45 protein-coding genes and 2 pseudogenes (1 of these 47 running past the window's edge) are annotated in these 57,671 nt (G+C 65.6%); 29 read left to right on the forward strand and 18 right to left on the reverse strand.

All coding sequences use genetic code 11. From position 1 onward, the window contains the following. From AC5Y4D_RS19875 to AC5Y4D_RS19925, 11 genes are all read left to right on the forward strand, one after another. A partial coding sequence (locus AC5Y4D_RS19875) for an MCE family protein (protein WP_500038022.1) occupies positions 1-802 on the forward strand: 802 nt, incomplete at its 5' end. Next, positions 799-1,839, forward strand: a complete 1,041-nt coding sequence (locus AC5Y4D_RS19880) for a virulence factor Mce family protein (RefSeq protein WP_499947028.1) — start codon at positions 799-801, stop codon at positions 1,837-1,839. The genes AC5Y4D_RS19875 and AC5Y4D_RS19880, both read left to right, overlap by 4 nt. Continuing rightward, positions 1,836-3,395 (forward strand): virulence factor Mce family protein, encoded by a 1,560-nt coding sequence (locus AC5Y4D_RS19885; RefSeq protein WP_499947027.1) that lies wholly within the window; start codon positions 1,836-1,838, stop codon positions 3,393-3,395. The genes AC5Y4D_RS19880 and AC5Y4D_RS19885 overlap by 4 nt, the downstream gene beginning before the upstream one ends. Then, positions 3,392-5,002 (forward strand): virulence factor Mce family protein, encoded by a 1,611-nt coding sequence (locus AC5Y4D_RS19890; RefSeq protein WP_499947026.1) that lies wholly within the window; start codon positions 3,392-3,394, stop codon positions 5,000-5,002. Before AC5Y4D_RS19885 ends, AC5Y4D_RS19890 begins: the two co-directional genes overlap by 4 nt. Further along, positions 5,002-6,162 (forward strand): virulence factor Mce family protein, encoded by a 1,161-nt coding sequence (locus AC5Y4D_RS19895; RefSeq protein ID WP_500038023.1) that lies wholly within the window; start codon positions 5,002-5,004, stop codon positions 6,160-6,162. Before AC5Y4D_RS19890 ends, AC5Y4D_RS19895 begins: the two co-directional genes overlap by 1 nt. Continuing rightward, positions 6,156-7,715, forward strand: coding sequence for a virulence factor Mce family protein (locus AC5Y4D_RS19900; RefSeq protein ID WP_500038024.1), 1,560 nt, complete (start codon positions 6,156-6,158; stop codon positions 7,713-7,715). Before AC5Y4D_RS19895 ends, AC5Y4D_RS19900 begins: the two co-directional genes overlap by 7 nt. Continuing rightward, positions 7,685-8,389, forward strand: coding sequence for an Rv1363c family protein (locus AC5Y4D_RS19905; RefSeq protein WP_500038025.1), 705 nt, complete (start codon positions 7,685-7,687; stop codon positions 8,387-8,389). Before AC5Y4D_RS19900 ends, AC5Y4D_RS19905 begins: the two co-directional genes overlap by 31 nt. Continuing rightward, complete coding sequence (locus tag AC5Y4D_RS19910; RefSeq protein ID WP_500038026.1) at positions 8,386-9,363, forward strand: RDD family protein; 978 nt, start codon at positions 8,386-8,388, stop codon at positions 9,361-9,363. The genes AC5Y4D_RS19905 and AC5Y4D_RS19910 overlap by 4 nt, the downstream gene beginning before the upstream one ends. Next, positions 9,360-9,911, forward strand: coding sequence for an Rv1363c family protein (locus tag AC5Y4D_RS19915; protein ID WP_500038027.1), 552 nt, complete (start codon positions 9,360-9,362; stop codon positions 9,909-9,911). Before AC5Y4D_RS19910 ends, AC5Y4D_RS19915 begins: the two co-directional genes overlap by 4 nt. Further along, a complete protein-coding gene (locus AC5Y4D_RS19920; protein WP_500038028.1) occupies positions 9,878-10,621 on the forward strand; it encodes a mammalian cell entry protein in 744 nt (247 codons plus the stop codon). The genes AC5Y4D_RS19915 and AC5Y4D_RS19920 overlap by 34 nt, the downstream gene beginning before the upstream one ends. Before the next feature lie 12 nt (positions 10,622-10,633). Next, complete coding sequence (locus tag AC5Y4D_RS19925; protein WP_500038029.1) at positions 10,634-11,335, forward strand: YoaK family protein; 702 nt, start codon at positions 10,634-10,636, stop codon at positions 11,333-11,335. Here the strand turns inward: AC5Y4D_RS19925 and AC5Y4D_RS19930 are convergent. From AC5Y4D_RS19930 to AC5Y4D_RS19950, 5 genes and pseudogenes are all read right to left on the reverse strand, one after another. Beyond that, positions 11,309-12,445, reverse strand: a complete 1,137-nt coding sequence (locus AC5Y4D_RS19930) for a phosphodiester glycosidase family protein (protein ID WP_500038030.1) — start codon at positions 12,443-12,445, stop codon at positions 11,309-11,311. The two genes, AC5Y4D_RS19925 and AC5Y4D_RS19930, sit on opposite strands and share 27 nt — an antisense overlap. Positions 12,446-12,499: 54 nt before the next feature. Further along, the gene (locus AC5Y4D_RS19935; protein ID WP_500038031.1) at positions 12,500-13,948 is read right to left on the reverse strand and encodes a YhgE/Pip domain-containing protein; all 1,449 of its coding nucleotides are present in this window, start codon (positions 13,946-13,948) and stop codon (positions 12,500-12,502) included. Between the two features lie 35 nt (positions 13,949-13,983). Then, on the reverse strand, positions 13,984-14,709 hold the full coding sequence (locus AC5Y4D_RS19940) for a pirin family protein (RefSeq protein ID WP_499944085.1): 726 nt from the start codon (positions 14,707-14,709) through the stop codon (positions 13,984-13,986). A 258-nt stretch (positions 14,710-14,967) separates the two neighbouring features. Then, on the reverse strand, positions 14,968-16,371 hold the full coding sequence (locus AC5Y4D_RS19945) for an alpha/beta hydrolase domain-containing protein (protein WP_500038032.1): 1,404 nt from the start codon (positions 16,369-16,371) through the stop codon (positions 14,968-14,970). Then, a pseudogene (locus AC5Y4D_RS19950) lies at positions 16,368-17,476 on the reverse strand (sigma-70 family RNA polymerase sigma factor). Before AC5Y4D_RS19950 ends, AC5Y4D_RS19945 begins: the two are co-directional and overlap by 4 nt. Here AC5Y4D_RS19950 and AC5Y4D_RS19955 point away from each other — a divergent pair. From AC5Y4D_RS19955 to AC5Y4D_RS19970, 4 genes are read left to right on the forward strand one after another with little or no spacing between them, the layout of a single operon-like run. Then, positions 17,424-18,263 carry an alpha/beta hydrolase gene (locus AC5Y4D_RS19955; RefSeq protein WP_499992008.1) on the forward strand — a complete coding sequence of 280 codons (840 nt, stop codon included), beginning with the start codon at positions 17,424-17,426 and terminating at the stop codon, positions 18,261-18,263. The pseudogene AC5Y4D_RS19950 and the gene AC5Y4D_RS19955 overlap by 53 nt on opposite strands. A gap of 33 nt (positions 18,264-18,296) precedes the next feature. Then, positions 18,297-19,046 (forward strand): DUF2786 domain-containing protein, encoded by a 750-nt coding sequence (locus AC5Y4D_RS19960; protein ID WP_499944082.1) that lies wholly within the window; start codon positions 18,297-18,299, stop codon positions 19,044-19,046. Then, a complete protein-coding gene (locus AC5Y4D_RS19965) occupies positions 19,043-19,537 on the forward strand; it encodes a TIGR04338 family metallohydrolase (protein WP_499992004.1) in 495 nt (164 codons plus the stop codon). The genes AC5Y4D_RS19960 and AC5Y4D_RS19965 overlap by 4 nt, the downstream gene beginning before the upstream one ends. After that, positions 19,534-21,618, forward strand: a complete 2,085-nt coding sequence (locus tag AC5Y4D_RS19970) for a glycoside hydrolase family 3 C-terminal domain-containing protein (RefSeq protein ID WP_499992002.1) — start codon at positions 19,534-19,536, stop codon at positions 21,616-21,618. The genes AC5Y4D_RS19965 and AC5Y4D_RS19970 overlap by 4 nt, the downstream gene beginning before the upstream one ends. Before the next feature lie 29 nt (positions 21,619-21,647). On the opposite strand, the gene mymT is transcribed toward AC5Y4D_RS19970, so the two are convergent. Beyond that, entirely contained in the window at positions 21,648-21,803 is a 156-nt protein-coding gene (mymT, locus tag AC5Y4D_RS19975; protein WP_499944098.1) for a copper-binding metallothionein MymT, read from the reverse strand. A gap of 233 nt (positions 21,804-22,036) precedes the next feature. Here mymT and AC5Y4D_RS19980 point away from each other — a divergent pair, with 233 nt between their 5' ends. From AC5Y4D_RS19980 to AC5Y4D_RS19990, 3 genes are all read left to right on the forward strand, one after another. Then, complete coding sequence (locus tag AC5Y4D_RS19980; protein WP_499944079.1) at positions 22,037-22,693, forward strand: O-methyltransferase; 657 nt, start codon at positions 22,037-22,039, stop codon at positions 22,691-22,693. A 48-nt stretch (positions 22,694-22,741) separates the two neighbouring features. Next, positions 22,742-23,719 (forward strand): LacI family DNA-binding transcriptional regulator, encoded by a 978-nt coding sequence (locus tag AC5Y4D_RS19985; RefSeq protein WP_500038033.1) that lies wholly within the window; start codon positions 22,742-22,744, stop codon positions 23,717-23,719. 99 nt (positions 23,720-23,818) lie between these two features. Beyond that, entirely contained in the window at positions 23,819-25,249 is a 1,431-nt protein-coding gene (locus AC5Y4D_RS19990) for an aldehyde dehydrogenase family protein (protein ID WP_499991996.1), read from the forward strand. Between the two features lie 4 nt (positions 25,250-25,253). Here AC5Y4D_RS19990 and ilvD read toward each other — a convergent pair whose 3' ends face one another. Further along, on the reverse strand, positions 25,254-26,960 hold the full coding sequence (ilvD, locus tag AC5Y4D_RS19995) for a dihydroxy-acid dehydratase (protein WP_499944073.1): 1,707 nt from the start codon (positions 26,958-26,960) through the stop codon (positions 25,254-25,256). A gap of 99 nt (positions 26,961-27,059) precedes the next feature. On the opposite strand from ilvD, the gene ricR reads away from it, so the two are divergent. From ricR to AC5Y4D_RS20010, 3 genes are all read left to right on the forward strand, one after another. Next, positions 27,060-27,350: a copper-sensing transcriptional repressor RicR gene (gene ricR, locus AC5Y4D_RS20000; RefSeq protein WP_499944072.1), complete on the forward strand. Its 291-nt coding sequence runs from the start codon at positions 27,060-27,062 to the stop codon at positions 27,348-27,350. Positions 27,351-27,419: 69 nt separating this feature from the next. Beyond that, positions 27,420-28,682: an MFS transporter gene (locus AC5Y4D_RS20005; protein ID WP_499944071.1), complete on the forward strand. Its 1,263-nt coding sequence runs from the start codon at positions 27,420-27,422 to the stop codon at positions 28,680-28,682. Positions 28,683-28,800: 118 nt separating this feature from the next. Continuing rightward, positions 28,801-29,790, forward strand: a complete 990-nt coding sequence (locus AC5Y4D_RS20010) for a L,D-transpeptidase (RefSeq protein WP_500038034.1) — start codon at positions 28,801-28,803, stop codon at positions 29,788-29,790. 12 nt (positions 29,791-29,802) lie between these two features. On the opposite strand, the gene AC5Y4D_RS20015 is transcribed toward AC5Y4D_RS20010, so the two are convergent. Continuing rightward, on the reverse strand, positions 29,803-30,447 hold the full coding sequence (locus tag AC5Y4D_RS20015) for a TetR/AcrR family transcriptional regulator (protein ID WP_500038035.1): 645 nt from the start codon (positions 30,445-30,447) through the stop codon (positions 29,803-29,805). Between the two features lie 79 nt (positions 30,448-30,526). Between AC5Y4D_RS20015 and AC5Y4D_RS20020 the strand changes: the two genes are divergently transcribed. The 5 genes from AC5Y4D_RS20020 to AC5Y4D_RS20040 all read left to right on the forward strand — a co-directional run bounded on the left by AC5Y4D_RS20020 (position 30,527) and on the right by AC5Y4D_RS20040 (position 36,761). Further along, the gene (locus AC5Y4D_RS20020) at positions 30,527-31,384 is read left to right on the forward strand and encodes an SDR family oxidoreductase (RefSeq protein ID WP_500038036.1); all 858 of its coding nucleotides are present in this window, start codon (positions 30,527-30,529) and stop codon (positions 31,382-31,384) included. Then, on the forward strand, positions 31,381-32,481 hold the full coding sequence (locus AC5Y4D_RS20025) for an MBL fold metallo-hydrolase (RefSeq protein ID WP_500038037.1): 1,101 nt from the start codon (positions 31,381-31,383) through the stop codon (positions 32,479-32,481). Before AC5Y4D_RS20020 ends, AC5Y4D_RS20025 begins: the two co-directional genes overlap by 4 nt. After that, positions 32,478-33,836, forward strand: a complete 1,359-nt coding sequence (locus tag AC5Y4D_RS20030) for a lipase family protein (RefSeq protein ID WP_500038038.1) — start codon at positions 32,478-32,480, stop codon at positions 33,834-33,836. The genes AC5Y4D_RS20025 and AC5Y4D_RS20030 overlap by 4 nt, the downstream gene beginning before the upstream one ends. A gap of 95 nt (positions 33,837-33,931) precedes the next feature. After that, entirely contained in the window at positions 33,932-34,525 is a 594-nt protein-coding gene (locus AC5Y4D_RS20035) for a TetR/AcrR family transcriptional regulator (protein WP_500038039.1), read from the forward strand. Next, positions 34,518-36,761 carry a molybdopterin-dependent oxidoreductase gene (locus tag AC5Y4D_RS20040; RefSeq protein ID WP_500038040.1) on the forward strand — a complete coding sequence of 748 codons (2,244 nt, stop codon included), beginning with the start codon at positions 34,518-34,520 and terminating at the stop codon, positions 36,759-36,761. The genes AC5Y4D_RS20035 and AC5Y4D_RS20040 overlap by 8 nt, the downstream gene beginning before the upstream one ends. A 195-nt stretch (positions 36,762-36,956) precedes the next feature. Here AC5Y4D_RS20040 and AC5Y4D_RS20045 read toward each other — a convergent pair whose 3' ends face one another. Next, positions 36,957-38,942, reverse strand: coding sequence for a M13 family metallopeptidase (locus tag AC5Y4D_RS20045; protein WP_500038041.1), 1,986 nt, complete (start codon positions 38,940-38,942; stop codon positions 36,957-36,959). 42 nt (positions 38,943-38,984) lie between these two features. Here AC5Y4D_RS20045 and AC5Y4D_RS20050 point away from each other — a divergent pair, with 42 nt between their 5' ends. Both AC5Y4D_RS20050 and AC5Y4D_RS20055 read left to right on the forward strand, forming a co-directional pair. Continuing rightward, positions 38,985-39,596, forward strand: a complete 612-nt coding sequence (locus tag AC5Y4D_RS20050) for a hypothetical protein (protein ID WP_500038042.1) — start codon at positions 38,985-38,987, stop codon at positions 39,594-39,596. Then, complete coding sequence (locus tag AC5Y4D_RS20055) at positions 39,593-40,282, forward strand: hypothetical protein (protein ID WP_500038043.1); 690 nt, start codon at positions 39,593-39,595, stop codon at positions 40,280-40,282. Before AC5Y4D_RS20050 ends, AC5Y4D_RS20055 begins: the two co-directional genes overlap by 4 nt. 2 nt (positions 40,283-40,284) lie before the next feature. Here AC5Y4D_RS20055 and AC5Y4D_RS20060 read toward each other — a convergent pair whose 3' ends face one another. The 9 genes and pseudogenes from AC5Y4D_RS20060 to AC5Y4D_RS20100 all read right to left on the reverse strand — a co-directional run bounded on the left by AC5Y4D_RS20060 (position 40,285) and on the right by AC5Y4D_RS20100 (position 56,878). Beyond that, positions 40,285-40,788 (reverse strand): XRE family transcriptional regulator, encoded by a 504-nt coding sequence (locus tag AC5Y4D_RS20060; protein WP_499993620.1) that lies wholly within the window; start codon positions 40,786-40,788, stop codon positions 40,285-40,287. Further along, positions 40,785-43,769: an MMPL family transporter gene (locus tag AC5Y4D_RS20065; RefSeq protein ID WP_500038044.1), complete on the reverse strand. Its 2,985-nt coding sequence runs from the start codon at positions 43,767-43,769 to the stop codon at positions 40,785-40,787. Before AC5Y4D_RS20065 ends, AC5Y4D_RS20060 begins: the two co-directional genes overlap by 4 nt. A 288-nt stretch (positions 43,770-44,057) precedes the next feature. Beyond that, positions 44,058-44,153, reverse strand: a pseudogene (locus AC5Y4D_RS20070) (type II toxin-antitoxin system VapB family antitoxin); the annotation flags it as partial. A gap of 29 nt (positions 44,154-44,182) precedes the next feature. After that, on the reverse strand, positions 44,183-45,091 hold the full coding sequence (locus AC5Y4D_RS20075; protein WP_500038045.1) for a S1C family serine protease: 909 nt from the start codon (positions 45,089-45,091) through the stop codon (positions 44,183-44,185). Continuing rightward, on the reverse strand, positions 45,084-45,617 hold the full coding sequence (locus AC5Y4D_RS20080; protein ID WP_500038046.1) for a type III secretion system chaperone family protein: 534 nt from the start codon (positions 45,615-45,617) through the stop codon (positions 45,084-45,086). The genes AC5Y4D_RS20075 and AC5Y4D_RS20080 overlap by 8 nt, the downstream gene beginning before the upstream one ends. 30 nt (positions 45,618-45,647) lie before the next feature. After that, a complete protein-coding gene (locus tag AC5Y4D_RS20085) occupies positions 45,648-48,983 on the reverse strand; it encodes a Swt1 family HEPN domain-containing protein (protein ID WP_500038047.1) in 3,336 nt (1,111 codons plus the stop codon). A gap of 1 nt (position 48,984) precedes the next feature. Then, entirely contained in the window at positions 48,985-50,655 is a 1,671-nt protein-coding gene (locus AC5Y4D_RS20090) for a DUF262 domain-containing protein (RefSeq protein ID WP_500038048.1), read from the reverse strand. Beyond that, complete coding sequence (locus AC5Y4D_RS20095) at positions 50,652-53,468, reverse strand: DUF1156 domain-containing protein (protein ID WP_500038049.1); 2,817 nt, start codon at positions 53,466-53,468, stop codon at positions 50,652-50,654. The genes AC5Y4D_RS20090 and AC5Y4D_RS20095 overlap by 4 nt, the downstream gene beginning before the upstream one ends. Further along, positions 53,468-56,878 (reverse strand): helicase-related protein, encoded by a 3,411-nt coding sequence (locus tag AC5Y4D_RS20100; protein WP_500038050.1) that lies wholly within the window; start codon positions 56,876-56,878, stop codon positions 53,468-53,470. The genes AC5Y4D_RS20095 and AC5Y4D_RS20100 overlap by 1 nt, the downstream gene beginning before the upstream one ends. Positions 56,879-56,999: 121 nt before the next feature. On the opposite strand from AC5Y4D_RS20100, the gene AC5Y4D_RS20105 reads away from it, so the two are divergent. After that, positions 57,000-57,671 carry the start of a DEAD/DEAH box helicase gene (locus tag AC5Y4D_RS20105; protein WP_500038051.1) on the forward strand. It continues 2,700 nt past the right edge of the window, so 672 of the gene's 3,372 nt are visible here — the first part of the coding sequence; the start codon lies at positions 57,000-57,002; its stop codon lies beyond the right edge, outside the window.

Genomic DNA, 57,671 nt, shown 5'->3' on the forward strand with positions numbered 1-57,671 from the left:
GAACCTGACGCTGAGCGCGGCGGCGCAGGCGCTGACCGGGCTGGGCGACCGGTTCGGCCAGTCGATCGTCAACGGCAACGCGATCCTCGACGACATCAACCCGCAGATGCCCCAGGCCCGCCGCGACATCCAGGCGCTGGCCTCCCTTGGTGACGTCTACGCGGACGCGGCACCGGAACTGCTGGACTTCCTGAACAATTCGACGACCACCGCGCGCAGCATCAACGCGCAGCAGCGGGACCTGGACCAGGCGCTGCTGGCCGCCGCCGGCTTCGGCAACACCGGTGCCGACATCTTCGAGCGCGGCGGACCCTACCTGGCCCGCGGTGCCGCCGACCTGGTGCCGACGGCTCAACTACTGGACACGTACAGCCCGGAGCTGTACTGCACGCTGCGCAACTACCACGACGTCGAACCGACGGTCCGGACGTTCCTCGGCGGCAACGGCTACTCGCTGAACACCCACTCCGAGATCCTGTCCGCGCTGGGTGCGATGCTCAACCCGGTTTCGCTGGTGCCGCTGTTGCTCTCCCAGGTCGGCGGGCTGGCCGCGGGCCTGGTCGGCGGCGCACCGAACCCCTACATGTATCCGGAGAATCTGCCGCGGGTTGCCGCGCACGGTGGCCCGGGTGGTGCCCCCGGCTGTTGGCAGCAGATCACCCGCCAACTGTGGCCGGCACCGGAATTGGTGATGGACACCGGCAACAGCATCGCGCCGTACAACCACTTGGATACCGGTTCGCCCTACGTGCTCGAGTACGTCTGGGGCCGTCAAGTAGGGGACAACACGATCAACCCATGAAAATCACCGGGACTCTCGTCAAGCTCAGCATCTTCGCATTCGTGCTGTTGCTGTTCAGCGTCATGATCATCGTGGTGTTCGGTCAGATCCGCTTCGACCGGACCACCAGCTACTCCGCGGAGTTCAGCAACGTCAGTGGGCTGCGGGCGGGTCAGTTCGTGCGGGCCTCCGGGGTGGAGATCGGCAAGGTGAAGAACCTCGAGCTGCTCGACGGCGGCCGGCGGGTCAAGGTGGACTTCGACGTCGACCGCGCAATCCCGCTGTACCAGTCGACGACCGCCCAGATCCGCTACCTGGACCTGATCGGCAACCGCTACCTCGAGCTGCGGCGCGGCGAGGGCGACGGCGCGGACAAGGTGATGTCGGCGGGCGGACTCATCCCGCTGTCGCGCACGTCCCCGGCACTGGACCTGGACGCGCTGATCGGTGGATTCAAACCGGTGTTCCGGGCACTGAACCCGGAGAAGGTCAACACCATCGCGTCGTCGTTGATCACGGTCTTCCAGGGCCAGGGCGGCACGATCAACGACATCTTGAACCAGACCGCGTCGCTCACCAATCAACTCGCCGAGCGGGACCAGGCGATCGGCGAAGTGATCAAGAACCTGAACACCGTGCTGGACACCACTGTCCGGCACCGCAAGGACTTCGACCAGACCGTCAACAATCTCGAGGTGCTGATCACCGGGCTGAAGGACCACAGTGACGGCCTCGCCGGCGGCACCGCGAACATCAGCAACGCCGCTGGGACGGTGGCCGATCTGCTGGCCGAGGACCGTGCACTCCTGCACAAGACCATCAACTACCTGGACGCCGTGCAGCAGCCGCTGGTCGATCAGCGGCAGCAGCTCAACGACTTCCTACAGCGCGTGCCGTCCGCGTTGAACCTGATTGGCCGGTCCATCGGCTCCTACGGTGACTTCGTCAACTTCTACTCCTGCGACATCAGCCTCCGGATCAACGGTCTGCAACCCGGTGGACCGGTCCGCACCGTCCGGCTCTTCCACCAGCCGACAGGAAGGTGCTCGCCGCAATGAGAACGTTGGAGCCGCCCAACCGGCTGAAGATCGGGTTGATGGGCATCCTGGTGACGCTGTTGGTGATCGGCGTCGGCCAGAGCTTCACCAGCGTGCCGATGCTGATGGCAAAGCCCAGTTACTACGGGCAGTTCACTGACACCGGCGGCATGAACAAGGGCGACAAGGTGCGCATCGCCGGCATGGACGTCGGCAAAATCGAGGCGATCAAGATCGACGGCGATCACATCGTGATGAAGTTCTCGATCGGCACTCAGAGCATCGGTACCGAGAGCCGGCTGCAGATCCGCACCGACACGCTGCTGGGCAAGAAGGTCCTGGAGATCGAGGCGAAGGGTAACCAGCCGCTGCGACCCAACGGCGTGCTGCCGCTGGGTCAGAGCACCACGCCCTACCAGATCTACGACGCCTTCCTGGACGTCACCACCGCGGCCAGAGGCTGGAACATCGACACCGTCAAGCAGTCGTTGCACGTGCTGTCGGAAACCATCGACCAGACCTACCCGCAGCTCAGCCCCGCGCTGGAAGGTGTGTCCAAGTTCTCCGACACCCTGGGCAAGCGTGACGACGAACTCAAGCATCTGCTCGCTCAGGCCAACCAGGTGGCGAGCGTGCTCGGCGATCGCAGCCAGCAGGTGGACCGGTTGCTGGTCAACGCCAAGACGCTGCTCGCCGCCTTCAATGACCGCGGCCGTGCCATCGACGCCCTGCTGGGCAACATCGCCTACTTCTCAACGCAGGTTCAAGGCTTCATCAACGACAACCCGAACCTCAACCACGTGCTGGAGCAGTTGCGCACCGTCAGTGATGTGCTGGTCGCGCGCAAACAGGACCTGGCCGACGGCCTGCAGATGGTCGGCGGGTTCCTGCCGTCGTTGAACGAGTCGATCGCGTCCGGACCGTTCTTCAAGGTCGTGATTCACAACCTGGTCCCGGGTCAGATCATCCAGCCGTTCATCGACGCCGCGTTCAAGAAGCGCGGGCTGGACCCGGAGAACTTCTGGCGCGGAGCCGGCCTGCCGGCCTACCGGTTCCCCGACCCCAACGGGACCCGGTTCCCCAACGGCGCCCCGCCGCCGGGACCGCTGGTGCTGGAAGGCACCCCGGAACACCCGGGACCGGCCGTGCCGCCGGGAACGCCGTGCTCGTACACGCCGCCCGCAGACGGCATCCCGACGCCCGGGAACCCGTTGCCCTGCATCGGGCTCAACAACGGTCCGTTCGGTGGGGTCGGGTTCCCTGGACCCAACGTCGCGGCTTCGCCGCCCAACCCGAACGGCGTCCCGTACATTCCGGGCATCCCGATCGCCGGACGCCCGGGCGAGCCGGCGCCGGACGTGCAGGGCACCCCCGTTCCGCTGCCGCCGAACACCCCACCGGGCTCGCGCACCGAGCCGCTGGGACCGGCGGGACCGGTGGGGCCACCGTCGACCTTCGCCCCTGGCCTGCCTCCGGGTCCGGCAGCGCCGCCTGGGCCGGGGAACCAGCTGCCGGCGCCATTCATCAATCCCGGTGGGACCGGTGGCAGTGGCGTAGTGGGAGGTAGCCAGAATTGAGCACCATCTTTGACGTCCGCAACATCCGGTTGCCGCGCCTGAACCGGGTGACGGTGATCGTCGGGATCCTGGTGGTGATCCTCGCGCTGGTCGCCGTGTTCGTCGGGTTCAAGCTGTACATGAAGCTGACGACCAACACCGTGACGGCCTATTTCTCCCAGGCCAACGCGCTGTACGCCGGCGACAAGGTCCAGATCATGGGCATGAAGGTCGGCACGATCGACAAGATCGAGCCGGCCGGCGACAAGATGAAAGTGACGTTCCACTACGAGAACAAGTACAAGGTTCCGCTGGACGCCCACGCGATCATCCTCAACCCGACGCTGGTGGCGTCCCGCGCGATCCAATTGGAGCCGGTCTACAAAGGCGGACCCGTGCTGCCCAACCGCGCCGAGATCAAGATCGACCACACTCAGGTGCCGGTGGAGTGGGACGAGCTGCGCAACAGCATCACCAACATCATCTCCAAGCTGGGCCCCACAAAAGAGCAGCCGCAGGGGCCGTTCGGTGAGGTGATCAACTCATTCGCCAACGGGTTGTCGGGCAAGGGCCGACAACTGAATTCGACACTTGACAATCTGTCCAAGGCTCTGACGGCGCTGAATGAGGGGCGCGGGGACTTCTTCGCCGTGGTCAAGAGCCTGGCCCAGTTCGTCAACGCATTGCACCAGGACGACAAGCAGTTCGTGGCGCTCAACCAGAACCTGGCCGATGTCACCGGGCGGCTGGCCAGCACCGACGGTGCGCTGGCGGCGGCGATCCGCCAGTTCGACGAGCTCCTGACCACGATCCGGCCGTTCCTGGACAAGAACCGCGAGGTGTTGACTCACGACGTCAACAATCTGGCCGAGGCGACCACCGCATTGTTGCAACCGGAGTCCTACAACGGACTGGAGACCGCGTTGCACGTGTTGCCGACGGCTGCGGCCAACGTGAACCAGATCTATCACCCGTCGCATGGTTCGTTGGTCGCCGTTCCGGAGATCACCAGCTTCGCCAACCCGATGCAGTTCATCTGCAGTTCGGTGCAGGCCGGTAGCCGGTTGGGGTATCAGGAGTCCGCGGAGTTGTGCGCGCAGTACCTCGCGCCGATCCTCGACTCGATCAAGTTCAACTACTTCCCGTTCGGGTTGAACACGTTCAGCACCGCCGAAGTGCTGCCCAAGATGGTGGCCTATTCCGAGGAGCGGCTGCGCCCGCCCAACGGCTACAAGGACACCACCGTGCCCGGCATCTGGGTGCCCGACACCCCGCTGTCGCACCGCAACACCCAGCAGGGTTGGGTGGTGGCCCCCGGCATGCAGGGGGTCAAGGTCGGGCCGATCACCGCGGGTCTGATGACCCCGGAGTCGCTGGCCGAGCTGATGGGCGGGCCGGACATCGGGCCGATCCAGTCCACCTTGCAGACCCCGCCGGGACCGCCCAACGCCTATGACGAGTACCCGGTGGTGCCGCCGGTGGCGCTCAACGCGCCAGTACCGGTGCAGCCGCCGCCGCCCGGACCGGGCGTGGTCCCGGGTCCGGTGGCTCCGACCCCGGCGGCCCCCGGGCCGGCACTGAACGCACCGGTGGGCGCACCGTTGCCGGCTGAGGCAGGAGGCCGGTGATGCGGGTGCTGCGCAAGATGCGCTATCGCAGCTGGCAGGTGCTGGTGCTGCTGCTGGCGGCGCTGATGCTGAGTTCCTGCGGTTGGAAGGGCATCTCCCAGGTGGCCATTCCCGGCGCACCGGGCAGCGGGGACGGCGCCTACGTCGTCTACGCCCAGGTACCCGACACGCTGGCGATCAACGGCAACAGCAAGGTGATGGTCGCCGACGTCGAGGTGGGTTCGATCCGCAAGATCGAACTGAAGAACTGGATCGCCACCCTGACGCTGGGCCTGAAGAAGGACACCAAGCTCCCCAGGAACGCGCTGCTCAAGATCGGCCAGACCAGCTTGCTGGGGTCGCAGCACGTGGAGCTGATATCCCCGGAAAAGCCGGAGGGTCAGCTGAAGAACGGCGACGTGATCGCGCTGAAGAACTCGTCGGTCTATCCGAACATCGAGCAGACGCTGGCAGTGATCTCGCTGATCCTGCGCGGCGGCGGCATCCCCAACCTGGAGGTGCTGCAGAACGAGATCTACACGATCTTCAAAGGCCGGGGCGAGCAGATCCGCGACTTCCTGGGCAAGCTCGACACCTTCACCAGGCAGCTCAACGAGCAACGCGACGACATCACCCACGCGATCGACTCGACGAACCGGCTGCTGGGCTACGTCGGCAACCGCAACGACGTGCTGGAACGGGTGCTGACCGACTTCCCGCCGCTGATCAAGCACTTCGCCGACACGAAGAACCTGCTGATCAACGCGGTGGACTCGGTCGGGCGACTGAGCCAGGTCGCCGACCAGTACCTGTCGGAGACGCGTGCCAACCTGCACACCGATCTGCAGCTGCTGCAATGCCCGCTGCGGGAGCTGGGCCGCGGGTCGCCATACCTGATCGGCGCGCTGAAGCTGATCCTGACGCAGCCGTTCGACATCGACACGGTGCCGAAGATGTTCCGTGGCGACTACCAGAACGTGAACGCCACGATCGATGTGACGCTCAGTTCGGTGGACAACGCGGTGCTGAGCGGTACCGGGTTCTCCGGACTGCTGCGCGCCATCGAGCAGTCCTTCGGCCGCGACCCCGAGTCGATGATTCCTGACATCCGTTACACGTCGAACCCGAACGACGCCCCGGGCGGGCCGCTGGTGGAGAGGGCGGAGCGAGGCCAATGCTGACACCCTTTATCAGACGCCAGCTGCTGCTGTTCCTGGCTTTGACGGTGGTGGCGCTGTCGGTGCTGGGCATCTACTACCTGCAGGTCCCGACCCTGGTCGGCATCGGCCGTTACGAGCTGACGGCCAATCTGCCGGCGTCGGGCGGTCTGTACCCGACGGCCAACGTGACCTACCGCGGCATCACCATCGGCAAGGTCGACGAGGTCGAGCCCACCCCCTGGGGGGCCCGGGCGAAGCTGAGCATCGACAGCCGGTACAAGGTCCCCGTCGATGCCGTGGCGAACGTGCACTCGGTGTCGGCGGTCGGTGAGCAGTATCTGGACCTGGTGTCGGAGGGCAACCCCGGAAAATTCTTCGCCTCGGGTCAGACCATCACCAAGGGCACCGTGCCCAGCGAGATCGGGCCGGCGCTGGACACCGCGAACCGGGGTCTGGCGGTGTTGCCCAAGGAGAAGATTCCGCAGCTGCTCGACGAAACAGCGCTGGCCGTGGGCGGATTGGGCCCGTCACTGCAGCGGCTGGTCGATGCCACGCAGGCGATCGTCGGCGATTTCAAGAACCAGATCACCGACATCGACGACCTCATCCAGCACTCCGGACCGGTACTGCAAAGTCAGGTCGACTCGGGCGGCGCGATCCGGCGCTGGTCGCACAACCTCAACGTGCTGGCCGCGCAGAGCGCCGCGGAGGACCAGCACTTGCGCAGCGTGCTGACCCAGGCCGCGCCGACCGCCGACCAGGTGAACGAGGTGTTCACCGATGTGCGGGAGTCGCTGCCGCAGACTCTGGCGAACCTCGAGGTGGTCTTCGAACTACTCAAGCGCTACAACAAGGGCCTCGAGCAGGTGCTGGTGTTCCTGCCGCAGGGCGCCTCGATCGCGCAGACGGTGGCGGCGCCCTTCCCGAACCAGGCCGACCTCGACCTGGCACTGGCGATCAACCAACCGCCGCCGTGCCTGACCGGCTTCATCCCGGCAGAACAGTGGCGCTCGTTCGCCGACACCAGCGTGCAACCGCTGCCGGTCGGCACGTACTGCAAGATTCCGATGGACACACCGGCCAACAGCGTGCGCGGGTCGCGCAACATCCCGTGTGTCGACGTGCCCGGCAAGCGGGCCGCCACGCCGAAGGAGTGCCGTAGCCCCAAGCCCTACGAGCCGGCCGGGACCAACCCCTGGTACGGCGACCCGAACCAGCTGCTGACCTGCCCGGCGCCCGCCGCGCGCTGTGATCAGCCGGTGAAGCCGGGCTTGGTGGTTCCGGCGCCGTCGGTCAACAACGGCCTGAACCCGCTGCCCGCGGACAGGCTGCCACCGGGCGGACTCACACCCCCGCCGGTCAGCGACCCGCTGACGCGACCCGGCCAGGGCGCGGTGCAGTGCAACGGGCAACAGCCCAACCCCTGCGTCTACACTCCGGGCGGGCCCCCGTCCGCTGTGTACAGCCCGCAGAGCGGTCAGCTGGTAGGGCCCGACGGGGTGAGATACTCCGTCGAGAACTCAACCAAAACAGGAGACGACGGATGGATGGAGATGCTGGCGCCGGCCGGCTGAACCCCATCGACGAGGACGACCCGACTAGCTCTGCAGCCGAGCCCGCGGACACCGAACCGTCCGAGGCGCCGGCTGGTTCTGAGGTGACGGACGAGGACTCGGCTGACACCGAACTCGGCGCGACGGAGGAGTCCGAGGCTGGGGCCGAGGCTGCCGAGGATGTCGAACGGCGCCCGTCGCGGGTGAACCGCGCCTGGCTTGCGACGATCGCGGCACTGTTGCTCCTGTTCAGCGGGGCCATCGCGGCAGGCGGCTACGTGGCGCTGCGCTATCACCAGGACTTTCAGGCCGGCGCACGCAACGCCGCGACGGCGCTGCAGATCGCCAAGGATTGCGTGGTGGCGACCCAGGCGCCGGACACCAGCAGCATGGCCGCCAGCGAACAGAAGATCATCGACTGCGGCACCGACCAGTACCGCACCCAGGCCCTGCTCTACAGCAGCATGCTGGTCCAGGCGTACCAGGCCGCCAACGTGCACCTGAAGGTGTCGGACATGCGCGCGGCGGTGGAACGCAACAACCCGGACGGGTCGGTCGACATACTCGTCGCGCTCCGGGTCAAGGTGTCCAATGAACAGGCGGAGGATCAGGAGGCGGGTTACCGCCTGCGGGTCAAGATGGCGCCCGTCGAGGGCACCTACAAAATCTCGAAGCTCGAACAGGTGACGAAGTGACGGTGGTGGTCGAAGACATCCAGACCACGGAGACCGCCCAGGACTTACCCGAAAAAGCCTTGGCGTCGTGGCGATTGCGCGCCGCCGCGTTCGTTGTGGACGTGTTGCCGGGCTTCGCCGCGGCGGCGTCGTTGGCCGTGGTGTCATTCACCTTGCCGGTGCGCCACACGTGGTGGTGGGTCTGCATGTCGGTGCTCGGCGTCGTCGTGCTGGCGGTCCTGGTCAACCGGCTGCTGCTGCCGACGATCACCGGCTGGAGTCTGGGCCGCGCCCTGTTCGGCATCGCGGTGTCGGGGCGGGACGGCTCGGCGGTCAGCCCGTGGCGGTTGCTGCTCAGAGAACTCGCGCACCTACTCGACACGGCGGCGTTGTTCATCGGCTGGTTCTGGCCGCTGTGGGATTCCGAGCGCCGCACCTTCGCCGACATGCTCACCCGCACCGAGGTGCTGCGTGTCGTCCCGCACGAGCATCCCGACAAGGTGCGGCAGTGGACGGTGGTCGCCCTGCTCGCCGCTGCCACGGTTTGCCTGGATGCCGTCGGGATCGGCTACCAGCAGGGATATGCACCGGCCCGGGCGACCGAGCGGACGCGCAACGAAATCTTCACCGAGGGACCCAAGATCGTCGCCCAGATGCTGACCTACGATCCGGCGACGTTGCGTGACGACTTCGCCCGCGCCCTGACGCTGACCACGGACCGGTATCGGCCTGAGTTGGCGGCTCAGCAGCAGACGGTGCAGAAGGGCCACCCCGTCATCAACGAGTACTGGTCGACGGCGAACTCGATCCTGTCGGCGGCGCCGGACCGCGCGACGATGCTGCTGTTCATGCAGGGCCGGCGCGGATCCGGGGATCAGACCCGCTACATCACCGCCAGCCTGCGGGTGAACTTCGCCAAGGACCGCGAGAACCATTGGCGCGTGGACGATCTCGTCGTCTTGGCCAAGCCGAAACCCCCAGGGGCCGGGAAATGAGTCCGCGTCGCAAGTTCGCCCCCGGCGAGCAGTCGCTGCTGGTCGCGCAGCCGGTACCGCCGCGGCACCGGGAACTGCGGCTGGTGGCCGTGGCCGCGACCCTGGTGATGGTCGCCGGGCTCACGCTCTGCACCCTGATGACGATCCGTCACGAGATCCGGGCGCGGACCGCGGAACGGGAGACCTCGGCACTGAACTACGTGAAGTGGTTCATGACCGGGTTCACCTCGATCGACCCGTTCCATGCCAACGACTACATCGACCGGATCCTGGGCCAGGCGACGGGCGACTTCCACAAGCAGTACGAAGAGCAGGCCAACCAGATCCTGTTGCAGGTCGCTCGTGCGGAACGGGCCACCGGCACGGTGCTGGAAGCCGGGGTGGAGCGGTGGAACGACGACGGGAGTGTGACTGTGTTGGTCGCCACCGACGTCACCTCCAAGTCGCCGGACGGCAAACAGGTCTTCGAGAGCACCAACCGTTGGTCGGCAACTGCCAAGCAGGAAGGGAATCAGTGGAAGATAAGCAACCTGCTGCAGGTGATCTGACCGTCGCGGACGCCGAAGAGGAAACCCAGGTCGACGCCGGGGTGGACGAGCGCGACTCGGTAGACGAGACCGACTCGGCCCTGGACGAAAGCGACTCGGCCCCGGAGGATTCCGACTCGGCGGACGAGACCGACTCGGCCGCAGACGATTCCGACTCGGACGAGTCGGCGTCACCGGCGCCGGTCAAGAAGAAACGGACCGGCCGCTGGGTCGCGGCGGTGGTCGCGCTGTTGACCGTGCTGTTCGTCGGTTCCGCGGCATTCGCCGGCGCGACCGTCCAGCCGTACCTCGCCGAGCGTGCCGACGTCGCGGTCAAGTTCAAGGTGGCGCAGGCCGCGGCGAAAGCGGTCACCACACTGTGGAGCTACACACCAGAGAACATGGATACTCTCTCCGATCGGGCGGACAACTACCTGACCGGCGACTTCCGCGCTCGGTACCGCAAGATCATTGAGCAAATAGCGGGGCCCAACAAGCAGGCCAAGGTCACCAATTCCACCGAGGTCACCGGCGTCGCCGTGGAATCACTGAACGGGCCGAATGCCACCGCCATCGTCTACACCAACACCTCCACCACCAGCCCGCTGAGGAAGAACATCCCGACCCTGCAGTACCTCGCCTACCGGCTCATGATGAAGCTCGATGACGGCCGTTGGAAGGTGACCACCATGAACACCATCACCTCGCTGGACGTCACGCCCCACCTGTAGCGGACCGGCGCGATGGTCGCGACGTCCCCGGTCTCCAACCGGTCAACCGTTACAGCGTTGCTGCTGTTGACCTTCTCGACCGGTTTGGCCGATGCAATCAGCGTCCTGGTGCTCGGTCACGTGTTCGTGGCCAACATGACCGGCAACGTGATCTTCCTCGGCTTCTGGTTCGCCCGGAATACCAACGTGGACCTGACCGCAGCCGTCGTGGTCTTCCCGGCCTTCGTCGCCGGAGCCATTCTCGGGGGCAGGCTGATGCGCCACTACGGGGTCCGCACCCGGTCCTGGCTGACCAGCGCACTGGGCATCGAGACGGGGTTGTTGACCGCGTTGTCGGCCGGGGCGGGCGCCGGTGTGCTGGGCTACCAGGACAACACCAAACTGTTCCTGATCGCCGGGATGGCGACCGCCTACGGCCTGCAGCACGCCACCGCACGTCAATTCGGCATCCAGGAACTCACCACGACGGTGCTCACGTCGACGATCGTGGGACTGGGGGTCGACAGCAGGCTGGCCGGCGGCACCGGGAACCGCGAAAAGCTGCGCTACAGCGTGGTTTTGACGATGTGCGCCGGCGCGGCGCTGGGTGCGACGATATCGCGGTTCGCGGTCGCGCCGGTGTTGGGGCTGGCGGCGGCCGTCGTCGGCGTCAGCCTGCTGATCTTTCGGTTCGGGCCGGCGGCGGGCTCAGTTGAAAGCGAGCCAGCTGGGTAGCGCCCGCTCGCGCGAATCGCACAGCACCTGGCGGGTGTCGCAGGATCCCTTGGGTGCGCCCGCACCGGCCCACATGCCCCCGGTGTCGCGGCGCAGCACGATCGCCGATGAGCCACCCCCGTCGAGCAGTACCGCGGTGTCGCTGCCCAGGCCGCGGAACAGGTCCTGGATGTTGTCGGGGGTGTAGTTGCCGCCCTCGAAGATGTACATCTCGTCCTTTTGCCTGTTGTAAGCCAGCGCTGTGCGGGCCGCGCTGGGACCGCCGTCGTGCAACTGGGCGGTGTTGCCGGGCGACAACAGGCCGATGCCGGCCACCGCGACGAACTTCGCGTTCTTGTCGAGCAGCTCCTGGATGGCCGGCGTCGCCAGGTCGTAGTCCTCTCTGCCCTTGGGCCGCAACACATATGGCGCACCACCGACCGGCAGAATCATCGTCGTCAGCGAGGTCCAGGACTCGTTGCCTCCGGATAGACCCTGCTTGCCGGGATACGCCACGGTGCCGGTGACGGCCTGATTGGCCCGGCCCTGACCGCGGGTGTTGTCCACAAACGCACCCAGCGGTGAACTGCACCCGGTATCGCGCCACGAGCCGCCCTTCTGGCCGCGCACGTCGAAGAAGTTGGCGTTGATCGCGATCGTCGGCTGTCCCATCCGCGCCCAGGCCTGCAGCGGCGCGTAGACCTCGGATGCCTGCCAGAGTCCTTCGCCGGTGCGGGCGCCGGCGTTGTTCTCACACCGGGCCTGGTCACCTCGATGGGTGTCCACCAGCAGATGCGGCTGCAACCGGCCGGAGGCCTGCTTGAGGATCATCAGGTGACCGCCGTTGCCCATCTCGTACCAGTGGCCGGCGCCGTCGAGGAGCGGCATGGGGTGGCCGCCGCCGAAGTTGTAGACCAGGTAGCTGCCCTTGGTGGTGGCGATGGCCTGCTCGAGCAGTTCACGGGCATCGGCGGCGCGTGCCAGCGGCTGGCCCGTGGTGCTGCTCAGGGCGACGAAGGCGGCGAAGGCGGCGCAACTTGCCGTCAGTCTGCGCAACACGGCAGATGGCGTCAGCACGAGAAGCCCTTTCGGCCTGATTGGGGGAAGCAACCCTCTCAGGATTAGCCACATCCGTCACACTGTCAACATAAGTCACAGGCGCGTGACGGTTCGGCCGCGCTGGAATTACGTTTGCCCGCTTGGGGTTTCGGCTTCGGTCTCGGTTTCGGGCGCGTCTTCGGGTTCGGCTTCGGTCTCGGTCGTGTCTTCGGCTTCGGTTTCGGTTTCGCGCGTTGTCTCTCTGGCCCTTTCCCGGGCCTGGTGCTGGGCCTGGTGTTCGGCGGCGATCGCGAGCGCGGCCGCACCCTGGATTCGGTGAAATCCCTTGCGGTCGTAGAGGTGCGTAACGATCCCACCCAGCAACAGTCCGATCACCAGGCCGATCGACGTCTTCAGCAACGCCTGGGACAAGCCGGCATCCGCGTGGCCGTCGAAGTAGAGCAGCGAACGCACGCCGAGAAATACCTGATGCATCGGCTCGAACTCGGCAAGCCATCGGAAGAACGGCGGAACGGCTTCCAGCGGTACCGTCGCACCGGCCGAGGGCAACCCGAGGATGACGAAGATCAGCATGCTGACCAGCAGACCCATCGAACCCAGCACCGCGATCAGCGAACTCGACGTGATGCCCACCGCGCTGATGGCGAACACCCCGTAGAGCCACAGTTTCCAGCCCAGCGTGATGGGCATGCCCAACTTGTCGGCGATGGCCATGTACACACCCGATGTGAGCAACGCCAGCACCACCATCAGTCCCCACTTGACCAGCAAGGTGCTGAACCGGGAGATCCTGACCTGCCCGGCGAATCGATACACCGGACCGAATTCGGCAGGCACATAACCGAGCATCGAATCCACCAGAGTGCTGACCACGATGCTGCCGGTGAAGCCGGCCAGCAACAGCAACAGCGCATAGTAGAAGGCCGACAGGCCGTTTCCGGTGCCCGCAGGCAGTGGGTTGTGTACGGTCGACTTGATCTCGATCGGGTTGGCCACGGCCAGCAGGGCTGCGCCGGCCACCGGCGCCCCGCCGGCGCGGGCTACCACATCAGCCGAAAGTCCTTCGCCCAACTTGGTATTCGCCGTCGTCGCGACCTGAGTCAAGGTCTGGTTGGCGATGCTCGAGCCGAGCGTGCCCGCGCGGGGATTGGTCGAGATCGTGATCGTGGCGCGTTCCCCGCGGCTGGCTGTCAACGCGCTTTCGCCGAGCTCGTGCAGCGTCGACGAAAACGACACGGGGATAACCATTTCGCCGTATACCTGGGCACTGTCGAGGAGTTGTCTGCCTTCGGCCAGCGAGACCACCCGAACGTCGAACTTCTCCTTGTCCAGCTTGGCCACCATGGCATCGACGACCTGTTTGCCATACGGCCCGGCATCCTGGTTGACGACGGCGATCGGAAAATGCCGCAGATTGGTGGTCGGATTCAGGATGCCGCCGAGATACAGCGCGGACAGTGCGGATAACAGCGCCAGTGTGATGACGATCGGCGCCAGCCAGAACCGCACCTTCCGAAGCGACCCTGTGTTCCGATCGGGTTTGGGCATGGCGTGCCGAGGCTGCTTCTGAGACATGGGGACTCCTGTCGGTCGTGCCCACTCTAATGTGATCAGCCGCCGAGCTCGGCGTGCATCTCCCACACCAGGACCTCGCAGTCGTGCCGCGCGGTGATCCGCCGCGCACCGGCGTCGGTGCCGCGGACGGCATCGCCGGCGCCGAGTTCGCCGACGTCCTCGACAGTCAGTGCGCCCCGGGCGACGAACACATGCAGATACGGTGCCGACGGCAGCTCCACCGTGCCGCCCGGCCCCAGCCGGGCGACGTGCAGAGCGGCGTCCCGATTGTGCAGGGTGAGTGCGGCATCGCGTCCGGGGATGCCCGAAGCGACGGTGACCAGCTTCCCGTCGTGTAGCCGGTCGCCGATGTCGAGTTGCTGGTAGCTCGGCGCGATGGCGGACTGGTCGGGCGACACCCACATCTGGACGAAATGTACTGGCGTGCTTTCGGATTCGTTGGTCTCTGAGTGCAGGATGCCGCTGCCGGCCGACATGCGTTGCGCGAGGCCGGGATAGACGATGCCGTGGTTGCCGGACGAATCCCGATGGGTGAGTTCGCCGTCCAGCACCCAGGTGACGATCTCCATGTCCCGGTGCGGGTGCGAGTCGAACCCGGTGCCGGGTGCGACGACGTCGTCGTTGTTGACCAGTAGCAGTCCGTGATGGGTGTTGTCGGGGTCGTAGTAGTCGCCGAACGAGAAGGAATGCCGGGATTCCAGCCAGGGAGTGGTAGTGATCGCCCGGTCGGCTGCTCGCCGGATGTCCACGGTGGCAGGCATGGGTTCTACAGTAGTGCGGCGGGCGGGCGCGGTAGCGGCGGAGCCTCGGTTGTGAACCGTTGGCTTCTATTGTGAACATACGGTTTTCGGGGTGAAGCCAGGGCGGGATAATCGCAGAAAGTCCGCCCTGGGTTCACCCGCAACGCCATAACTTCACCCGCAAAGCCGTAGCTTCACCCGCAACGCCGTAGCTTCACGCGCAAAGCCGTACACACGTCCGCGTGACAACAGCGCGAGCGGCCGGCGCAGGCCGTGCACCTAGGCGTGCGGGTATGTCGCCGCGGCGAGTTGCAGGATCTCGTCGCGATCGGCCGCCAGGAGAAAACCGGCGTCGATCGCCTCGTCGAGCGAGAGTGTGAAGCCGGCCAGGTATTCCTCCGCGCCGCCCGGGTACAGCCGGCGCAACGTGTCCTCGTCGAAGGGTTCGCCGGATCCGAAGATCGCCGCCATGATGTTCTCCTCGGCGCTGACCCCCGACGTTCGGGCGATCGGGATGTCCACCCACGGGGTCCGGACGCCTCCCGCGGCGATGCCGTGGGTGTCCAGGACCGGCTCCGGGAGTTCGCCCTCGCGCACCTCCAGCAGCGGCCCACTGGGCGGTGCCGCGCCGGTGCGGACCCAGTTGTGCAACCCGGCCAGGGCCGCCTGCACCACGTAGTGATGCTGCGGCCCGAAGTTGATGTAGTGGTCGAGTTGCTGGCCCATCAGGCTCTTGGTGGGTGTGTAGCCGGCCGCGAGGTCCTCGATCGGCGCCGAACCCGAATCGATGGCGGCGACCTGGATCGTGTAGTTGTCGGCGTGCGCGGCGCCGGCGATCTCCCAGACCCGCAGCAGGTCGTTGTCGGGTTGCCTGGCGAAGTAATAACCCTGCGGCGTCGTCCCGAACAGGTCGGTTTCGGTGATGACCGTGAGCAGCGGGACGCGCAGATCCGGCCGGAACTTGACCGATCCGGACGGGCCGTTGAGCAGCTCGAAGATGGATCGGTTGTCCACGGGCGCGGCGGGCCCGAAGCGCGAATGCACCAGGAACCCGTCGTACACCTCGGCGAGCGGATCGACGGCGTTGACGTAACTGGTCAAGAACATCGCCGACTGCGATTCGCCAAGGGCCACAACGTGTTCGGCGCTCAGCCCGCCCAGAAGCTCCGGACCCGCGTCTCGGACCAGCCGGCCGGCCTGGGAGAAGATGTCGTAGGCGAACGCGTCGCCGGGGTGGTTCAGGCCGGCGTAGCGTTCGGGACCCTGGCTCTTCAGGGACATGTCCATGTCCAGCAGGTTCATCCCGCCGTCGACGCCGACCTTCTGGACCGAGACCATGACATAGGCGTAGCCCGCCCGGATCACCTCGCGGTGCGCCATCATCCAGACCGCCGGAGCGTCGATGCCGCCACTGACGTTGAGCCATTCCACCAGCGCCGTGCCGTTGAACTTCGCGTGGTCGGTGGGCGTCAGCACCACGAGGCGAGTGGTGTAATCGGCTGTAGCCGAAGGCTTTACGTCCCAGCGGCCATCAGGACCCAGCTCACCGTCCGGGACGTAGGACACCGCCGTCCCCGAGACGAAGAACTCGTTAACCTCATAACCCACCGCGCCGATGTCGAAGGCTCCCAACAGAAGTAGCGGCTTACCGGGCATCGGTGCGACGGTGGGCGTATCTGTCATAGCGACTCCGGTAATCCGAACTTGGCGAACAACGACTCGTCGAGGAACGCGACGACGTGTGACACGCCGTCGCTGCGGACATCCAGCACGTGCAGTTGGAACGGCACATGCCGGTCGCCCGCGCGCATGTACAGCGCGGCAGCCGGCTGCCCATTGGCCACCAGCGGGACCATGCGCATATCACCCGGCACCTCGGCGGGGCACTTCTGGTGGATGAGGGTGACGATGTCCCGAGCCCCGCGATACCAACCCGTGTAGGGCGGCATCTCCCAGATCGCCTCGGCCGTGAACAGTTCCACCAGCCGGTCGATGTCGTAGGCCTCGAATGCCGAGATGTAGCGGGCCAGCAGGTCCTGGGCCTCGGCCGATTCCGGGGCGGCCAACCGGTCCTCAGAACTGGGTCCGACGGCGTCGAGCTGGGTGCGGGCCCGCTGCAGCAGGCTGTTGACGGCGACGGTGGTGGTGCCGATCGCCTCGGCTACCTCGGCGGCCTTCCACTGCAGCACGTCGCGCAGCAACAACACGGCTCGCTGCCGGGGCGAGAGGTGCTGCAGCGCGGCCACGAACGCCAGCCGTACCGATTCCCGCTGGCCGACAACCTGCGACGGGTCGGTCGGGTCGTCCCCTTGCGGCAGGGGCTCCAGCCAGGGCACTTCGGCCCGCTCGACCAGCTCCGCCGTCGGGTCCGAGCTGGTCGTGCCCAGCCCGGTGGGCAGCGGGCGGCGCTGCCGTCCCTCCAGCGCGGTCAGGCAGGTGTTGGTGGCGATGCGGTGCAACCAGGTGCGTACCGAGGATTTGCCCTCGAACCGGTCATAGGATTTCCACGCCCGCAGCAGCGTCTCCTGCACCAGATCCTCGGCGTCGTGCAGCGAGCCCGTCATCCGGTAGCAGTGCGCCAGCAGTTCCCGCCGGTAGGGCTCGGCGTGGGCGGAGAAATCCCCGGTGGGGCCGGACGCGGTGTCTTCGGTGAGAACACTCACCCGGTCGAGACTACGCAGAGTCTGCGACAACTCCACGCGAGGAGTGGGCCTCATTCGCCTAAGCTGCCCTCAATGACTACCACCCGCACGGAACGGACCTTCGACGGTGTCGGCGGAGTGCGCATCGTCTACGACGTCTGGACGCCGGACGTCGCGCCGCGCGCGGTGGTGGTGCTGGCCCACGGATTCGGCGAGCATGCCCGGCGCTACGACCACGTCACGCAACGATTGGGGGCGGCCGGGTTGGTCACCTACGCCCTCGACCACCGCGGCCACGGACGATCCGGCGGCAAGCGGGTGCAGGTCAGAGACGTCTCGGAGTTCACCGCCGACCTGGACACCCTGGTCGGCATCGCGACCCGGGAGAACCCGGGTTGCAAACGCATCGTGCTGGGCCACAGCATGGGCGGCGCGATCGTGTTCGCCTACGGCGTGGAACGTCCGGACAACTACGACTTGATGGTGCTGTCGGCGCCGGCGATCGCCGCGCAGGAGCTGGTGCCGAAGGTGGTGTCGGTGGCAGCCAAGGTGCTGGGGGTGCTGGCACCCGGACTGCCGGTGCAGGCGCTGGACACCGACGCCATCTCCCGCGACGCGGACGTGGTCAAGGCGTACTACGACGACCCGCTGGTCTACCACGGCAAGGTCCCGGCCGGTATGGGGCGGGCCCTGCTTTCGGTGGGCGAGACGATGTCGGCGCGGGCACCGGCGATCACCGTGCCGTTGCTGGTGGTGCACGGCACCGGCGATCGGCTGATCCCGATCAGCGGCAGCCGCCAACTCATCCTCTGTGTGGGCTCCGACGACGTCCAGCTCAAGGAATACCCCGAGCTCTACCACGAGGTCTTCAACGAGCCCGAGCAGGACCAGGTGCTCGACGACGTCGTGTCGTGGATCAACTTACGGTTGTGAGGCCTGTCGGACCCCTCGGTTAGTTTGACTCCCATGACCGACGACAAGATGCTGTCCCGTATCGCGGCACTGCTGCGTCAGGCTGAAGGCACCGACAACCCGCACGAATCCGATGCGTTCCTGAGCGCCGCGCAGCGGCTGGCGACGGCGGCGTCCATCGACCTGGCGGTGGCGCGTTCCCATTCGGCTAACCGCTCTGCAGCCCAGGCCCCCACCCAGCGCACCATCACCATCGGCACCGCGGGCACCCGCGGATTGCGCACCTATGTGCAACTTTTCGTGCTGATCGCCTCGGCCAACGACGTGCGTTGTGACATCGCGTCCAACTCCACGTTCCTCTACGCCTACGGGTTCGCCGAGGACATCGACGCCGCGCACGCGTTGTACGCCAGCCTGGTGGTCCAGATGGTTCGCGCCTCGGACGCCTACCTGGCATCCGGCGCGCACCGACCGACACCCACCATCACCGCGCGGCTGAACTTCCAGCTCGCGTTCGGGGTGCGGGTCGGTCAGCGGCTGCTCGAGGCCCGCGAACAGGCCCGCCAGGAGGTGAGCAAGGACCGTGCCCGCGCCCCTGGAACGGCGATTGCGTTGCGGGACAAGGAAGTCGAGCTGCGCGACCACTACCGCAGCACGTCGCAGGCGCGCGGCACCTGGCAGGCCAGCCGGGCCACCGCCGGGTACTCCTCGGCGGCCCGGCGCGCGGGTGACCGGGCCGGTCGGCGGGCGCGGCTGGGTAACAGCCCGGAGTTGCCGGGTGCGCGGACCGCACTGGGCCGGTGACGCGGGATTCCCAGCGCGCCAAGGTCTATGCGGCCGAGGTCTTCGTCCGCACCATGTTCGACCGTGCCGCCGAGCACGGGTCGTCCAGCGTGGAGTTCTTCGGCACGCAGTTGACGCTGCCGCCGGAGGGACGGTTCGCGTCGGTGGCGTCGGTGCAGCGCTACGTCGACGACGTGCTCGCGCTGCCGGCGGTCCGTGGCCAGTGGCCGGACGTGTCACCGCTGCGGGTGCGCGCGCGCCGTGCGGCCACCGCGGCGCACTACGAAAACCGCGACGGCGCAGGCACTGTCGCCGTTCCGGATCGGGATACCGCCGACTGGGCGATGCGGGAGTTGGTGGTGCTGCACGAGGTTGCACACCACCTGTGCCAGGTGGCACCTGCGCACGGACCGGAGTTCGTGGCCACGATGTGTGAGTTGACGGAGTTGGTGATGGGTCCCGAAGTCGGCTACGTGCTCAGGGTCGTGTACGCGAAAGAGGGTGTGTCGTGACCGATCCGGACGTGCGCGCCCGCGAGGTCGAGGCGCAGCTCACCGACGACGAGCGTTTCGCCCTGCTGGTCGGCGTGATGGGCGCCGGGGACATGTGGCCGCTGCGCGACGAGCGCATTCCGCCCGACGTCCCGATGAGCGCCGGCTACGTGCCCGGTATCGACCGGCTGGGCGTGCCGGCGTTGCTGATGAGCGATGCCGGGCTCGGCGTCACGAATCCCGGATTCCGCCCGGGCGACACCGCCACCGCCCTCCCGGCCGGCCTGGCGCTGGCGGCGAGTTTCAACCCGGGGCTGGCCCGCGCCGCGGGCTCGGTGATCGGCGCGGAAGCACGGGCCCGCGGGTTCAACGTCCAGCTGGCCGGCGCGATGAACCTGGCCCGCGACCCGCGCAACGGCCGAAATTTCGAATACTTCTCCGAGGACCCGTTTTTGACCGCGGTCATGGCCGGCGAGCAGGTCGTCGGCATCCAAGCGCAGGGCGTCATCTCGACCGTGAAGCACTTCTCGCTGAACTGCAACGAGACCAACCGGCACTGGCTGGACGCGCTGATCGACCCCGACGCGCACCGCGAGTCCGACCTGCTTGCGTTCGAGATCGCGATCGAGCGCGGCCGGCCCGGTGCGGTGATGGCCGCCTACAACAAGGTCAACGGCACGTACTGCGCGGCCAACGACGTGCTGCTGAACGACGTGCTCAAGGGTGCGTGGGGATTCCGCGGCTGGGTGATGTCGGACTGGGGCGGGACGCCGAGCTGGGAGTGCGCACTGGGCGGGCTCGACCAGGAATGCGGCGCGCAGATCGACGCATTGCTGTGGCAGGCCGAGACGTTCGGCGAGCCACTGCGCGCCGCCGTTGCCGACGGACGGCTGCCCCGCGAGCGGTTGTCGGACATGGTGCGACGCATCCTGCGCTCCGTGTTCGCGGTCGGGGTGGACCGCCGGGAGTCGGTGCCCACCCCGGACATGAACGCACACAACGACATTGCCGCCGACATCGCCCGTCAGGGCATCGTGCTGCTGCAGAACCGGGGCGTGTTGCCTTTGCCGTCCGCGTCCCCGATCGCCGTCATCGGCGGTCATGCGCATCTGGGCGTGCCGGCCGGGTACGGATCCAGCACCGTGCTGCCGCCCGGCGGCTACGCGGGTGTGGTCCCGATCGGCGGGACGGGTTTGGAAGCAGGCATGCGCCAGTTGTATCTGTTGCCGTCGAGCCCGCTCGAAGAACTGCGAAAGCTCCTGCCGCAAGCACAGTTCGACTTCGATCCCGGCATCAACCCCGCCGAGGCGGTCCCGGTGGCGCGGCGCGCCGACATCGCGATCGTGTTCGCGATCCGTGCCGAAGGCGAGGGATCCGACGGTGCGGACCTGTCGTTGCCGTGGGGCCAGGACGCGTTGATCGCGGCCGTGGCGGCCGCCAACCCGAACACGGTGGTGGTGCTCGAGACCGGCAATCCGGTGACGATGCCGTGGCGTGATTCGGTAGACGCCATCGTGCAGGCCTGGTATCCCGGTCAGCAGGGCGGCCGGGCCATCGCGGAAGTACTTGCCGGACAGGTGAACCCGTCGGGGCGGCTACCGGTGACCTTCCCGGCCGACCTGGGTCAGACGCCCCGGCCGGACCTGGGGACGCCGAGCACCATTGACTACTCCGAGGGCGCCGAGGTCGGCTATCGATGGTTCGCGGCCACCGGGCAGGAGCCCATGTTCGCGTTCGGACATGGCCTGTCCTACACCACCTTCGACTACCGCGACCTGACCGTGTCCGGACCGGACGCGGTGACGGCCACCTGCACCGTTGTCAACACCGGCGAGCGGGCCGGAGCCGAGGTGGCGCAGCTGTACCTGATCGGCGCTCCGGACGGAAAGTGCTGCCGGCTGCTGGGTTTCGAGCGGATCGAACTCGAGCCCGGCGAGTCGCGCCAGGTGCACATCGAAGCCGAACCGCGGCTGCTGGCCCGGTACCGCGACGGCCAGTGGCGGATCAGGCCCGGCCGGCACACGGTTGCCGTCGCAGCCTCGGCGACGGATCTGAAATTGACCGCGGAGATCGAGTTGGCCGGGCGTACGTTCGGAAGCTGAAGGGCCGCCGAACGCACGACCTGCCCGCCCTACTGGACCGGGACCAGTGCCTCCCCGCAGGTGCAGCGGTACGGCTCGGTGGCTCCGGAGCAGTGACAGGGGACCTCGACGCGAACGCGGCAGCCGCAGCCTTCGTGGCCGCAGGTCAACACGGTGTCGGCTTCGTGAGTTGCCATGGATATCACCTTCATCTGGATGGGAATGGTCGGAGGTTGTGCCTCCGTCATCAATATATACCCCATAGGGGTATTAGGTAAAGGGCGCGCCGGGATTCAGGGTGATCCGGTGCCCGGGACGTCGACCCGCGTCTGCATGACCCGGCCCGTGGACTCGCCGACGAACAGACCCTCGTGGGTGGTCCGGTCGATCACCGGCAACCGACAATTGTCAATGTCCACAAAGTGGCTAGCGTTGGTCTATGCCCGCAGATGCAACCCCGCAAGCCGTCGATGCGTTCTTGGACAGCACGCTGATCGGCCTTGATCCGGCGTTGGCCGCGGCCGTCGAGGCCAGCGACGACGCCGGGCTGCCGCACATCGCGGTGTCGGCGCAGCAGGGCAAGTTCCTGTGTCTGCTGGCTTCGGCCATGCAGGCGCACCGCATTCTCGAACTCGGCACGCTGGGCGGGTACAGCACCATCTGGCTGGCCCGCGGAGCCGGCCCCCAGGGTCGGGTGGTCACCCTCGAATACGATCCGCAGCGCGCGCAGGTGGCCCGGTCCAACCTGGAGCGGGCCGGGCTCGGCGATCGGGTGCAGGTCGTGACCGGTGCGGCGCTGGACACCTTGCCGACCGTGACCGGCGGTCCGTTCGACCTGGTGTTCATCGACGCGGACAAGGAAAACAACGCCGCCTACCTGGAATGGGCGATCAAGTTGGGGCGCCCGGGCACGGTGATCGTGGTGGACAACGTGATCCGCAGCGGCCGGATCCTGACCGAGTCCGACGGCGGCCGGGTCGCGGCGACCCGCGGCACGCTGCAGATGATGGGGGAGCACCCGCGGCTGGACACCGCGGTGCTGCAGACCGTCGGCGGCAAGGGCTGGGACGGTTTCGCGCTGGCGCTGGTGCGTTGAGACGTACATTGAACCGGTCATCGAATGTCGTCGCGAGGGGCTTCGCCGATGGGCTTGAACGGCAGGAGTAGGCCGACGACGGCCGATGTGGCGCGGCTGGCCAACGTCTCGACCGCGACGGTCAGCTACGTGCTCAACAACTCTGCCGGACGGATGATTTCGGCGCAGACGCGCGCCGCAGTACGCGACGCCGCCGCCGAACTCGGCTACCGGCCGAACCTGGCGGCGCGCAATCTCGCCCGCGGTCGCAGCGGCGTGGTGTTGTACATCGTGCCGCGGCTCGCCGGCGGCGAGATGCCCATGCAGGTCGGAACTCACATGACCACGGAGTTGACCCGGCGGGGAATCATGCAGGTGCAGCTCTTCGAGACCGAGCAGGACGACACCGTCGCCGACGCGATCAACCAGTTGCAGCCGATCGCGGTGACGAGCCTGTTTCCGTTGAGCCGCAAGGCATTTGATGCGGTGCGGGCCGCGGCCATTCCCTACATCTGTTTCCACACCCTGCCCGGCCTCGGCGATCCGCAGTATTCGATCGGACAGCTGCGCGTCGACCATCTCGTCTCGCGGGGCCACCGCAACCTGGCGTTCGCCTACACCGGTGAGGTTCGGTGGCGGGCGCTCGGTGACTACTGGATCGACGGCATCCGGCGCGCGGCACACGGGCATCGGCTGCCTGACGTCGTGGTGGGCGAACTGATGCCGGACAACAGCGCCGACGTGGTACGCGACTGGCACGCCCGCGGCGTCACCGCGGTCTGCGCACAAAGCGACGAGGTGGCGTTCGTGGTGCTCGACGGCGTGCGACGCGCGGGACTGCGTTGCCCCGAGGATCTGGCCGTGATCGGTGTCGACGCCACCGCCCTGTCCCCGTTCAGCGTGCCGGCCCTGACCACGGTGGCCTTCGACCGGACGGCGATCGCCGAAGTGGCGTTGCGGGCGGTGCTGCAGCAACTGAACTTTCCCGACGAATCACCTCCGCCGGCACCGGGCATCGCGACGCTGATCGTGCGCGGGTCCACCTAGGCACAGACGCTGGACTCCGTTCGGTTAAGCGCGTAACCTCGCGGGCAACCGGCCGCTGCCCAACGAGGGGACACCAGGACATTGAGTAACGCCATAGACATGGACCCGGCGGTCGAAAGCCGCAGCTCCGGGATGATTCCGGTGTTCAACCCGTCCACCGAGGAGCAGATCTTCGAGGTCGTCGATTCCGACCAGGCGGTTGTCGACGCGGCGGTGGCGCGGGCGCGGGAGACGTTCGAGTCGGGGGTCTGGCGCAAGCTGCCCGCCGCCCGCCGCGCCGAGGTGCTGTTCCGGGCCGCGGAGATCGTCAAGCAACGCACCGACGAACTCGCCGACCTGGAGTCCAAGGACAACGGGATGAACCCGGTGGCCGCGCAGCAGATCATCAAGGTGTCGATGGACATGCTGCTCTACTACGCCGGCTGGGTCGGCAAGATCCACGGCGAGTCGAGCAACGTCGTATCCGACGGCCTGCTGGGCCATTACGAGAACTTCCACAACTTCACCCAGCTCGAACCGGTCGGCGTCGCGGGCCTGATCATCCCGTGGAACGGGCCGTTCTTCGTTGCGATGCTCAAGGCCGCACCCGCGCTGGCCGCGGGGTGCAGCTGCGTGCTCAAGCCTGCCGAGGAGACACCGCTCACCGCGCTGAAGCTGGAGGAGATCTTCCGCGAGGCGGGACTGCCCGACGGCGTCTTCAATGTCATCACCGGCTACGGCGAGACCGCCGGCGCGGCTCTGGCCGCGCATCCCGACGTCGACAAGATCGCGTTCACCGGGTCGACGGAAGTGGGACGGCTGATCGTCAAGGCGGCCGCGGGCAACCTCAAGCGCCTCACCCTCGAACTCGGCGGCAAGTCACCGCTGATCATGTTCGACGACGCCAACCTGGACAAGGCGATCATGAACGCGGGTCTGGGCCTGCTGGCGGGGTCCGGGCAGAACTGCTCGTGCACCTCGCGCATCTACGTCCAGCGCGGCATCTACGACCGGGTCGTGGAGGGTCTGGCCGACTTCGCCAAGATGCTGCCGATGGGCGGCAGCGACGACCCCGGGTCCGTCCTGGGGCCGCTGATCAGTGAGAAGCAGCGCCAGCGCGTGCACGGCATCGTGCAGGAGGGCGTCACGCGCGGTGCGGAGGTGATCCTCGGCGGCAAGCCGATGGACCGCCGCGGCTACTTCTACGAGGCGACGATCATCACCAACACCACGCCCGACATGCGGCTCATCCGCGAGGAGATCTTCGGGCCGGTCGGTTGTGTCATCCCCTTCGACGAGGAGGAAGAGGCACTGGCCGCCGCCAACGACACGGAGTACGGGCTGGCCGGCGCCATCTGGACCGAGAACCTCGGCCGTGCTCACCGCGTGGCGAATGAGCTTCGCGCGGGCCAGGTTTGGGTGAACTGCGCGTTGGGGGCCGATCCGTCAATGCCGATCTGCGGCCACAAGCAGTCGGGCTGGGGCGGCGAACGCGGCCGCAAGGGCATCGAAGCCTATTTCAACACCAAAGCGGTCTACATCAGCCACTGACCGGCTAGCCGCAGACCGCACCCGTCGCGGCCGAGCCGACCAGCTTGACGTACTTGGCCAGCACACCGGTCTTGTAGCGCGGCGCCGGCGGCGTGAAGTCCTGCTGGCGCGCGGCGAACTCGTCGTCGTCGGCCAGCACGTCCAGCGTCTGGTTGGCCACGTCGAGCCGGATCCGGTCGCCGTCGCGCAGGAACGCGATGGGACCGGCGTCGACGGCCTCCGGCGCGATGTGTCCGACGCACAGCCCCGTCGTGCCGCCGGAGAACCGTCCGTCGGTCAACAGCAGCACATCCTTGCCCAGCCCGGCGCCCTTGATGGCGCCGGTGATCGCGAGCATCTCGCGCATGCCGGGACCGCCCTTGGGGCCCTCGTAGCGGATCACCACCGCGTCACCGTTGGTGATGGTGCCGTCCTCCAGCGCGTCCAGGGCGGCCCGCTCCCCGTCGAAAACCCTTGCGGTGCCTTCGAACACGTCGGAGTCGAAGCCCGCGGACTTGACCACCGCACCCTCGGGCGCCAGCGACCCGCGCAGGATGGTGATGCCACCGGTCGGGTGGATGGGGTTGCTCAGCGCGCGCAGCACCTTGCCGTCCGGGTCGGGCGGGGCGATGTCGGCCAGGTTCTCGGCCACCGTCCGGCCCGTCACGGTCAGGCAGTCCCCGTGCAGCAGGCCGGCGTCCAACAGTGCTTTCATCATCACCGGCACGCCGCCGATGTGGTCGACATGCGACATCACGTGCCGCCCGAACGGCTTGACGTCGGCCAGGTGCGGCACCTTCGAGCCGATCCGGCTGAAGTCGTCCAGCGTCAGCTCGACCTCGGCCTCATAGGCGATGGCCAGCAGGTGCAGCACCGCGTTGGTGGAGCCACCGAACGCCATCACCACCGCGATCGCGTTCTCGAACGCTTCCCGGGTCAGGATGTCGCGGGCGGTGATGCCGTGGCGCAGCAGTTCGACGACGGCCTGACCGCTGCGGCGGGCGAACCCGTCGCGGCGGCGGTCGGTGGCCGGCGGCGCGGCGCTGCCCGGCAGCGACATGCCCAGCGCCTCGGCGGCGCTGGCCATGGTGTTGGCGGTGTACATGCCGCCGCACGCCCCCTCGCCGGGGCAGATGGCGCGTTCGATGGCGTCGACGTCGGCGCGGCTCATCAACCCGCGCGAACAGGCGCCGACCGCCTCGAACGCGTCGATGATGGTGACCTCGCGCTCGCTGCCGTCCGACAGCTTGGCCACCCCCGGCAGGATCGAGCCGGCGTAGAGGAACACCGAGGCCAGGTCCAGGCGCGCGGCGGCCATCAGCATGCCGGGCAGCGACTTGTCGCAGCCGGCCAGCAGCACCGAGCCGTCCAGTCGCTCGGCCTGCATCACGGTCTCGACGCTGTCGGCGATCACCTCCCGCGAGACCAGCGAGAAGTGCATCCCCTCGTGGCCCATGGAGATGCCGTCGGAGACCGAGATGGTGCCGAATTCCAGCGGGTAGCCGCCGGCCTGGAAGACGCCCTCCTTGACGGCCTTGGCCAGGCGGTCCAGCGAGAGGTTGCATGGCGTGATCTCGTTCCAGGACGAGGCGACCCCGATCTGCGCCTTGGCGAAGTCCTCGTCGCCCATGCCTACCGCGCGCAACATGCCACGGGCGGCGGCCTTCTCCAGACCGTCGGTGACGTCGCGGCTGCGGGGCTTGATGTCGATCTGGTCAGTGGGAAGGGCCATGTGAGCAAGTATGCGGTGCGCCGCGAGCGCACCAAAATCGATTAACCGCCCGGTCTGATACCCTAGCGGGGTATCTAACGGTATTCGTTTGGAGGGGTGATGAGCGCGCCACACGGATACGCGCAAGAGAAGGACAACTACGCCAAGCGGTTGCGCCGCATCGAAGGGCAGGTGCGTGGCATCGCGCGGATGATCGACGAGGACAAATACTGCATCGACGTCCTCACCCAGATCAGCGCGGTCAACAGCGCTTTGAAGTCGGTGGCGCTGAACCTGCTCGACGAGCACCTGAGTCACTGCGTCACCCGCGCCGTGGCCGACGGCGGCCCCGACTCCGACGGCAAGCTGGCCGAAGCCTCCGCGGCGATAGCGCGCCTCGTTCGTTCCTGAGCCGTGCGGTGCGTACGGTAAGAGTGCGCGATCGCGCCGGAGAGCTCCGGTGACGTCGCGCCTCACACCATGACTGCTCAAGCCGCCGCTGCCGCGCGAACGTGGACGCCACGGATCGCGGTTCAACTGTCAGTGTTGGCCGCCGCGGCCTTCATCTACGTCACCGCCGAACTGCTGCCGGTCGGCGCCCTGTCGGCGATCTCGCGGGACATGCACGTCAGCGTGTTCTGGGTGGGCACGCTGCTGTCCTGGTATGCCCTGGTCGCCGCGCTCACCACGGTCCCGCTGGTGCGCTGGACCGCGCACTGGCCCCGTCGTTCGACGTTGCTGCTCAGCCTCGCGTGCCTGACCGTCTCCCAGCTCATCTCGGCGGTGGCACCGAACTTCGCCGTGCTGGCCGCCGGCCGGGTGCTCTGCGCGGTCACGCACGGGTTGCTGTGGTCGGTGATCGCACCGATCGCCACCCGCCTGGTGCCGTCCAGCCACGCCGGACGCGCGACCATGTCGATCTACATCGGAACCAGCCTGGCGCTGGTGGTCGGCAGCCCGCTGACCGCTGGGCTGAGCCTGATGTGGGGCTGGCGGGTGGCGGCCGACTGCGTCACCGTCGCCGCGGCGCTGATCACCGTGGCGGCCCGTGTGGTACTGCCCGAAATGACGTTGACGGCCGATCAGCTGCAGTTCGTGGGCCGGCGGGCGCGGCATCACCGAAATAGGGGACTGATCCTGGTCAGCCTCGTCACCATGATCGGCGTCACCGGCCATTTCGTCTCCTACACCTACATCGTGCGGATCCTGTCGCAGGTCGTCGGGGTGCGTGGACCGAATCAGGTTTGGCTGCTGGCCGCCTACGGCATCGCCGGGGTGCTGGCGGTCGCGTTGGTGGCCCGGCCGCTGGACCGTCGCCCCCGCGGTGCCGTCCTGTTCTGCATCGCCGGGCTGACGACGGCTCTGGCGCTGTTGAGCGTGTTGGCCTACCGCTGGCACGACTCCGCGTTGACGGCGCTGATCGTGGGTACCGCGGCGATCGTGCTGTGGGGTGCGATGGCCACCGCGGTGTCGCCGATGCTGCAGGCCGCCGCCATGCGGGCCGGGGCCGACGACCCCGACGGTGCCTCCGGCCTGTACGTGACGGCGTTTCAGGTGGGCATCATGGCCGGGTCGCTGGCGGGGGGCCTGCTGCTGGAGCACAGTGTGGCGCTGATGCTGACGGTGTCGGCCGCGCTTACGGGCGTCGCGCTGGTCGCGATGGCGGCCATCGGACGGGCGATCGAGGTCCCCGCTGCGACCGCTGCTGAGGGTGCCGGTACGGCAAGCTCACAGAACGACTGATGTTGCAGGTCAGCGACCTGAACTGGGTTTGGTAACGGTCCCTGAAGGTTCGCCGAATGGCTATTCGGTGGCTCTGCTGTGCCACACTGGGGCGGAAGATTTGACCGGAGGGAATGATATGTCGCGCTGGACGAGGGGACGTCTCGTCACCGCTCTCAACGCATTCGGAGTGGTCGCCGTGCTGATGCTGGGCAGTGGTCCGGCCGCTGCGGACCCGGACGATGCACCCGGCGATCCCGGGCCGGTCGTCGTCGCACCTGCCGAGCCGCCGGCACCGGAACCGGTGGCTCTGCCGCCTTTTCCGGACCCGCTGGCTCCGGTCCCGGGCTCGCCTGCCGCGGTACCCGTTGCCGACGGACCTGCCCCCGCAGGCCAGGACAACACGCCGTTCGTCGGTGAGCCGCCGTTCCGGCCGCCGACGTTCAACCCCGTCAACGGCGCGATGGTGGGGGTGGCCAAGCCGATCATCATCAACTTCGCCGTCCCGATCGCCGATCAGGCGATGGCCGAACGCGCCGTGCACATCTCGTCGATCCCGCCGGTGCCCGGCAAGTTCTACTGGATGACGCCGTCGCAGCTGCGGTGGCGCCCGCTGTCGTTCTGGCCGCCGAATACCGCGGTGAACATCGACGCAGCCGGCACCAAGTCGAGCTTCCGCACCGGCGACGCGCTGGTGGCCACCGCAGACGACGCCACCCACCAGATGACCATCACCCGCAACGGGACCGTGGTGCAGACCTTCCCGATGTCGATGGGCATGGCATCCGGAGGTCACCAGACTCCGAACGGCACGTACTACGTGCTGGAGAAGATGCCGACGGTGGTGATGGACTCGTCGACCTATGGGGTGCCGGTGAACTCCGCCAACGGCTACAAAGTGACCGTGTCCGATGCCGTGCGGATCGACAACAGCGGCAACTTCGTGCACAGCGCACCGTGGTCGGTCGGTGACCAGGGCAGACGCAATGTCAGCCACGGCTGCATCAATCTGAGCCCGACCAACGCCAAATGGTTCTTCGACAACTTCGGTAGCGGTGATCCGGTGGTCGTGAAGAACTCCGTCGGCATCTACAACAAGCCCGACGGCGCCTCGGACTGGCAGCTCTGACGCGCTGCGAGTTCACGCAGAGTCGAGCCGTTCCCGCGCCGCGCTGAACAGGGTCGCGCAGACCTCGGCGAGGTCGTCGGGAAGTTGCACGCTGCCCGTCATCAGCCAGTCGACAAGAAGGTGGTTCACCCCGCCGACCAGCGCCACAGCCGTCGACTGCTGCATCTGGGTCAGTGGTTCGGCGCGGGCGGCGGCCCAGGTGCTGGCGACGATGTCGGCGAACTCGCGCAGGACGCCGTGGCGCCGTTCCTCCATGCCCGGTGAGACGCCGACCACCTCGACCAGTACGACCCGCGCGCGCCGCGGATCATCGGTCAAATAGCCCACGAAAGCGTGCAGACCGTCCCGCGTCTGGGCGTCGACGTCGGCACCGGCGGATTCGATGGCGGCAAGCGTCGCTGAACGCATCTGGTCAACCAGCTGCGAGTAGAGCGTGGCAAGACAGCTTTCGCGGTCGGTGAACGACTCGTAAAAATACCGCTCGGTCAGACCGGCCGCGCCGCAGATCTGCTTCACCGAACTGCTCGCATAACCCTGTTCGGCGAATATCTGCAGCGCCGCCGTCAGCAGCGTGGCACGGCGCTGACGTGCGCGTTCTTGTGGAAGCAGCCCGTGGTACATGCGCCCCGCCGCTGGGGTGTCGGTCTTCTTGGCCATCACCGTTGTCCATGGCTGTCGTCCTGTGACACACTGAGAGCATACTTCTGACATGCGATCATGTCAGAAAGGGGGCGGTATGGCGGTAAGGAAATCACCCATCGCGGGTCAGGTCGTGGCGGTAACCGGAGGCGCGCGCGGCATCGGCCGAGAAATCGCGCGGCAGCTCGCCGCCGCCGGGGCGCGCGTGGCCATCGGCGATCGTGACGGCGAGGCTGCGCGAAGTACTGCCGCTGAGCTGTCCGGCACAGTCGAAGGCTTCGATCTCGACGTCACCGACACCGAGTCGTTCGGCGAGTTTCTCGCCGCGACCGAAAAGCTGTGGGGCCCAATTGATGTGCTGGTGTGCAACGCCGGCGTGATGTGGGTGGGTCCCTTCGACCAGGAACCCGAATCGCACACCCGGCGCATGATCGACGTCAACCTGCACGGCGTGATCCGCGGTGTGCGGCTCGCGGCTCCGGTGATGCGGACCCGCGGTCAGGGGCACATCGTCACCATCGCGTCGGCCGCAGCACGGCTCTCACCGCCAGGCGAGTCGACGTATGCGGCGACCAAGCACGCGGTGCGCGGGTATCTGGTCGGCGTGCGGGAAGAGTTGCGCGGCACCGGAGTTCAACTGTCGATCATCATGCCGGGCGTGGTGGAGACCGACTTGGCCGTGGGCACCGCGACCGGTGCCGCCAAGCTGCTGAGCCCCGCCGATGTCGCGCGGACGGTCGTTCACACCATCCGACGGCCCCGTTTCGAAGTCACCGTCCCGCGGCACATCGGTCCGCTCACCCGGATCGTCGACCTGTTGCCACAGCGCCTGCGCGACAGCGCATTACGGCGCATGGTGCCCGACCAGGTAGCGGCGACCAAAGGCTCGACCGTGCGCCACAACTACGAATCCCACACCACACGCGAATCCGTCGACACAGGAGACCAATCATGACGACCACCCAGCCCGCCACAGTGCGTCCGATCCCCGAATTCGACGGGGTACACGACGTGTGGCCCCGTGGCGACCGGCTCGAGGCGGTGCGCGGCGCCGCGAAGCGCTACCACGAACGCTTTCGGTCGCAAGGACAGGTCAAGGCGATCAAGAGCGTCGACATCGTCGCCGCCCCGTATCCGGCGCGGTTTGCGTTCCAGGGCTACTCGGTGAATCTCAACCCGTTCATCACGATCATCAACCGGATGATGGTGATTCAATTCGAGGGATTCGACGGCAAGTTGAAGACTCTGGTCTGGGAGCCGACGGTCGCCGCGGGTTCGGCAGAGGCGCCGTTCTACAACAAGATCCGCAAGTTCGGCGACGCCCTGCACGCCGGCCGATTCTTCACCAAGTACTTCAACGACCCCGACAGTGTGCTGCCGAGCCTCGGGCTATCCAACGAAGACGTGGACTACGTCAGCTTCGACCACCTCCACGTCCAGGACGTGCGCATGATCATGGGCAGCTCCGAACCCATCGAGGGCGAGACCACGCCGCGCGATCCCGTCTTCCCCAACGCCAAGCTCCTGGTGCACCGCAAAGAACTCGCCACGTTCGAGGCGCTGCATCCCATGCAATGGGCCTGGTACGTCGAACGCGGGATGGCCGGCGTGCCCGCTGAGCGGCTCGAAATCTTCGACGGTGACGTGGAACTCGGCGTCGGCGTGAGCCTGCTGTGGACGCCCGGACATACCGACGGCAACCACTCGCTGTGTGTCAACACCCCCGACGGAGTGTGGGTTTGCTCCGAAAACGGGATGGCACCCGACAACTGGCAACCGGAACTCTCGACAATCCCCGGCATCAAACAGCAAGCGGCGTTCTACGGCCGCGAGGTGGTGCTCAACGCCAACACCCTGGAAGACACCCTCGATCAATACGACTCGATGGTCAAAGAGAAGACGATGGCGTCGCTTTCGCCGCGGGATCCGCGCTGGGTGCAGGTCATCCCGTCCTCGCAATGCTCATCCTGGAAGCGACAGTGGCCGCTCATCCCGACCTACTCCCACTCCCCACTCAATTACGGCACCATCGTCAAGCCCGCAGCCGGATGACGAGTTCGGAAGCCCTCGCCGCCACAGCCGACCGCGTTCCCCACGAAGTCGACTCGGGTCGGCCCGTGCATCCCTGTGACGACGCGTTCTGTGTGCCGCCCGAAGGTTTTCAAACCTGCGCTCCGGGAACGGTGTTGCGCACTCGCGAAGTCCAGGTGGCGTTTCTGGGTGTCGTCCCGCAGGCGGTACGCGCTTATCAATTGCTCTACCGCACAACGGACTTCAACGGAGCCGCCCAGACCACGCTGACCACCGTCATCCGGCCCCGTGGCGCCCAAGGGGACCCGTCGAGTCCGGTTCTGTCGTATCAGTGTGCGATCGACGCCATGCCTTCCAGCGCCTTCCCGTCGTACGTGTTACGCAGGGGCGCAAAGACATTCGGCGGATGCGCGCCCTTCGAATATCTGTTGATCGCGTGCGCGGTGAGCATGGGCTGGACGGTGCTGGTGCCCGATCACGAAGGTGCCCGCGGAAGTTGGGGAGTGCCGCGGGAGCCCGGTTATTGCGTCCTCGACGGTGTCCGCGCCGCCAAGAGCTTCGAACCGGCCGGCATCGGGCATTCGGCGCCGGTGGCACTCTGGGGATACTCCGGTGGCGGGCTGGCCACGAGTTGGGCGGCCGAGCTGTGGCAGAGCTATGCGCCCGAGCTCAACGTGGTTGGGGCAGTGTTGGGTTCACCGGTTGCCAATCCCGGAGAGGTGTTCCACGATCTCAACGGGTCGCTGTTCGCCGGGGAGCCGGCATTGGTGCTGGCTTCGCTGGTGCGTGAGTATCCAGACCTGCAACGCATCGTGCGCAAGCACGTGAATGCGCGCGGCCAGGAAGTGCTGGCCCGCCTGCAACATGCGACGTTGTTCGGGGCGTTGCTCCGGTACAGCTTCCGCGACTTCGGACGCTACATGGACCGGCCGGTGGACGAGATCTTCGCTATGCCAGAGGTGGTCGAGGTGATCGACGACCTCAGTCTCGGCAGGCAGACGCCGGCGATGCCCCTGTTGATTGTGCAGGCGGTCCACGACCCGATCATCAGTGTGCGTCATATCGACGCGCTGGTGGACAACTATCGACAGCACGGCGCGCAGGTGACCTACGTCCGTGACAAGCTCAGCGAACACGCGGTACTGCATCCGATCTCCACGCCCATGGCGTTGCAATGGGTTTCGGCTCGATTCAACGACGAGGCCGTAGAAGCCCCGGGTACCCGCAGCACCTTTCTGCTGCTGTCGCCGCGCGCTTTGGCCGGGCTGATGTGGATGGGATGGGTCACGTTGCGGGTGGCATTCGGACGTACCCTGCATGCGCCTCAGGGGCGCCGGCATCTCTTTCGCCGCAGCGGACGTGCAAGGTCGGCCTGACCGAGGATCTTTCGGGCGCCGGACGTGGGGGCGATCATCCGGCCGCCGGACGCGGGGCTTTTGCTTGACCCGCTGTTATGTATAACATCATACATATGGCGAGTCCCCGCGAGCGGATGGTGGTGTCGGCGGCCCTGCTGATCCGGGAGCGCGGGGCGAAGGCCACCGCGATCGCCGACGTGCTCGCGCACAGCGGAGCCCCGCGTGGGTCGGCGTACCACTACTTTCCCGGCGGACGTACCCAGCTGTTGTGCGAGGCCGTCGACTTCGCCGGAGAGCACGTGGCCGCGTTCATCGACCGTGCCGGCACCAGCCTGGATCTACTGGACGCGCTCGCCGACAAGTACCGCCGGCAGCTGCTGGACACCGACTTCCGCGCCGGCTGCCCGATCGCGGCCGTCTCGGTGGAGGCGGGGGAGGCCGAAGACCGTGAGCGGATGGCCCCGGTGGTGCAGCGCGCCGCCGCGGTCTTCGACCGGTGGTCCGATCTGATCGCGCAGCGCTTCGTGGCCGACGGCATCGATGCCGAGCGCGCCCGTGACCTCGCGGTGCTCGCGACATCCGCGCTGCAGGGCGCGCTGCTGCTGGCCCGCGCGCAGCGTGACATGAAACCGCTCGACCTGGTCCACCGCCAGCTCCGCGACCTGCTGCTGGCAGCACTGCCCGAAGGGACCCGACACGATGAATGATTGGCAGCCCACCGCCTGCATCCTGTGCGAGTGCAACTGCGGCATCGTGGTGCAGACCGAAGGCCGCAAACTGGCCCGGATCCGTGGCGACAAAGCGCATCCCGCTTCGCAGGGTTACACCTGCAACAAGGCGCTGCGGTTGGACCATTACCAGAACGGCCGGGGGCGGCTGACCTCACCGCTGCGCCGCCGACCCGACGGCACGTACGAGGAAATCGACTGGGACACTGCGATTGTCGAGATCGCCGAAGGTTTCAAGCACATCCGGGACGCCTACGGCGGCGACAAGATCTTCTACTACGGCGGCGGCGGACAAGGCAACCACCTCGGCGGCGCCTACAGCGGCGCCTTCCTGAAAGCCCTTGGCGCGAAATACCGCTCGAATGCGTTGGCGCAGGAGAAGACCGGCGAGGCCTGGGTGGACGCGAAGCTCTACGGCGGTCACACCCGCGGCGAGTTCGAGCACGCCGAGGTGTCGGTGTTCGTCGGCAAGAACCCATGGATGTCACAGAGCTTCCCGCGAGCGCGGGTGGTGCTCAACGAGATCGCCAAGGACCCGGACCGATCAATGGTGGTGATCGATCCCGTCGTCACCGACACCGCCAAGATGGCCGACTTCCACCTGCGGGTCCGACCCGGCTCCGACGCGTGGTGCCTGGCGGCGCTGGCCGGCATCCTGGTGCAGGAAAACCTCTGCGACGAAACATTTCTGGACCAGCACGTGCACGGCGTGGACGCGGTACGTGCGGTGCTGCGCGACGTGCCGGTCGGCGAATACGCGCAGCGGTGCGGGGTGGACGAGGAGTTGCTGCGCGCGGCGGCCCGGCGGATCGGCAGTGCCTCGAGTGTGTCGGTGTTCGAGGATCTCGGCGTGCAACAGGGGCCCAACAGCACGGTGTGCTCGTACCTGAACAAGCTTCTGTGGATCCTGACCGGGAACTTCGCGAAAAGAGGTGGCCAGCACCTGCATTCGTCGTTCGCGCCGTTGTTCAGCACGGTCTCCGGACGCACGCCGGTCACCGGCGCCCCGATCATCGCCGGGCTGGTGCCCAGCAACGTGATACCCGAGGAGATCCTCACCGACCACCCCGACCGGTTCCGCGCGATGATCGTGGAGAGCAGCAACCCGGCACACTCGCTGGCCGACTCGACCGCGTGCCGGGAGGCGTTCCGGTCGCTGGAGTTGATGGTCGTCATCGACGTCGCGATGACCGAGACCGCGCGACTGGCGCACTACGTGCTGCCCGCGGCGTCGCAATTCGAGAAGTGCGAAGCCACCTTCTTCAACCTCGAATTCCCGCACAACGCAATGCAATTGCGGCACCCGCTGCTCGACCCGCTGCCCGGGACGCTGCCCGAACCGGAGATCTGGTCGCGGCTGGTGCGGGCGCTGGGTGTGGTGTCCGACGCCGATCTGCGGCCCCTGCGCGAGGCCGCCGCGGTGAGCCGGGAGGCGTACGCGCAGGCGTTCTTCGGCGCGGTGGCGGGCAATCCGACACTGGCCCGGGTGCTGCCCTACGTGCTCTACGAGACGCTCGGGCCGACGCTGCCTCCCGGGCTGGCCGGGGCGGCCGCGCTGTGGGGTCAGGCGCAGAAGACGGCGATGACCTATCCCGATGCCGTGCGCCGCGCCGGGCATGCCGACGGCAACGCGCTGTTCGACGCGATCATCGGTAGCCCGTCCGGGCTGACATTCACCGTGCACAACTACGAGGACGACTTCGCGCTGATCAACCATTCCGACCGCAAGATCGCGCTGGAGATCCCCGAAATGCTGGACGAGATAACACGATTGGCTGGGGCACCGGCGCGACTGACCACCGATGAGCTGCCGATCGTGCTGTCGGTGGGGGAGCGGCGCGCCTATACCGCCAACGACATCTTCCGCGACCCGTCCTGGCGCAAGCGCGATGCGGACGGTGCGTTGCGGGTCAGCGTCGAGGACGCTGTGGCGCTTGGGCTTTCCGATGGCGGCCGGGCGCGGATCACCACCGCGGCGGGCAGCGCCGAAGCGACCGTCGAGATCACCGAGACGATGCTGGCCGGGCACGCCTCGCTGCCCAACGGTTTCGGCCTGGACTACGTCGGCGAGGACGGCCGGACTGTCGTCCCCGGGGTCGCGCCCAATGCGCTGACGTCCACCAAGTGGCGTGACCCCTACGCGGGTACACCGTGGCACAAGCACGTCCCGGCCCGCATCGAAGCCTGCCGAGCAGACGCAGAATCGCACGTCTAGCCCGAGATTTGTGCGATTCTGCGTCTGCTCGCGGGGGAGGGTGACCCCCGCAGCTCGCGGGGGAGGGTGACCCCCAGCTCGCGGGGGAGGGTGAGCCCCCTGCTCGCGGGGGAGGGTGACCCGCAGCTCGCGGGGGAGGGTGACCCCCAGCTCGCGGGGGAGGGTGAGCCCCCTGCTCGCGGGGGAGGGTGACCCCTAATTCCAGATGCGCACGCGGCGGTGGGGTTCGAGGAACAGCGCGTCGTCCTCGGCCACCTCGAACGCCTCGTAGAACGCGTCGACATTGCGGATCACGCCGTTGCAGCGGAACTCCGGCGGCGAGTGCGGATCCACCGCTAACCGCCGGATGGCCTCGGCAGCACGGGATTTGGTGCGCCACACCTGAGCCCAGCCGAAGAACACCCGCTGCACCCCGGACAACCCGTCGATCACGGGTGCCGGCTCACCGTTCAGTGACAGCTGATAAGCCAGCAGCGCGATGGACAGACCACCCAGATCACCGATGTTCTCCCCGACGGTGAACGCGCCGTTCACGTGGTGTCCGCCGTCGAGTTCCCGTGGCACGTACTCCTCGTACTGCTCGATCAGTGCCTTGGTGCGCGCGCCGAACTCGGTGCGGTCGTCGTCGGTCCACCAGTCCACCAGGTTGCCGTCGCCGTCGTACTTGGCGCCCTGATCATCGAAGCCGTGCCCGATCTCGTGGCCGATCACCGCGCCGATGCCGCCGTAGTTGGCTGCGTCATCGGCGTCGGCATCGAAGAACGGCGGCTGCAGAATGGCTGCGGGGAAGACGATCTGGTTCATCCCGGGGTTGTAATACGCGTTGACGGTCTGCGGGGTCATGAACCACTCGTCGCGGTCCACGGGCCCGCCGAGCTTGGCCAGTTCGCGGTCGTGCATGACGGCGTAGCCGCGCTGGTAGTTGCCGTAGAGGTCGGCGCGGTCGATGACCAGCGCGGAGTAGTCGCGCCACGTCACCGGATAGCCGACCTTGGCGGTGAACTTCGCCAGCTTGGTCAGCGCACGTTCCCGGGTCTGCGGGGTCATCCAGTCCAGGTCGCTGATGCTGATCCGGTAGGCCTCGCGCAAATTGTCCACCAGCGTGTCGATGCGGGCTTTGGCGTCTGGCGGAAAGTGCTTGTCCACGTACAACTTTCCGACGGCGTCGCCCATCAGCGTCTCCACCAGCGCGACCGCCCGCTTCCAGCGATCCCGGATCTGCTCGGTGCCGGTCAACCGGCGGCCGTAGAAGTCGAAGTCCGCGGCGACCATCTCGTCGGTCAACCACGGCGCCCGGGCACGGATCAACCGCCAACGCGCCCAGCTCTTCCAGTCGTCCAAGTCCTCACCGCCCCACAGCGCCGCGAAGGCCACGAGGTAATCAGGCTGGCGCACAACGACTTCCGCGACAGCTTCCGGGCTCGAACCCAGCGCGGTGACCCAGCCGGCCCAGTCGAATCCCGCGCCCTCGGTCTGCAGGTCGACGAAAGTCCGCAAGTTGTACGTCAATTCGGCGTCGCGGCGCTTGACCACGTCCCAGTGGGCGGCGGCGAGCTTGCTCTCCAGCGCAACGATGCGGGCCGCGGTCTCGGCGTGATCTGCCTCCGAGCCCCCGAACACCAGGCCGAACATCCTGGCGATGTGCCCCGGGTAGGCCGCCAGCACGGCGCCGTGCTGCTCGTCGCGGAAGTAGGACTCGTCGGGCAGGCCGATCCCGGACTGGCTGAAGTGCACCAGGTAGCGGGTCGAGTCCTTGGAGTCGGTGTCGACGTACAGACCGACGCCCCCGCCGACTCCGGTGCGTTGCAGCGACCCGACGACGGCGGCCAGCGCGTCGCGGTCGGCAGCGCCGTCGATGACCGCCAGCTCGTCGTGCAGCGGTTGCAGACCCCTGCGCTCGATGGTGGCCTCGTCGAGGAAGCTGGCGTAGAGGTCGCCGATGCGCTGCTCGTCGGTGCCCGCGGGCGCCCCGCTCTGGCTGGCCCCGATGATCAGGTCGCGTACCTGCTTCTCGGCCCGGTCGAACAGGGTGCGGAAGGCGCCGTCGGTGGCGCGGTCGGCGGGGATGTCGTACTCGGTGAGCCAGCGGCCGTTGACGTGGCCGAAAAGGTCGTCCTGGGGGCGCGCGGCTGGGTCGACATAGCTCAGGTCGATACCCGAGCGGATGGCCTCTACTGTCACCCCGCCATCCTTCCATCTCGTTTCGGGTGCAACGATCGGGCCATGCCTGACCTGGACAAAACTGAGGAACCGGCCGACGAAGCCGACGACGCCGACGAAGGCGGTATGTTCTCCAGCTTCGGCATCGCCTCGACGGTGCTGGGCCTGGTCTCGGTCGCGGCGGTGGTGCTGGGCGTGCTGATCTGGATCAACCACCGCGACGCCTCCGACGAACGCATCTACCAGTCCAGGGTCATGCAAGCCGCGGCCGACTGGTCAGACGTGCTGATCAACATGAACACCGGCAACCTCGACGCCAGCCTGCAGCGACTGCACGAGGGCACGGTCGGAGAACTCAACACCGACTTCGAGGCGACCATACAGTCGTACCGGCAGGTGGCGGCCAAGCTGCAGGCCCAGAGCGTCGGGCGGGTGGAGGCGGTGGCCATCGACACCGTGCACCGCGACCTGGACACGGTGCCCGGCTCCCCGCGCAACGTGGTGACCACCAAGCTGCCGGCGTTCGCCACCCGGACCGACTCGGTGATGCTGGTCGCGACGTCCGTGGCCGAGAAGACCGGCGGCCCGCCGCAGGTCGTGCACTGGAGTCTGCGGCTGGACGTCTCGCAGGTCGACGGCAAACTGCTGATCTCCAAGCTGGAGTCGATCCGATGAGGAACGTGTGGCGGCTCACCGCTTTCGACGTGCTGGCGCCGCTGGCGGCGATCGTCGCGCTGGTCGGGATCGGGGTGGTGCTCGCGTGGCCGCGCTGGTGGGTTGCGCTCGGTACCGCGCTGGTGTTGCTGATCGTGCAGGGCGTGGCCGTCAACTTCTGGCTGCTGCGCCGCGACGCGGTGAGCGTCGGGACCGACGACGACGCCCCGGGGCTGCGGCTGGCGATCGTCTTCCTGGCCACGGCGGCCCTGAGCGCTGCCGTAGTGACCGGATACACCCACTGGACCACCAAGGACGACGACTTCAAACGGGACTCGGTGGCGGTGGTGCAGGTCGCCACCCGCGCGGCCGAGGCGGTGGCGTCGTTCTCGCCGACGGCACCGGGGGAGTCGATCGACCGCGCGGCGTCGCTGATGGTGCCCGAGCGGGCGGGCAAGTTCCGAGAGGAATACCTCAAGACCACCGCCGACATGCAGCAGCGCAAGGTCACCGCGCAGGCCGCCACGCTGGCGGCCGGTGTTGAGGCCATCGGGCCGTCGGCGGCCAGTGTCGCGGTGATCATGCGGGTCACCCAGGACACCCCCGGTCAACCCCCCAACAAGGCCGCTCCGGCGGTGCGCGTGACGTTGTCCAAACGCGGCAACGACTGGCTGGTGCAGGACATCATGCCGATCAACTCGCGCTGAGGTCAGTTGGAACTGGGCGGGCGCTCGTTCTTGACCCGGACGAACCGGTCGGAGAGTCTGCGCATCCGGATCATCAGCGAGGCCGACGGGCTCACCCGGCCGTCGAGGTAGGCGGTGAGGTCTTCGGCGGTCACCCCGATACGTGACGCGAATTCCTGCTGGACCAGCCCGGAGCGGTCGAGCAGCAGCCGCACATGGCGGGCCACCTCGGTGCGCTCGTTGGCCTCGAGGTGGGTGCGGGCGCGCTCGAGCACCTCCCAGAGGGCTTTGGCGATGCCGGCCGGCCGGGAGCCTCCGAGGATCTCCTCCACCTGCCGCGCGGTGCGCCCGTACGGGTCGCGTTTGAGCGCGCCGGCGATGCGCTTCCACGTGGCGATATCGCCACCTTGCAGGGACGCATGGATCGCTGCCGTCGACCAGAACTCGACGGGCTGATCGGGGTCGGGATCGCGCTGCTGCGACGGCGGCGCGGGCGCGGATCTTCGCTGGTCGGCTGCCAACGTCACCTCGCCTCCTCCAACATCGCCACGGCCACGGACAGGCAGCGCTGCCGGACCCCTTCCCAGTTTGCCTTGACGTCGGACTCTGTCGAGTCGAGGTCGGACGGATCGGGGTCCGCCAGCCGGCGGACCAGCTCGGTGGCGATCCAGTGCCGCCGCGAAGACGAAGGCTGACAACTGTAATACCGATCCATTCCGGCCAGCGCCACCGCGGCGGTCTCCGGCTCCATCACCTCAACCATGTCAGCAAAGTCGGCGTAATCGCGGCTGCTGTTACGGCTCATGATCAGATAACCCTTGAGGCGCAGCGTTTCGGCCCCGGTCGGGATCTGCAGCCGGTCGCCGGTGGGCAGCTGGACGTGGGTGGTCTCCACGGGGCTGCGCCGCCGATATCGACTCCGCGCGGTCTTGGTGGTCCGGCTGTCCAGCGCGTCGAGCGCGACGGAGAGCCGACCTCGCCAGAGGGTGACCGGATGGACGGGACGGTCCGTCCACGACATGGCCCGCGCGATGCTGGTGCGATATGCCAGGCCGACCCGGCGGGCTGTCGCCTGGCCGACCCCGATGACCAGTTCGGTGTCGTCGTCGACCGAGGACTCGAGCGGCGCCGGCGTGTCCAGGGTGTCGCCGGCGGGTTCGGAGTCCGGGTCCTTGCGTCCGCAGCCGCTGAAGGCCAACGGGTCCGCCACGCAGATGGCGTCGGGGGCAAGGTGTTTGAGCTTGGCCGCGGACTTGATCACCATCCGCAGATCGGCGCTGGGCGCGATCGCGGCGGTGATGTCCTCCGGGATGACGACGACGCCGCCCAGGTCGACGTCGGGCAGCGGACGGTCGAAGTCCACCGACGGCAGGACCCGGCCCAGCCAGCCCGGCAGCCACCAGTTCCATTTGGCGAACATCGCCATCAGCGCGGGCACCAGGACCAGCCGCACCACGGTGGCGTCGACGGCGATCGCGACCGCACAGGCCACCCCGATCTCGGCGACCAGCGGCATGCCGGCGAACGCGAACCCGCAGAACACCGCGATCATGATCAGGGCGGCGCTGGTGATCGTGCGGGCGCTGGTGCTCACCCCGTAGGCGACCGCGTCGCGGGTGTGACCGGTCTGCAGGAAACGTTCCCGGATCCGGGTGAGCAGGAAGATCTCGTAGTCCATGGACAGCCCGAACGTCATCGCCAGGACCAGCGGCGGCACCGTGCTGTCGATCGAGGTCAGGTGCGGGAAACCCAGTTTCTCCGCCCAGCCCCATTGGAAGATCATCACCAACGATCCATACGCCGCGGCCACCGACAGCAGCGTCATCAGCACGCCCTTGAGCGCCAACAGGACCGAGTGCACCGAGAGCAGCAACATGACGAACGCGATCAGCGCGACGAATCCCAGCACCAGCGGCTGCGTTTCGGCGACCCGGTCGTCGAAGTCCTTGATCAGCGCCGTCGAGCCGCCGACGGCCACCTGCGCGTCACCGGCGGTCCTGGGCAGCTGGCTGCGCATCCAGTCGACGGTGTGCCGGGCCCGCATGTCCTCGGGGTCCACCGACAGCACCGCAGACAGCAGCGCGGTCTTGCGGTCGCCGCTGAAGACCGGCGGGGGCACCGAAGCCACGTCGGGTGCCTGCGACATCCGTTGGCGCAATGCGTCGAGGATCTGCGTGTGGGCTGAGACGGCGTCCTGTCCCTGCGGCCAGTCGGAGAACGTCACCAGCACTTGGACGGGACCCATGGCCCCGGGGCCCAGCGCCTGCGACGCCGCGGCCACGCCGGCGCGGATCTCGTGGGAGGAGTCGAACTGGCGCAGCAGGCTGTTGCCCAACACCATCGACGTCGCCGGGGCCGCCATCAGCAACAGCACGGCCGAGGCGGCCAGCGCCGAGATCCACGGCCGGCGCATCACCCAGCCGACCCAGCGCGTCCAGAACCGGGACACGGTGCTCTCCGGGCGGCGCGACCAGTGCAACAGCGGCGAGCGTTTGGCCGCGGCCCGCGAGAAGGTGGCCAGCAGCGCCGGTGTCAGCGTGGCCGAGGTCAGCATCGCGACCGCGACCGCCAGGATCGCGCCGGTGGCCATCGATCGCAGCGCCGGGGTGTTGATCAGGTAGATGCCGGTGAGCGAGGCGATGACCGTCATCCCGGACAGCACCACGGCCAGCCCGGAGGTGGCCATCGCGGCGTCCACGGCTTCCTGTGGCTGGCGGCCGGTGCGCAGCTCCTCGCGGAACCGCATCAGGATGAACAGCGAATAATCCACGGCCAACGCGATGCCGAACATGGACACCGTCGACGTCACGAACACCGACATGGTGGTGTGCATGGACAGCAGATAGACCAGTCCCATGGTGACCACGACCGTGCAGATGCCCAGCGCCAGCGGGATCGCCGCCGCCGCCAGGGACCCGAACACCGCCAGCAGGACGATCAGGATGATCGGCAGGTTCCATTCCTCGGCCTTGGCGATGTCGTGCTTGGTGTTGGCCGCGGCCGCGGCGGACAGCGCACCTTGGCCGATGACGTAGAGCCGGACGTGACCGTTCGCGGTCTGCCCGGAGCGGTCGTCTTCGACGCCGATTCGTTGCCGGAGTTTCTTGGCGACGTCGCTGGTGCCGGCGTTCCGGGCGTCCAGACGCAGCGTCACCACGTAGGGCCGGTCGGGTTGAGGTGGGCGCTGGGTGGGGTTGGGCGCCTCGGTGACGCCGGGTAGCTCTTTGGCGATCTGTCTCAGCTGCGCGACGGCGTCGTTGATGTCCTGATAGGTGGCGTCGGCGCGGGGCGCGGCCACCAGCGCCAGCGGGGAGGCGCCGAGCTCGGGGTATTGGGCGACGAGTTGGTCGTGCACGGCCAGCGACTGGGAGCCGGCGACCTCGAACCCGCCGCCGGTCAGATTTCCCGACTGCGTCATCGCCAAATAAACCGCCGGAACCAACGCCAGCATCCAGGCTGTGAACACGAACCAGCGGAATCTGCGCAGGTTGCGGCTGAGCCGCATCATGAACTGCTGGATTTCTTAACTCCCCGTATGTCTTGCGCAGCGCGTGCGCCCGCGAGAATACCCGCGGGGTCAGGTGTTTGCTTATCGCGTCTTGAGCTGCGACGACACTGGTTTGGCGGGATCGTTGTTAAGTCGTGATCGGGGTTGGCCGGTGCCCGAGCGAAGTCGTTGCCGACCGCTACTAGCGGTTGCCGGTACAAGGCTGCACGGTTAGGCCGATTTCGCTGCGCCGCCGTTCGAATATGGGCGCGGAACTGCGCAGTGGCACCCGGTCAGCACGATCAGCGGGGCGTAGCGGATCGCGTCAGTCTTCGCGGTGTGCAGGCGACTGGCCAGTTCGGCCACCAATCGGTCGACCTCCGGGTCTTTGACGTTCAGCGCCACAGGTAGACGGTATGTAATTGGGGCGGTTTCTACCCTTCGGCAAATGTCCTGACGCTGCGCGGTCGGCACTCGACGGAGACTTCGCCGCCGTTTCGCATCACAACTACCGTGACTCTGCGGTTCGCCACGTCGCGCCGAAGCGCACGCAACAAGTCGTTCTGGGTTGCAATCTGCCTGTCGCCAACGGCGACAATTACGTCTCCCCGCTCGAAGGAACCGGCGGCCTCAGTTCGGACCGCCGTGACGACGAGGCCATGTCCGTCCGCGAGCGGTCGTCGGGCGACCGTGACTCCCAGTGCCGCTCGTTCGACGGCCCCGAATGTGACTAGTTCATGAACCACTTCGGCGACAGTGTTGCCCGGTACCGCAAAACCGATGCCTTCGGCCCCTGCAAATCCCGCCGTGTTCACACCGATAACGAGTCCGTCTACGTTGACGAGTGGACCACCGGAGTTACCAGGATTGATAGCGGCATCGGTCTGGATGACGTCGAAGATTGCGTGCTTGTCGCCTGCCCGCAGACTGCGTTGCAGTCCGCTGACGATGCCCATACTGATGCTTTCTGGGAATTCACCCCAAGGACTCCCGAACGCGAAACAAAGTTCACCGAGTCTGGCGCCCTGCTGCGAGATCTGCAGCGGGGGAACTGATTGTCGGTCGATACGCAGGACAGCTAAATCCGTTAGGGGATCCCGGCCGATTAGACGTGCCTCCGTCGCAGTGGTGCCCGCCAACTGCACCTGAATTGGTTGGACAAGAAGGTCGACAACGTGGTCGTTAGTAACAAGGTGTTCGGCATCGTAAAGCCATGCTGAACCGCTGCCCTCGTCAAAGTCTTGTGTCTGCCCGCTGACAAGCGCAGTGGACCGTACGACACGCTCGGCAAGCTCGACAACTTGATCACTGAATTGCCGTAGGAGAGGGGCAGCTTCAGACATCGAACTCATCGTCCTCGGTGTCGTCAAGCATTGTTCTGCCGCCAAATCGCTTCTGCAGCAGGGTGCCATAGTGATCGGCTCGCTCGCCCACGAAGTCGATGGTGGCCATGAGTTGCTCCGCCGAGAGCTGATCGAAGATAAACAGGTCGGCCGACAGCAAGATCTGACAGCTGTCCGGGTCGATCGTGGCCTTCAGGAAAGGCGTCTTGCGGTTGATCGCGTTGACGGCTTCGTACACTTCCGGCTTTATTGCAAAGTCCTCGATGAGCGGGGCGAACACGACGATCTGTGTCGTTTCGTCGTCATCGGCGGCACGGACGAACACAACTGTGCTTCCACGCCGGATGGGAATGTCACCGTCATCGTCGTGGTCGATCCGCTTTAGTTTGAGTTCACGTTTGAGGGTGCGTTCGACCCATTCGACGAGGTTGACATCATCGCTGTCATTGCCATCGCCGAACCCTAACGTCTCAGCGACTCGGTCGAATAGCGACGCGGATTGGATCCGCTGGGTGAATTTGGTCATCTCACGTCCTTCCGCTGATGACTTGGCTTCCTAGGAGATCTCGAACCCCGACTGGTCAAATTTCAACGTCTTCGCGTTCTCCGACACGGTGCGAATCTTGTTCTCGTCGAAGCCGTTTGCGTCAATAGCTTCAATCTCAATCTTTACCACGAGATTGATCCCTTGATCGCGCAGATTGGCGATGACTTCGTCGGCGATGTTCTTGAAATCGAGGGCGATCTTGTCGGAACTGAGCGTCTTGACTCCGTAGAAGCGGGTTGGGAACGAGATGTCAATCGGAGGAGGGCCAGAGCCAGCATGTGTCGTGTGCGACGTCTGTTCCTGGGTTGTAAGACTAGGCTCGGGTGGCTGCTCATGCTCTCGCTGATGGACTGCGACATCAGGTCTTACGAGTAACAACGAGTCGGTCGCTGCCGGGGCAGAGTTCTGGTCGCCTGGGATCCACAGTCCGATATAGCGGTTGGTTGAGGCATCGAAACCAGATGCAATTGCAAACGCATCGGTTTCCCAAAGCATCGGCAGGTCTAAGATGCCTTCGTCCAAGACGCTACGGTCGCGCAACCGCGGCATGTAGGGGTATTGGCAGTACAGCCCCCACAGAATTCCGAGCGTGACGTGGCCGTCTTTCCAGATCTGTGGAACCTTATTGATTGCAAGGCGAATGGTGACCGCAGCTTGCCGGGTCGAGAGATCGCCATCGCTTCCGAGGCGGCGCGAAACACGCTCAGCCAGAGACTCCGACTGCCCTTCCACTTTGGTTTCACGGATGACGAAGGGAGCACCTGGATCGGGTTGAGCCGGTACCAGAGCCCACGTAAACGTTTGCAGCAGACGTGACTTCACGGTCTGATCCGCTTGAGTCTGACGCTGTGTCGCTTGATTCTTCTGGTTCTGCGTCAGGTCGAGGTCGGCTTCGTTGTTGAGGACATGGGTCCAACCGAGGTAATCGCGAGTGGCGGCATCGAGTTCATCGAGACGGGCTTCATCAGCGGCGAGATACACCAGCATGTTGCGATGGGTTCGATTGCCGCTGCCTCTGTGCTCTGTCGCTGTCTGCGTGAAAGCCTTTGCGAGCGAGCTTGTTCCGCGCTTGTGTGCGACCTTGGGATGCAAGATGACCAGTCGAGCTTCGTCGGTGTCAGGAATGTCGGCATTGGACTCCGGGCATACGTGCACGCCGACAAAATCACCGCGGACGCGCGCCTGATTCTGCAGTCGGCGCACGATCTCGGCCCAGACGTCCTCCTTGTGTAGGCGTTCGGCTTGGTCCTTTGCAGTGCGGGTGATGTTGGCTTGCAGGTCGTACCAGTACTTCCCAGAGCCGGAATAGAAGTAGGTGGCGCGGTCGCCGAGTTGTGTCAACGCAGAGTGGAAGTTGCCCGGCACGTCACCGGGCACGGCGGTGCCGAGGAAAACCCGCTGCGTTTCGAGGCCTTTATGCGCGGAACCGATGGTCGGCGCCGCGCCGAAAAACACCGTGCGGGCGAGGCGCTTGGTCAGTGAGCGCTGGCCGAATAGCGGTTTTTCTCTGTCGATGCGCGCCGGTTCGGAACTAGGGCCGTCGACGTCCGCGTCGATGATCGCCTTCCATGAATCCTGAAGGTATTGCGTCAGTTCGGCGTTGACGTTGGCAGTGGCCAGCGGGATCGATCCCGGCATGATGAGCGGGGACGCATCCTCGCCGGTCCAGAGGGCGTGGATGACCGTGCTCATTAGCCGCAGGACACCGCGGGTGCGCTGAAACCGTTCCAGTGAGGACCACTCTTCGTAGAGTCGGTCGAACAATTCGGGATGGATCGGATAGGTCCGCTTGAGACGGTCTTCGTAAGCTCCGTCGCGCGCTTCGCGTGGAAAGTCGTCGGCGTACTTGCGATACATTTCGACATAAGCGCGGGCGGTCGCCCCGATCGCAGCTAACGCAGTGGCGTCGGGCTGGTTGAACAAGCGTTGCCGGACAATCTGATAAGCCTCGGCTGAGGACGCAGGCCGCCATTGATCGGCGACGCGGCGCACGACGTTCTGTAGCCGCTTGAGCGCTTCGAGACCGTGAGCCCCGCCCACTTCCTCGGCGTTGCCCGCGACGACCTTGTCGGCATCGTCACCAGACTCCGAGGCGGGTATCGAAATGACCAGCAGCACACCGGAGGTACCCTTGGCCGCTTCGGTCAACGACTGCGCGAAGGTGAATTGATCATCAAACGTGCCGCCGGCCAGGTCGTCTCGGCCGACGAGAGATCGCGCATACGCCACCCATTCATCGATCAGAATGACGGCGGGGGAGTACTTAATGAGTAGTTCGTGCAATGCCTCACCAGGCGTGGTGCGGTCAGTGTCAGCCTTGGCGACCAACGCATAGGCATCTGCGCCGCCGAGTTGCCAGGCTAGCTCGCCCCAGATGGTGTTGACTCGGGTGTCATCGCTCTTGGTTTCACCCGATGGGCTGAAGTGGTTTCCAACTATTGCGACGCGGTTGACTTTGCCCCCGGCATATCCATTGGCGGTCAGAAGGTCCTGGGTGTGCTGAGGGAACTCACCTACCTTCAACCCGGCGGCAACGTGCCACAGCGCAAGCATCGAGTGGGTCTTGCCGCCACCGAAGTTGGTTTGCAGGTTGATAACTGGCGGCGCGTTGTCGTCGCCGGAGAGTCGGCGCACGGCACGGCCGATCAGGTCGCTGAGTCCCTCGGTGAGGTACGTGCGACGGAAAAACTCGATGGCGTCGGCGTAACCGGAGTCCTGTTCGCCTCCGAACGCGACTTTGTAGAGGTCCGCCGCGAACTCCGACGCGGCGAAGTTTCCGGTGGCAACGTCATCGTGCGGAGGCAGGACTTCGCGCCATGGCTTCAGACCGGCGGCTTCGGGATTGTCGACGGCCGCCTTGAGGGTCTTCTTGTCCTCTTTGTCTGCAGTGACTCGGCGCAGGTTGAGCCTGATCGCACGGATCTCGTCCGCTTCCCTTGCCGCGCCGATGAGTTTGAGTAAGCGCTCGCCGGTGTCGAGGGCACGGTAGGCATCGTCGTCACTGAACGTTCCGTTGTGCGCCCACGTGTTCCGGACTTCTCGCAGTTCGATGGCGAAGGATTCGCCGGCCTTACCGAAGGTTTTGTCGAAGGGATACCAACCGGGTTTGAAGCCGTTGGTGATATTTGTTTCGGTGAGGATGCGGAACTGCACCTGCGGGTCTAGGGGGTTGTAGGTCTTGTCCGGCGGTGCGCCCTTCTTTCCATCTTTGAATTGCACGAGCTTCGTCCAAGCGGCTCCGAGGGATTGATCACCCTGACCGATGACCGAGGCGATGAAGTCGTCCAGCGCCGGGGCCATGGCCTGGAACATGCGGTCGATGCGGTCGCGGTTGCTCAGTGCCATCTCACTTCAACTCCCACTCATCGGTCAGACGCTTCAGTAGGGTTCTTTGACGCGCCTGCAGAATGCGCGGCGTCCAAGCATCTTTGGACAGAACTTGGCTAGTCAGTGCGAACGTCGAGACGCCGTCTCCGTGAAAGTAGCGTCGTTTCTTTTCGTCGAAGTCGAACCGCTGTGCCGAGCTGTTCTTTCGCCTGTTCAGCAGCACCAGATTGGCGAGGCGATGGGTCCAATGCGTTCGTTGGTCCTCGTCAAAGTCTGTCATCCACTGGCTGCCCTTTTTAGGTTGTTGCGGTAGAACGTGTTCCACAGTGACGATGCTGTGTTCGTAACTGACACCAGGCTGATTGGCTCGAAGCTCGTCCAAACGCAGCAGGACGTAGACGCTGGACGGCGGGGTGAGATAAAGCTCGTCGTTCAGCCGGTCAACGGTCTTCGTGCACTCCTCGTCACTCAGATTGAAGGAATCAGCATCCAGTCCCTGACCCGTGTCGAGCTCCTTGAGGAGGGTGGCGTATCGCATGGCCCGCGGTGTGGTGTAGATCCGCCGGATCAGCATGCTGGCCGCGAGGCGCTCCAGCTTCCGTAGGAACGCGTCGAGGAACTTCGGATCTTCGCTGTAATTTTTAAGGGCCCACAGCGCTGGCGGACGCCAGTCATTGTTGTCGATGCGGCGAAGCCGCTTCAGCCAGGCGTTGACCTTCGGCCATGTCGCTTTTCCTTTGAAGTCCGCATGCAACAGATGTTCGTAGGCGTCGGCGTAGGGCAACAGCACGTCGTCGATGAACTCGGACGCGCGCTCAGGCAGGTATGCCTTCAAAACCTGTTCGGGGAATTCGAGCAGCAGCTCGCGGCGAGCACGCTCCTTGGCGAAGATCATGCGCAAATGCAGGAACATGTCGGCGAAATCCCTGCGCCCAAGCTCCTGCTCCGCGTCCTCCCACTTCTTCGCGTAAGCCGCGCGTTCGTCGTCATCTATTTCGCCGATAGTGGTGGCTTTAAAAATGTCGCTTGGGGACAGGTCGAGGCCTCGGGCGTTCATCACGCTGAAGATCCGGTAAGCGCTTGTTAGGTCGGGAGTGCTCACGATGACTAAGAACGTGCGACTGCCCACCACCTCGGCCAGCTTTTCAATGCGTTTGGGCGGCCACGAGATCAATTGGTCGTGCAGTGCCTTGGCATTGTCGCGGATGTTGCGTTGGGATTCATTCGACAATGCGTTGTTGCCCAAGGCAATTAGTTTCGCGATGGAATCCGGAGCCTGCACATAGTCGAGGAAGAACGGCGCATCCTTATCCCGCAAGATGAGGCGTGGCTTTGCCTTAGTGCCCGCTGTGATCTTTCCCGGCTCTTGCAGAAACTCTTTCAGCTCGTTTTCGAGAGCGCTGTTGCCCGTTATGTCTCGCATCACCGCGAACAGAATGCTGAGCGTCGTCAGGCGCTGCTGCCCATCGATGACCTCAGCACGTCGACCCTCATCGCGCACCAGAACCAACGAGCCGAGGAAGTAGGGTTCGTCGGAGTCGCGGTCGATGGCCCCGTCGAGGTCGTCCAACAGTTGGCGTGCGTGTTCGGTTCCCCACGAGTAGGGACGCTGATAGTCGGGAATCGTGAACTCGAAATCGCCCGAGAACACCTTGCCGAGAGGGTATTCACCGGCATCGAGCTTCTTCACGATTCCTCCACGTCGAAGTCGAAGGAACTTTGGGGGTCAGAAGCGCGTATCTCAGCCCTCGCAGCATCAAGGATCTCCGGCCAACTGGTGACAAGGTTGTTGAAGCTCAACGCATCTTTGGTCCAGCCGCCCGACTCGGCGATCCGGAACAGTAGATGTGCCAACTCCTTAACGAGGTCCATGTCGACTGCACCGTCCGGGCGGCTCAACGCTGCGCGTGAGAAGTCGCCCGCCGGTGCTATGCCGTCGCTTTCCAGGACCTTGATGAGGTGGTGCAGGATTTCCCAGTTGCTCGCATGAAGGTCGGTCACGACGTCGTAGTCCCAACTCAGATCTTGGGGTCTAATCAGTTGAACCTTGCCGGCGCGTGAGGTAAGGATGCCGTTGCGGTCCATAGTGTCAACACTGGTATTGCGAGCGCGTGCAAGGTTGTCGGCATCGCCGAATTTACCTGTGCCGTAACCATTTTGGCGGTACCAAGCGATCGCAAAGCGCGACGCTACGTCGAAGTCGCCTTCCTGCTCGTTTAGCACCTGGTCGAGAATCTCATTGATGCGAGCTAACGCGGAACGAACCGACATCTTTGAGCCATCGGGCTCCAGCACCGCTGCGTATCGGGAGAATACCGCCATGCCTGGACCGATTGCTGCTTGCGGCAGGTCGACTGGGGCAATCGCTCCTTGTTGTAGCTCCTTAAGCGCTGTGGGCAGTTCATTCTTGAGCGCCGCGACATACTGGCGACGGTCCGTAGCTCCTGCCCTGTGGGGTCGGGGTCGCAGTGCCAGGACTATCGATGACGCAAGAGCGTTCGTTCCTGAACCGATCATTCGGTTGCCGAGTTCGCTACGGACCGGCCACGTTGACGTGACGGTCCAACCGGAACTAATCATCCCTTCCAGGAGCGTCTCCCAACCGGATGATGCTTGCCCGTGATCGGTCGTCTCGGACTGCTTGAACGCGTAATAGACGGTGATCGGAAACTCAGTGAGTGCGGATGCTCGGGCTCGCCGGAAGACTTCTCGGAACCCATCCTCAAAAAACTTGTGCGCTCCAGCTTTACCGCCATGGCGATAGGCATTTGCTACGAGCTCCTCACTCTTCGGTACCAGCATGGTGCTCAGCAATTGTGGGTGGACCGGCCGCAGTGAGCGACGCAGCCACACGTAGAAGAAGTCCGACAGGTCGGAGTAGCCGATGTTGTCGTAATACGGAGGATCTGTGGAAATCAGTAGTCCGTCCACCGAGCAGCTGCTTGCGGACACCTGCTGCACGACTCCGACTACCGACCCGAACTCGCATTTGTCAACTACGCGCCCGACCCACCGCAGATCTTCGGCAAAATCACCACCGGATCCGCCCCATGGGTTCGACTCCGCGTAGTCCCAGCTCATCGGAAGTGCTTGCCGCGCAAACACGCTCCGAACAGCTTCCATTTTTGTGCTGGAGTCCCAGGAGCAAATGGTGCACGCCTTATTCGACATTCGGCTGATGGCGAAGCCCAAATATGTTGCCACAGCATCCGCGTAGGCACCGACTCCTGTGCCACCAGCTTCGAGGCGAACCCCTTCGGGCATTCCGGAGGCGAGAGCATCGGCGAGCACCCGGTCGCGTGCCTCCATCACGAGGTCACTGAACGTGGTGAGCGCCGTGAGTTGCCGAGCGGTAAATAGGTCGGCGAAGGTAGTAAGTCCGTAGGGTGGTGTCCAGATGTCCTTGGGGTGATACCCAAGCTCCTGAGCTGGCACATCCAGCGGACGCGGAACTTCCGCGGCAGCCTCGTGTTCCGGCGTCGGCGCCAAGTAGGTGCGGGTGCGATTGCCCTCCGCGACCGTGGCCATGAGTCGCGCCGCCATGCGTCCGGCACGACCCTCGGACTTAATGTGCTCGCGGTCGACCGCTGCATGACAGTTGATGCAGTACGCGCCAGTGCGCCCGACTGTGCCGTCGGTGTCGTTGGTCGGCGCTCGTTTGGGGTCGTGGCCGATAGCGAACTGGACCTTGCCGTCAACTACGGACGGAACCACGTACGCCTCTTTGCCTTTCTTCTTTCCCAACCACCACGAGCGCACCAGTGGCATCGCAATCCCGCAGGCAGGGTTGGGGCATTTGACTGTGCGCGCCCAAATCCAGGCAATGACCGTTGCTTTGGATCCATCTGGCAAGGTCGCTTTGGGGTACAGATGGCCAATGCGCTTTTCGGCCTCGTCGCGCATCCACTGGCCGTAGCGGCGGACGTCTTCTGCCAGTCCGGTCGCACCCGGCCACGGGTAGGTGAGTTGATCTTTCGCGACATCGGGCGACACCGGCGGTCGCCCGGAGAACCTCGGCGGGATCTCGATGAGGGCTTTGTTGATCAGCACCGCAACGGGATTCAGATCCGAGGCGTGGGCCTCAAGGCCAAGTCGCTGCGCCTCGAGCGGAATAGTTCCTCCGCCAGCGAACGGATCTAGAATGGGCGGCGGATTTCCGTTGGTGGACTTCAAGATTTCTGCGTGCGCCTCAGCCAACAACTTTTCGTCGCGGATGTTCTCCCAGACGACTAAGCGCTCGATCAGCTTGTGCAATCGCTCCCGCTCTTTGCGCTGCAGTTCGTCGGTAGGAAACTCCTCGGGGTGTGAGGACGGGTCGTCGACGAGTTGCGCGAACAAGACGGCGCGAGCTGCAGCCAAAGGGCGTCGTGCCCACCACAGATGCAGGGTCGACGGGTGGCCATGGCGAATTGACTTCTCGCGAGCTGATTCTCGATTGATTGTTTCAAGCGGCAGCGCAACTTCGATCAGCTTGCGTTTCGGCGCCGGGGTTTCGGAAGTCATCAGAACGGCTCAGTTCCCTTGTTCCACATCTTGTTCCAGTCGCCACGCACGCCGGTGGCGTCGAAGTCACCGAGTTCGGTTGAAGCAAAGGGATCTCCGAGATATCGGACCTGGTCATACTGGGAACCGCGGGGGTCTATCCGGACCAGAGCGAGTCGATAACGCGGGACCGCGTTCTTCCCGACCATCACTTCGTTGTGCGTGACGAAGAAGTCCGTCGCACCATCCAACCGGGCCTTGACTTCAACGCGGTAGGTGTCACCATCCGCGTCCGAAGACAAGATGTCGAACCCTTTGTTGTTGAACGACTGCTCGATCGGCGCACGCCCGAGCGAACGCTCACTCCTCATCACCAGCTCGACGCCACGGCGCTCGACCTCCTTGGTCTCTTTGGCATGAATCGGAGCAGATGGGGGCAACTCTCCCTCGACCATGCTGACTGGCAACACCAAAGCGGCCGTCACGATACGTGGCGGTTTGGTGGACATCAGCGTCTGTTGGTCCAACAGTTCCAACCGCTTACGCAAACGCATGTCGAGGTCGACCGCTTTGCGGTTCAGACTTTCCGCCGACTCTCTCGGCTTGTCACCGGCCTGTTCCTTCTCGGAGGCCACCGCGGCGTCGAGAAGCAGGCGATCCCGTTCGCTCTGAAGCCTTTTCACCACCAGCTCGCGTGTCTTCGCCAGCTCGGCAGCGCGCCGCGGACGAATTTCAGCGAGATACTCGGGAAGTTGGTTGGTGATGATCCAGCTCGTTGCGCGGTCTTCAGCCTCGGCAAGCCAGGCTAGCTGACGGGCAGCTTTCACTGCTGGGATCTCGGGTGCAGCAACGCAATCTAGATAGGGTGCAGGCCCAGCTGGCCTGACGGTGCCGAAACTGTCCACGTAGGCGTAGCCGAATCGCCGTGCTACCGCCGCTCCCGTCGCATCAGCAACTTCCTCAACCACGCCGACGAGTAGTTGCGGTTCGTCAAGAGTGGCAGAGACCAGGACGGTCCCGTTGTTCAATACTCCGCCCACGTGCCTAGCTACTTCGTCCATCACTGCGTCGTGAAGCGGATGCCCAGGTGCGAGAAGGTCGGCGTGCGCAAGCTCCTCGGAGTGAACATGTTCCAGGTCAAACGTCACGCGGTCGTACTTGGTGGCGATCGGCTGAAACTTGCTGGCCCGGATTTGCGCTGGCACGTTGGCGATTTCGTAGCGGCCGCGTTCTCGTTTAGCCATTCGCCCGCCAAGCCGGGCGAACGCCGCTTTGAAAGCCAGTTCGATGTAATGCGGCTGCAACCGTCGGGCCCGCGCCTCGTCCATGGCGGCACGTAGCTTGGCCAGGTCGGCGTCAGCCAGGTGGTTGGAGGCCAGGGCGCGTTCGTCGAGCAGTTCTTTGAGTCCGTCAGAAACCTTGTGGTTGATGACGTCGTGCATCTTGGCACGAACCTCGGGCAGCTCGCCGTAGCGGATAGCATCCAGCAGCAATTCGCGGAGCGGTGTCTCGGAAAACGCCTCGCCAAGGACATCGAACACTTTGCCGCCGTAGGCTTTTCGCTGCTCCTCAATCTTGGCGAGAAGCCGGACGAAGACGTCACCTTCTCTGGTGTTGCTGGCGACGACGTTCCACAGACGACAGACCTGTTGTTGCCCGATGCGGTGGATGCGACCGAAGCGCTGTTCGATGCGATTGGGGTTCCACGGCAGGTCGTAGTTGACCATGAGGTGAGCGGCCTGCAGATTGAGGCCTTCGCCGGCGGCGTCGGTGGCGAGCAGGATCTGGCAGTCGCGGTTCTTAGTGAATTCCTCAGTGATCATCCGACGCTCCCTACGCCGGACGCCACCGTGGATCGCCTGCACCGCTTGGGGTTTACCGAGTAGAGAGCGGATACGGCCGGCGAGATAGTCCAGGGTGTCGCGGTGCTCGGTGAAGATAATGAGTTTGCGCGGCCATCCATTGGCGTCGACAGTGAGCGCCTCGTCTTGCAGGATTCGGCTCAGCTCGGTCCATTTCCGGTCGGTGCCCGAATCGCGGACCTGTTTGGCTACATTCGTCAGCTCTGCCAGCTCAAGCAGCTCAGCATCGAGTTCTTCGACCGTTTGGGCCGCGGTGGCGGCGTCGAGTAGTTCCTCTTCGAGTTCCTCGATCTGCTCGGCGTTGTAGTCATCGCCATCGAGGGCGTCGATGTCGATGGTCGGGTCTTTGTCGGTGTAGGTGCCGTCGAGGATCTCCTGCTTCTTGCGTTTCAGTCGCTCGGTACGGCGTACCAGGCTCCGGTATATGGCTTCGGGGCTGGACGCCAGGCGCCGCTGCAGGACGGTGAGCGCAAAACCGACGGTGTTTTTGCGTTTGCCGCCAACGCGGTCGGCCCGGTTCATTCCCTCGCGGACGTAATCGGTCACCTGTTCATACAGTGAGTACTCGAGCTCGGTGAGCTCGTACGGCACAGTTTCGGCCCTGCGCTCAGGAAAGAGCTTCTTGCCCTCGAAGGTGAGTAGGTCTTCTTTGACCATGCGCCGCATGATGCCGCTCGTGTCGGCGGTCTTGGTGTTTTTGCCTTCGAAGCGGTCGCGATCCAACAGCGTCAAAAACAGCTGAAAGTCTTCCTCCTTGCCGGAGTGCGGAGTGGCGGTCATCAACAGCAAATGGCGGGTGATCCGGCCGAGGAGTTCGCCGAGCAGAAACCTCTTCGTCTTCTCCAGCTTGCCGCCGAAGTAGTGGGCGCCCATGCGGTGCGCTTCGTCGACGATCACCAAATCCCATTCAGTTTCTTTGAGTTGCGTTTGCAATACCTCATTGCGTGACAACTGGTCCATCCGCGCGATCAGCAGCGGATTGGTTTCGAAGACATTGAGGTTGACGTTGGCATCGACGAGTTGATTGGTCAACAGGTCGAAGCGCAACCCGAACTTGAAGAACAACTCGTCCTGCCACTGCTCGACCAGGCCGCCGGGAGCCACAATCAGGCAATTGCGCACGTCGTCGCGCAGCAACAGTTCTTTGATGTAGAGACCAGCCATGATGGTCTTGCCGGCACCCGGGTCGTCGGCGAGCAGGAACCGAAGCGGAGTGCGGGGAAGTAACTCTCCGTAGACGGCACGGATTTGGTGGGGGAGGGGGCGCACATCGCTGGTGGCGACGGCCAGCATCGGGTCGAAAAGACCGGCCAAGGTAATTCGTTGGGCCTCGGCGACCATTTTGAAGTCGGTGGCGTTGCCGTCGAATGCACGGCTCCCGGTCTGAGCCACGGACAAACTGTCCTGGTCTTTGCGGAATACGACCTGCTGACCAAGGGCGCCATCGTTGGTCTTATATGTCAGCTCCAGTGCGTCGGTGCCGTGCCATTGAGCAAAGATCACCGTGATGACTTGGGCAGGGATCAAACCGTCCACACGAAGCCCCGGCTTCAGTTCTTCCAGCAGCATGACGCCTCCCCGGTAGGTAACCGCATCACGTTAGTCAACGGCACCGACATGCCGGGTTCACGATTGCATGTCGGATCGGTTGGTTACCCTACGCAGCAATCCCCGCCAACTCACAGGACAAATGAACCGCGAAGAACGACAGCAACTCCGCGACATCACGCACGAGATTACTGGCTGGATCGAGACGGCAAGCGAGATCCGTGCCCATCGCAGCGAGGTAGCTAAAGCTGCCGTTGCTGCCAAAACGGCGCTGCGCGATGCCGTCGTCGCGGTATCCATGGACGGCAAGGTCGCCTGGCGTGTGATGCCGCTACAACCAGGTGATGCAGCGCGCCTTCACGACATCGCGCGATACGACCGGCTTCCGCGAGTAAGCCGGAGTTTCTTCGACCAGGTTACGCAGCTGACGACAGAGGTTGCCGAGAGCGTCGATGTGGTGCAGCCGGTGCTGGGTGTCCGGCGTTTCTTCTCGACCGGTGCTGTCCGCGACGCCGCACGCGACGCAGCCGTCCATCTCGCCCAGTATCACGAGTGGTTTGTCAGCAACGGCATGCCCGGGAAACTAGAACACTTGGCCCGGGCCAAACCGGAGCCGGTTGGCAACATCAACGTTTCGGACGCGCTGGCCGAGCACACCGGCCTACGGAGCCGCACGACCGACCTTGGCAGCCCCGCCGAGTTGCTTGCCGCCAGTTCGTTCGCTGGCCTCGCTGATGCGACCAAGAAGTTACTGGGCGCGGCCGCAGAAGAGGCGCGGTGTCGTGCGGCAGCTACCGATGCCGGTAACAACCTG

Source organism: Mycobacterium sp. NGS67, assembly GCF_059812185.1.

Bases quoted from the DNA above. Each gene is read 5' to 3' on its own strand.
- ricR (WP_499944072.1), top strand. From the start codon at position 27,060: ATGAGCGCGCCACACGGATACGCGCAAGAGAAGGACAACTACGCCAAG.
- AC5Y4D_RS20085 (WP_500038047.1), bottom strand. From the start codon at position 48,983: ATGGCACTGAGCAACCGCGACCGCATCGACCGCATGTTCCAGGCCATG.
- AC5Y4D_RS19940 (WP_499944085.1), bottom strand. From the start codon at position 14,709: ATGCCTGCCACCGTGGACATCCGGCGAGCAGCCGACCGGGCGATCACT.
- AC5Y4D_RS19895 (WP_500038023.1), top strand. From the start codon at position 5,002: ATGCGGGTGCTGCGCAAGATGCGCTATCGCAGCTGGCAGGTGCTGGTG.
- AC5Y4D_RS20010 (WP_500038034.1), top strand. From the start codon at position 28,801: ATGTCGCGCTGGACGAGGGGACGTCTCGTCACCGCTCTCAACGCATTC.
- AC5Y4D_RS19955 (WP_499992008.1), top strand. From the start codon at position 17,424: ATGACTACCACCCGCACGGAACGGACCTTCGACGGTGTCGGCGGAGTG.
- AC5Y4D_RS20100 (WP_500038050.1), bottom strand. From the start codon at position 56,878: ATGCTGCTGGAAGAACTGAAGCCGGGGCTTCGTGTGGACGGTTTGATC.
- AC5Y4D_RS19905 (WP_500038025.1), top strand. From the start codon at position 7,685: ATGGATGGAGATGCTGGCGCCGGCCGGCTGAACCCCATCGACGAGGAC.
- AC5Y4D_RS19915 (WP_500038027.1), top strand. From the start codon at position 9,360: ATGAGTCCGCGTCGCAAGTTCGCCCCCGGCGAGCAGTCGCTGCTGGTC.
- AC5Y4D_RS20080 (WP_500038046.1), bottom strand. From the start codon at position 45,617: ATGACCAAATTCACCCAGCGGATCCAATCCGCGTCGCTATTCGACCGA.
- AC5Y4D_RS19945 (WP_500038032.1), bottom strand. From the start codon at position 16,371: ATGACAGATACGCCCACCGTCGCACCGATGCCCGGTAAGCCGCTACTT.
- AC5Y4D_RS19980 (WP_499944079.1), top strand. From the start codon at position 22,037: ATGCCCGCAGATGCAACCCCGCAAGCCGTCGATGCGTTCTTGGACAGC.
- AC5Y4D_RS19930 (WP_500038030.1), bottom strand. From the start codon at position 12,445: ATGTGGCTAATCCTGAGAGGGTTGCTTCCCCCAATCAGGCCGAAAGGG.
- AC5Y4D_RS20020 (WP_500038036.1), top strand. From the start codon at position 30,527: ATGGCGGTAAGGAAATCACCCATCGCGGGTCAGGTCGTGGCGGTAACC.
- AC5Y4D_RS20095 (WP_500038049.1), bottom strand. From the start codon at position 53,468: ATGACTTCCGAAACCCCGGCGCCGAAACGCAAGCTGATCGAAGTTGCG.
- AC5Y4D_RS19885 (WP_499947027.1), top strand. From the start codon at position 1,836: ATGAGAACGTTGGAGCCGCCCAACCGGCTGAAGATCGGGTTGATGGGC.
- AC5Y4D_RS20050 (WP_500038042.1), top strand. From the start codon at position 38,985: ATGCCTGACCTGGACAAAACTGAGGAACCGGCCGACGAAGCCGACGAC.
- AC5Y4D_RS20040 (WP_500038040.1), top strand. From the start codon at position 34,518: ATGAATGATTGGCAGCCCACCGCCTGCATCCTGTGCGAGTGCAACTGC.
- AC5Y4D_RS20025 (WP_500038037.1), top strand. From the start codon at position 31,381: ATGACGACCACCCAGCCCGCCACAGTGCGTCCGATCCCCGAATTCGAC.
- AC5Y4D_RS20035 (WP_500038039.1), top strand. From the start codon at position 33,932: ATGGCGAGTCCCCGCGAGCGGATGGTGGTGTCGGCGGCCCTGCTGATC.
- AC5Y4D_RS20015 (WP_500038035.1), bottom strand. From the start codon at position 30,447: ATGGCCAAGAAGACCGACACCCCAGCGGCGGGGCGCATGTACCACGGG.
- AC5Y4D_RS20075 (WP_500038045.1), bottom strand. From the start codon at position 45,091: ATGTCTGAAGCTGCCCCTCTCCTACGGCAATTCAGTGATCAAGTTGTC.
- AC5Y4D_RS19990 (WP_499991996.1), top strand. From the start codon at position 23,819: ATGGACCCGGCGGTCGAAAGCCGCAGCTCCGGGATGATTCCGGTGTTC.
- AC5Y4D_RS19960 (WP_499944082.1), top strand. From the start codon at position 18,297: ATGACCGACGACAAGATGCTGTCCCGTATCGCGGCACTGCTGCGTCAG.
- AC5Y4D_RS20055 (WP_500038043.1), top strand. From the start codon at position 39,593: ATGAGGAACGTGTGGCGGCTCACCGCTTTCGACGTGCTGGCGCCGCTG.
- AC5Y4D_RS19880 (WP_499947028.1), top strand. From the start codon at position 799: ATGAAAATCACCGGGACTCTCGTCAAGCTCAGCATCTTCGCATTCGTG.
- AC5Y4D_RS20030 (WP_500038038.1), top strand. From the start codon at position 32,478: ATGACGAGTTCGGAAGCCCTCGCCGCCACAGCCGACCGCGTTCCCCAC.
- AC5Y4D_RS19900 (WP_500038024.1), top strand. From the start codon at position 6,156: ATGCTGACACCCTTTATCAGACGCCAGCTGCTGCTGTTCCTGGCTTTG.
- AC5Y4D_RS20005 (WP_499944071.1), top strand. From the start codon at position 27,420: ATGACTGCTCAAGCCGCCGCTGCCGCGCGAACGTGGACGCCACGGATC.
- AC5Y4D_RS20065 (WP_500038044.1), bottom strand. From the start codon at position 43,769: ATGATGCGGCTCAGCCGCAACCTGCGCAGATTCCGCTGGTTCGTGTTC.
- AC5Y4D_RS19985 (WP_500038033.1), top strand. From the start codon at position 22,742: ATGGGCTTGAACGGCAGGAGTAGGCCGACGACGGCCGATGTGGCGCGG.
- ilvD (WP_499944073.1), bottom strand. From the start codon at position 26,960: ATGGCCCTTCCCACTGACCAGATCGACATCAAGCCCCGCAGCCGCGAC.
- AC5Y4D_RS19935 (WP_500038031.1), bottom strand. From the start codon at position 13,948: ATGTCTCAGAAGCAGCCTCGGCACGCCATGCCCAAACCCGATCGGAAC.
- AC5Y4D_RS19925 (WP_500038029.1), top strand. From the start codon at position 10,634: ATGGTCGCGACGTCCCCGGTCTCCAACCGGTCAACCGTTACAGCGTTG.